This window comes from Photobacterium lutimaris (assembly GCF_003025555.1).
In the GTDB taxonomy this organism is placed as follows: domain Bacteria; phylum Pseudomonadota; class Gammaproteobacteria; order Enterobacterales; family Vibrionaceae; genus Photobacterium; species Photobacterium lutimaris.
In genome coordinates, this window is the sequence record NZ_PYMH01000001.1 from 1,095,515 (window position 1) to 1,153,185 (window position 57,671).

Below are 57,671 nucleotides of genomic sequence, written 5' to 3' on the forward strand. Positions count from 1 at the left end.
GGTGCACTTTTTCGGTAACCCTGCGGGCGTGAAAGTACCACGGTGATGTCTCTCGCCCCCATCTCATAAGCTTTAATGACAGGGATGGAGTCAGCCACACCACCATCGGTCATGTGGAAACCATCAATTTCAGGATAGTAACGATAAGCTAAAGGAACAGCACAAGATGCTTTTAATAACTGATTAAGGTTTTGCTCTGTCGCCTCAATATAATGCGCCTCTCCAGTCGTCACATTGGTTGTGACCACAAATAAAGGGATCGGTTGCTGTTCGAGCTCCCAGCCATCGATAGGTATTTCATCAATCGTGATATCCCACAGCCAATCAAGGTCTAGCCAGTGACCACCACGGATAAACCTCATCAAGTCGATGAACTGCTTGCGACATGAATAATCAGTTATCACCCGGTGTGAGCGACCGGGCTGGTTTGCCAACCATGCTGCGAGATTGGTTGAACCTGCCGATACACCAATACAGAAATCAAATGGACGATACCCAATATCAAGGAAGTGATCAAGCACACCTGCGGCAAAAATACCGCGCATCGCCCCGCCCTCAACGACTAATGCCGACTTAGTCCCAACTGTTCCTTCAATGATCATACTATCTAAAACTCCGTTTTTTTAGATAGTTTAGGATAAAGACTCTAAACAAAAACTGAAGCCAAGCAACCCTTTGCTTTCGATCGGTTTTTTTTGCTTAAAATTGGATCTCTGCCAAATTAAATCGGCTCATTGGGTTTTTATATTCCGCGTTATCTGGCCGATAGAAAGATGGTGGCATACGGTTTTCATAACCCAGCTTGTGGAGCTTTTGCAATTCACTACGTGACAGGATCACGTATTCCAAATGTTTATCTAAAAGCTTCCCTATCGCGTCTACCGTCAATTCATCATCGCGAACTAATGTTTTGATCTTCCCCGTAAGTACGGATAACGGAAGGACCAGTTCTTTAATGGTCTCTTTGCGCGCCGAGCATGCTTTCGCTTTAAGGGACCCCTTGGCAAAGGCGAATAGCTGCTGCCAATCCGGTTTTCCTTGGCGAGTTACAAGATTATGTCGATAACAGTAGTATGCTTCAAAGTACTGCCCCAGGGAGTAATAACGTTCGCTGTGTGCTTCTAGGTAGATATGCTGCAACTCGAGGTTGGCATTAAATTCATTCATTTTCGACATACTGCTTTGATTTCCCACTGCTCTTTTTCAAGGCCAGACTAATACTCTGGTTATTTTAAACACGAACCGCGATGACAACGTATTTAAGCTTAGAAGATCGCAGACCTTACTTGTTTTGCTCATTAAATCCAACGAAATCCGGCCCTAGCATGAAATTTTTGTCCGAGTAGCGAGGTCTACATGTTAAACGTCATCTTTGGTAAAGGAATATTCAATGCTCATTAAGAAACCCTCACCGCTATCACTGAGTGAGAACGAGGCCACACCAGAAGCTATCTACAAGCAACGACGCACGATTTTAAAAGCATTGGGTATTACTGCGGCAAGCTTACCCTTTGCACAAAGCGCCCAAGCCGGCCTTTTTGATGGCTTTGGTAAGAAAGAGGTACCTGTCGACAAACGCCGGGTACTCGCTTCACGCCCGTCGTCCTACTCTAACAAGGCGTTATCACTGACCCCTGAAGACAAGGTGCTGCAATACAACAACTTCTATGAGTTTGGGACTGACAAGTCAGATCCTGCTGAAAGAGCCCAAAATTTCAAAACCAATCCTTGGGATATTGAAATCGGCGGCTTGGTCAATACCCCTATCACGCTGGGCTACGAAGATCTCTTCAACGCATTCCCTATTGAGGAGCGCATTTACCGCCTGCGCTGTGTCGAAGCGTGGTCAATGAACATTCCCTGGCTGGGTTTTCCACTCGCCTCACTACTTAGGAAAGCAGCACCACTCAGTAATGCCAAGTACGTCGCCTTCGAAACGCTCTACGATCCACAACAAATGCCCGGACAAGCCTCTAGACGTTTAGGTGGCGGTATCGATTACCCCTATGTAGAAGGTATCCGGTTGGATGAAGCCATGCACCCACTGACGCTCATGTCAGTCGGCCTATATGGCAAGACACTGGCCCCACAAAACGGTGCACCGATACGACTAGTCGTGCCGTGGAAGTATGGTTTCAAAAGTATTAAGTCGGTGGTCAAAATAACCCTGACCGACAAACAGCCACCAACTACATGGAATATTCTGGCACCGAACGAATATGGTTTTTACGCCAATGTGAACCCAAGCGTGGACCACCCACGCTGGAGCCAATCGAGTGAACGTTTTATTGGTGAAGGCAGTATTTTTAGCAGCCGCCGTGAACCAACCAAGCCATTTAACGGTTATGAGGCGCAAGTGGCCTCACTGTATAAAGGGTTGGATCTCAAACGTAATTTCTAAGTGACACTGAATCACTATTAAATATTGGGCAGGAGAACAACATGCCATTACAAATGACGACTCAATGGCGATTACAGATAACGCCACGCCAAGTGTTTTGGCTTAAGGTATTGATACACGGCGTGTCACTACTCTTTATCGCGCAACTGGTATACCTGACATTAAGTGGCGGCTTTGGCGCAGATCCCGTCCAGGGGATCAGTCATTTCACAGGCAAGTCAGCATTAAACACCCTATTGCTCACTCTGTGTATCTCGCCCCTCGCCAAGCTATTGAAAGCCGGCATGCTTGTCCGAGTTCGTCGGTTACTGGGCTTGTACTGCTTCTTCTGGGCCGTACTTCACCTTGCCGGCTATGTGGCACTTGACTTAAATTTCAACGGGTCATTGGTGCTCGAGGAAATTGCAAGCAGGCCATACCTCACTGTCGGTGCAGTGAGTTGGGTGATTTTATTCGCCCTTGCGGTCACCTCAACTCAAGGCCTTCAACGCCGTATGGGCAAACATTGGCAAAAGTTACATCGATGGGTATATCTTGCCACCCTGCTAGCACCGATTCACTATATTTGGTCGGTTAAGTCAGGGCTCATCGAACCCATTATCTACATTGGTATCTCAATCGGACTCTTAGCTTTTCGCTATAAAACACTGGCTAGAGGGATTACGGCTCGATTTAATCTACTTCGTGTTAAATAAGTCACTGTTTTGCACACACTAAATTGCTGATATTAGATGCTGTTCGCTAATTTTCTGATACGATATAAAAATCTACGTCCAAACCGGACTTTTAGACTGGAGAAATAGGTTTCCCACTCCAGTCTTGCAGTGAGCTAGTGGGGCAACCTTGTTTTCTGAACAACAAATTTCTGAATACCTTTCAACAAGCATTGAGCAGTTTCAGCACGACTGCTCAAAGCTGTGCGCGCAGCACTATCCGACAGTCCATAACCGCGGCATGCGTGAAAACCACCTTGGCATGGCACTGTGTCGCAGGATAATGGCAACACTGCAACAAGCTGAACTCGACGCTCACTTTTCACAGCACAAAAACGACGAACAGATATCTCAGCCTGTTTTTATTATCGACACAACGGATTTTTCCATCGCTGTTGTAGCTCACCGTTTGCTTAGCGCCAACAAAGCCTGCCGACTGGGACTGATTAGAACCATCGCAAATGTAAGAACGACGCTTGCACCGTCAAAGCCAACTTACATCGTGGTTGTTGCCGATCATTGGTTTGATCGCAGTAAGGCCAGTAAAGAAATTCCTGCTTGGTGGTTGGGGCAGATGCCTGAAAAGGTCGAAGAATATATCACTGATGGTATCAAGCTACTCGATTCCGCTGACAATGTCGCGGAGCAGCTACTTCATCATCATCAAATATCCCATGGTGAATACCATCTTCATCATCCGCTAAAACGTGAAACGAACAATAAGATAGTCCATAAATACCTCTTATTGAGTGCCTTTATCCCTTTGCATAAGTAGTAAATCATGTCTTCAGTTTCACACCTATCACTTAAGGAAGACTCGATCGGTCGCCTTTTCTTGCGTTATACCATTCCTACTATTGCTGCCATGCTGGTAACGGGGATCTACGTGGCCATTGACGGCATGTTTGTCGGTCATTTCATCGGCGAGAATGGCCTTGCTGGTATTATGCTTGGCTACCCTATCGGTTCAATCCTGTATGCTGTTGGTGCCATGGTCGGCATGGGAGCCTCTGCGCTGGTGTCGATAAAATTGGGTGAAGGGAATGAACAGCAAGCGAAGCATATTGTTGGCAATGCCCTCTCACTCTGTGTCGTGATATCGCTTATTGCCTGTACAATCGGTGTACTTTACGGTGAAGACCTACTGCGCTGGCTGGGCGCGGAAGGGGAAATACTACAGATGGCGTCAGACTATCTGTTTTGGTACTTCACCCTCGGGGCATTCCCAATCATCTCGATGGCTTTCTCGGCCCTACTACGAAATGACGGACAACCCAAGCGTGTCACCCTGATCATGATCCTTGGCGGCGTGTTGAATGTCGTCTTAGATTGGTTATTTATTGTGGTTATTCCATGGGAGCTCGCGGGAGCAGCAATCGCCACCATGCTGTCACAGCTTGCTACAGCCCTACTCTGCCTTCAGCACTTTTTCTCAGATAGGAGCCAACTACGTATCACTTGGCAAACACTTCGTTTGCGATGGCACGATGTTGGCCAGATTTGCCAGCTTGGTTTTTCAAGCCTGTTAATGTACCTCTATTTGTCTGTAGTCCTCACCCTGCACAACAAAGCCTTTCTGTGGGTCGGCAAACCCATCCATGTTGCGGCATACGGTATTGTTAGTTACACCGAGGCTTTCTTCTACCTTATTTTTGAAGGGATCGCATTGGGGATCCAACCTATCACCAGTTACAATACTGGGGCAGGAAGACACGACCGGGTTATCGCCGTCAGAAATCTTGCCTTTGCCACGACGCTTGGGTTTGCACTGCTCGGTGTGACTTTTATTTACAGCCAACCTGATTGGCTAGTGTACGCTTTTGCCGGAGATAACCCTGCTCTGCACCCTGTCGCGATTAACGGTATCCAGCACTACTTCTGGGGCTTACCTATGGAAGGTATGTTGCTGGTGGGAGCGACCTATTTCCAATCTATCAACCGCGCTCGCGAGGCCTCAATGTTATCAGGCGGCAAGCTGATCCTGATCAGCCTGTTCATTTTTGGTCTCGCCAAGCTGTTGGGTGTCGACGGTGTTTGGATAGCCCTACCGCTATGCAGTAGCGTGCTAACAATATGGATGCTTCACACACTGCGCAAGCAACATATGAAACACCAATAAATACTCGAACTGGGGCGAAGCAAACGTTTCGCTCCTCCATTTAGCTGCTTTATTATGCATTTTGTAAGTGGCCTCAGACTAATAGAGTGACCATGCTCACAGATTGTAATCAGAGTATACAATACTGATTTTCAATACATTGCTATTAGGTATTATCTGCGCAACTTCATTGATGCCTGGTGATAATCATGTTCAAAAAAACGCTTGTAGCTGTTTCTCTTGCTGCCGTTACTCTTGCTAGTGCAACTAGCGTAGCTGCTGAAAATGTCGACTTACTCATCAAAAACGCCACTGTCCTCACCATGGACGAAGACAAAAACGTTTATGAAAATGGCCTTGTTGCTGTTAAAGAAAATAAAATTGTCGCAGTAACCGATGGTAGCGATCTTAAAGAGTTTGAGGCGAAGACAGTTATTGACGCTGATGGCGATATTGTCATGCCGGGCCTTATCAACACCCACACCCACGTGTCCATGACGGTCTTCCGCTCTCTTGCGGATGATGTACCAGATCGTCTACACCGCTATATCTTCCCGCTAGAGAAAAAGCTGGTTTCTCGTGACATGGTACGTATCGGTGCTCAGCTAGGTAACGTTGAAATGATTAAAGGTGGCGTAACCACCTATGCTGACATGTACTACTTCGAAGATGAAGTCGCAAAAACGGTTGATGAAATCGGTATGCGCGCCATTTTGGGTGAAACGGTTATCAAATTCCCAGTAGCATCTGCAGCTAACGCTGATGAAGGCATCAAATATGCCGTTAACTTCATCGAGGAATACAAAGATCACCCTCGCATCACGCCGGCATTTGCCCCGCATGCGCCATACACCAACACCACTGAAACACTGCAGAAAATCACTGAGCTATCGAAGAAATACGATGTGCCTGTAATGATCCACCTTGCAGAATCGGATCGTGAAGATCAGGTCATTGCTGAGCGTAGTGGCGGTCTATCACCTGTTGAATACATGGCCGATATCGGTGCCCTAACACCAAACCTTATCGGCGCACACGTCATCAACGTTAGTGACAGCGACATTGAATTGCTGAAAAAGCATGATGTAGGCGTTGCCCACAACATGAGCGCGAACATCAAATCAGCCAAAGGTGTTTCTCCGGCAATGAAAATGCAGGAAGAAGGCTTACGCATCGGTCTAGGCACTGATGGTCCAATGTCTGGTAACACCATCTCTACCATGGATGAGTTTAACCAAGTTGCTAAAGTCCATAAGCTAGTAAACAAAGACCGCGCAGCAATGCCACCAATGAAAGTCATTGAGATGGCAACCATCGGTGCAGCACGTGCCCTTCATATGGAAGATACCATCGGTTCTCTTGAAGTGGGTAAATTGGCTGATATCATCGTTGTTGATACCAAAGCGCCTAACATGGTGCCCGTTTACAACCCTTATTCTGCACTGGTTTACTCGGCCTATGCCGCAAACGTAAAACACACCGTTGTCGATGGCAAAATCTTGATGAAAGATCGTACTATGACCACCGTTGACGAAGATAAGATCCGTGAAGAAGCGCTTGAGTTCGCGGATAAAGTCCGCAAGACCGTTATCGAAAGTGGCGAAGTAGTTCAGTAAGCCTTATCGTCAATGCTCTTGATTCTTCAAAACACCGCCTTCTTTGGGGCGGTGTTTTTTATTATGTGTACCCAAGCGATTTAAAGATGCAGGTTATAATTTCAATCATCAAATTTCATCGTTTTCATTAAACTTATTACCTAGCGCTATTGGATATATCTCTTTAGGATTCAGACCCTATTCAATCACTTATTCCAAGTAAAATAAGTAATCCCTACGGTGCGAGAGACAATGTTCAAGGCTAGAGACAGGTTTCAGAAAATCACAGTGTGTACCCAGCATGATCTTGATTGTGCTTTACGAGAATTGATGGATGTTGAAATTCATCTGCAAGGTGAAGTATTTCAAATTTCAGCAGACAATCTTTGTAGCGTGACGCTTGTTGGTAGTAATAAGTACCAGACAACCCTGCTGCTCAACGGTGAGCCTGAACTCTCTGCCCGTATTGGTAACGACAGCCTTGTTCAACAGTTTTATGTGTCTGATTTTGCCAATACTGTGTTTACCAATGTCACACTATCAGCCACCGAGGCAACAGAGCTTTTGTTTGAGTCTGCCGCGAATATTGATGCCAATGAAAATATCATCTACGACGAGTCCAAACTCGACGTGCTATCACTCAATTGTAGCGGTATGAATAAAGAGCATGAGGCGTTACAAAAAGTCTGGGAGCCCCAATTCCATGCGCTAGCAGCAAGTTAACCTTGCCAGAAATTAACAAGCTAAGCGGTGCTATTAGTCACTCACAAATGAAGAAATAATGGCACCGCTTTGAGTTTTTTTACAATCAAATCGACAGTGCCATTTGCTTGATCACACCGGCAGCGGATCGTCTGCTATGCTGGCTCGTTATTGCCAAGCTTCGCAATTTGCGAATATCGGCCACTAGCATACGAATGTGATTTCTTTTCTGTATTCGGTGTAACCGCTCAGCCGGAAACGTAAACTCGCTCCGCTCTTTCAATGATCGACATAACTTGCGCTCAAAGATAGCCAACAATTCTGTTGGTGTGTAACGGGAGAGGTCTGCGCCCAGCACGATATTAAAAGACACTGTTTCTAAATACGTACCTTTCATATTGGCCTCCAGAGAAACAATCTAGCAGGGTGTTGTGTATGCCCTCGTTGTTTCTGATAATCTGAGTTCGCAATATTCAATGCAATTAACAGGCCAAGCTAAGATGTCGTCAGTCTATTCGACGGTCGGTAGAAAACGCAAAGAAGGATTAATGAGATTTGAATTGGCACAAATATAGAGCTCGAACTGTTTCAAGCTCTATATGTATTAGCAAGGGAGGATCAGAGCGAGCTACTAAACGTAGTAAACTTCAACTGTGCCTTTAAGAGTGATCAGAATTGGCTGGCCACGACGATCCAATGCTTTTGGTGAAGGGATTTTAACCCAACCTTCACTGATGCAGTACTCTTCTACATCGGTACGCTCTTTGCCATTTAGACGAATACCAATTTGGTGCTCAAAACACTCAGCCACATGGTGTGGGCTACGAGGGTTGCACGCTAGATGATCTGGCAAAGCTGGTTTAGAGTTAGAATCGCTCATGTTTATGACCTGATATAAATAAAAAGTGCGTCATTGTAGACAATGCTAGCTTGGTGCTCAAGAAGCATGAGTACCAATCGACGCGGAATATGCCAAATACTGTCCCAAGCACCAAGATGATTCTCTGCTGCATTTGAAGATCTGGCCTTCCCTTCCTATGGTTTAGTTTACAACTTAAGTTTGTCCCATTTACTGCGCTCATACGTAGAAGTTACTGAGGCTACTCGGATTCACAGTTTAAAAGTGAGCCCAAAAGATACAAGGTTATGAATCAGCAGGAAAAAACACAGACGAATAACATTGCTATCGAGTAGAGGGTATACCACTTAGATCACATGAGGAATCATGTAATGGGTAAATATGTTTCAACGGTGTCCTTGCTTTGTTTTCTTAGTGCCTCAGGCACATCAACTTTCGCAACTGCCGATGACCGCTTTAAAATTGGCGAGCAGAAAGCCAAGGTCTGCATGACCTGCCATGGGGTGAATGGTATTTCCAGTATTGAATCCTACCCTAACCTTCGAGGCCAAAAAATGGCTTACCTCATAACCTCACTCAAAAGCTATCAAACGCGTGAGCGCTCTGGCGGACTCGCTGTTCTTATGCAGCAGCAAGCTGATGCGCTCAGCGAGCAAGACATCTCTGACATCGCCTACTACTATTCAAAGCTCGGCTCTGAAGATGCCAATTAATAAGGAGAATGCCAATGGATACGACTTCTCCAAATTACAGCGTCAAAGTCGTTCAATACTTTGTGATTGCGTCACTCATTTGGGCCGTTGCCGGGATGATCATCGGTGTTATTTTAGCTGCGCAGCTTTATTGGCCTGTACTTAATCTTGACTCTGAGTACTTTCAATTTGGCAGATTGAGGCCCCTTCACACCTCGGGCGTCATTTACGGCTTTGTCGTTAACATCCTTATGGGGACTTCACTGTATATCGCCCAGCGCACCGGAAAATGTGAACTATACAACAAAAGCTTGGCTTGGATGGTATTTTGGGGGTGGCAACTGGTGCTGCTGTTGGCACTCATCACCTTGCCGCTCGGCTACACTACCTCCAAAGAGTATGCTGAGCTTGAGTGGCCAATCGACATACTGATTGTCTTGGTTTGGGTACTTTATGCTGTGTTATTTTTTGGCACTCTCGCCAAACGTAACGTTTCTCATATTTTTGTCGCCAACTGGTTTTTTGGGGCTTTCATCATTGTCATTGCGATGATTTTTATCGTTAACAATTTAGCGATGCCCGCCTCCTTGATGAAATCATACTCAGTGTTTGCCGGCGCTCAAGATGCTATTGTGCAATGGTGGTGGGGGCACAATGCAGTCGGTTTCTTACTAACGGCTGGGGTGATTGGAATGAATTACTATTTTATTCCAAAGGTCTCTGAACGCCCCATTTATTCTTACCGTTTATCTATCATTCACTTCTGGGGGTTGGTTGGTTTTTATACCTGGGCAGGTACCCACCACCTTATATACTCTTCAGTGCCTGTCTGGGTGCAGAATATTGGCATCGTGATGTCGCTGATCCTGTGGCTTCCCTCATGGGGCGGCGCATTTAACAGCGCAATGACCCTACTGCAAAATAAAGAAAAGCTTAAAACTGATTACATTATGTTGTTCTTCTTTTCTGCCATCCTCTACTACTGCCTGGCGACTTTCGAAGGGCCATTACTTGCCATACGTTGGTTCAATATGGTGGCCCATAATACAGAATGGGTCATCGGCCACGTTCACTCAGGCGCTCTTGGCTGGGTGGGAATGTCGGGTATTGCGGTCTTTTATTACTTTATTCCGAGGCTCTGGGGTAAAACAGATCTGTGGTCGCCGCGTTTAATAAAATGGCACTTTTGGCTTGCCCATGCTGGTGTTGCCATTTATGCCATTGCCTTATGGGTTGCTGGCATTGGTGAAGGCTACATGTGGCTCTCTCAGAGCGACAACGGAGAGCTAATCTATAGCTTCGTTGAGGCGATGAACTTTAAAGCGCCGTGGTTATTCCTCCGTTTCTTTGGCGGTGCATTGTTTGTTCTAGGTCTGCTACTCATGACGGTTAACCTCTATAAGACAGTCAGAATGCCATCGGCTCTCGTCACGAAGGAGGCATGATATGAGTGCAGATTTTACCAAATCAGTGATTATTCTTATTGTCTCCACCTTTGTGGTTGCTTCGTTCTCTATATTGGTTTGGGTACTGCCAAACCTATTACGAACACCTGAATTGATTGCCAACAGCAGCGCAGTACCGCTCACTGCCATTCAAGTCGCTGGCAGGGATGTATATATCAGTGAAGGGTGCCACGTTTGTCACACTCAAATGGTGAGGCCGCTTGAGCCGGAAACCAAACGAAATGGCCCCGCCAATAAAGAACCTGATGATATCTACGAGTTCCCTAACTTGTGGGGTTCTAAACGTACCGGGCCGGACCTTACCAACTTAGGCAGAAAGTACTCTGACCAATGGCATTTGATACATCTCATCGACCCACGTCGTGTTGTGCCGACTTCAATTATGCCAGCATACCCTTGGCTGTTTGAGCAGGTCCTCTCTGGTGATGCGATTACCGCCAAAATGGAAACGCTCCGCTTTCTCGGTGTCCCATATAGTGATGAAGAGATTGCCAATGCGCGACTACAAGTGAGAGGTAAAACCAAAGGCGAAGCGCTTGTTCGTTACCTCCAAAGCTTAGGTGTCGACACATCAGAGGAGGGAAAACAATGAGCAACTTCTGGAGTCTATGGGCGGCAATCGGGACAATTGTTTTCTTCATTCTAATGGTCGCGGTCGTCGTCAAATACTGGCGTAACAATCACTTAGCAGATAAAGAACGCGTGCTCGATACCTTTGACGGCATTGATGAGAATGATGCGCCCCCTCCTCGCCTCTTATTCACGTCCTATTTCATAGCGTTTGCTATTTCGCTAGGGTACTTAATTTTGTATCCCGGTATCGGAAGTTGGCAAGGATTAATGGGCTATGATCAGGCTAATGACAAGCTCAGTAGTCCTAACACTAGCCTTGATCAACAATTTGCCGCCATAAGCGACAATTCGTTAGCGTCTCTCTCTAATAACACCGACATAGTATCCTCAGGGAGAATGCTGTTTCAGACCCACTGTGCCGCTTGCCATCGAAATAACGCACAAGGCGCAAAACATTTTCCTAACTTAATTGACAACGAATGGCTCTACGGCGGCTCAGACGACGCGATTATTCATTCGATTGAACTTGGCCGAAATGGTGCCATGCCTGGCTGGATCGATGTACTTAGGCCAGATGAGATTTCGAAGATTTCCTACTATCTTGCCTCTTTAAATCAAGCCCACACTGACGTACCAGAGGTCAAAGTAGAACTCGGTAAAGAACTCTTTATCAAGACCTGTTCGTCGTGCCATGGGGATGGAACCGTAGCGAATATTGAATTAGGCGTCCCTGATTTATCCGATAATATATGGCTTCATGGCGGCAGCATCGAAGAAATTCAGCACACTATTCGTGCCGGTCTTAACAATGTCATGCCAGCATTTGGTGATCAGCTTACTCAAAATGAAATACTAGCCATAGGCGCCTATATCACCAAAGCAAGACGTGATAGTGACACTCGGCTTGCCAACCTTGACCCCGCAGCCGTGCAGCGCGGCGAGTACCTCGCATACGGTGGTGATTGCGTCGCCTGCCACAGCGCTGAAGGCGGTGAACCCTTTGCCGGTGGCCTCCCGTTCGTCACCCCTTTTGGCACCATTTACTCAACCAATATCACCCCACACGTTAGTGAAGGTATTGGCGGTTATGATTACGACGATTTTCGTGCCGCATTAGTCGATGGTAAAGGTCAACACGGATACCTGTATCCAGCCATGCCGTTCACCTCTTATCAATATGTCACTGAACAAGATATGCGCGATCTGTGGGAGTACATGCAGTCGATTGCCGCAGTACCTCGTAAAAATGACCGCAATGCAATGATGTTCCCTTCCAATATTCGCCTTGGCCTTCTTGCTTGGGACATCGTTTTTGCCGACAGATCACCGATAGATTATGAAGTCCCCACAGAGATAAAGGATGTGGTTGATGATGTTGCAAAATGGCAACTTGGAAAGTACTGGGTGGCTGGTTTAGGCCATTGCTCAGAATGCCATACCCCACGTAATATTGCTCAAGCTTTGGTCAACGAGAAAATATTCCAAGGTAATTTAATTGATGGTTGGAATGCGCCGAATATTACCGCCAACGAGCTATACATCGATGGCTGGGATCTGAAAAGCTTGACCGATTTTCTCCATACGGGCCATTCTGACAAAGGTACCGCGTTTGCGGGCATGGCCGATGTCATCAAAAACAGTTTAAGCCTGATGACTCGAGATGATGTTGAATCTATGTCTTACTATTTGCTTTCAGGAGATAACTATAACTTCATTGATAAAAACGCCGTCCCTCTCGAACCACAAGGCTTTGATGATGCGTCATATGCGCAAGAGATCTACGCCACCTATAACCAAACATGTGGAGCCTGCCATGGTGCAGACGGCAAAGGCCGCGATCCCATTGCCCCAACTCTGCTGAATAATGGCATTATCATGCACAGCGATCCGTTTAACACTATTGCCGTGACAATTCGTGGCCTGCAACCAACCTACATCGATAAAGACCGAAACTTTATGCCGATGGCCAGTTTTGAAGATATCTTATCCGACACCAGGCTAGCGGAGTTAATCACCTTCGTTAGACTGCACTTAGGTGCAAGAGAAGAGCCTGTGACCGCCAACGATGTTAAAGAAGTTCGTGAAATGCTCGAAAAAGCGGGTTACTCCGGAGGTCTTCACATGACACCGGATATGTATGACAGGCGAGATAGGAATATCAACGTAAACTAGTTGGCTAAACGAACAATGCCGCTATAAATCACAGGTTCTGTCAGCAATATAGCAATACATCAGAAGATCATGTTGGGCAAGTAATACACCAAACATGATCTTCTGAAGACAGGAACATTCCTTAACTTTCCTTGCACTCTAACCCTTGTGATTTAAAGACCCACGCAAAGAAAAGCATAAAGATAAAGTCGTTCAATCCGTAAATGCTATAAAAGGCCCCCGCAAACATGTCTGCACTATAAACATCTTGGAGACTATTTTGAAAAATCCAAGCCAGCCAAGCAACCACGTAGATAAGTTTCTCCACGGCAAAGGCGCCGGCAAGCCATCGAACATTAGACTTAATAAATGCAGCACCAAGATATGCAAGCCCCCACACAACAATCATCAGCAAACCAAAGTTCGACATGACCACCGGATCAGCATCATTTATTGCAGTATTGGTAAAGGCACGAGAGAAAACCAACACACCACCGATGTTCATTGCTGCTGCGGCTATAAATCCGAGTTGTACTATTTTTGTTTTCATATTTCTCACTTGTTAAAGCTACTTATAACTAGTCATTCCCCCGCATATGGGATCAATATTGGGGCTTTAAGTCCATCCGTTGTTCCGCATCTATTGCGCTAACTTCCCTGATGCCTAAACAAAAATACAAATGCTTTGCGGGGTTACTATTGATAAGCCAGCTTCCAATTTTCATGCCCTGATATTCAGGGTCAATTTGAATTTGGACTATATACCAATAATTACGTTTATGGCTGTATGTTACCTTAAACAAACCGATTGGACTTCTACCCCACTCGACTATTTGTGCACTGTCAAACTCGAAGCGTATTCGCTTTTCATACTCTTCATTGCTAGTTGGCAGCCCCGCCTCCTCGAGATAATGCTTCATGGTTTTATCTCGAAGGTCAAGCAAAAAACGCATATCAGATTCATTGGCATTTCTTAGGGAAAGATCCATTATTCCTCCACTGCTTTTCCATGAATCAATAGGCCCACGGTGTATAAAATAAATAAAACCGTGATCATTACACAACAAAATTGCTCTAAAAATCAAAAAATCAGACAAACCTAAGTCTAGTTATCACTCAAAAATACAATCTTATTAATCTGATACCACACTATTAATGCACACCGTTTTAAATATGATAAAGAAGACGTTGTCGGATAAATGGAGATACAAAAATGAAAAAAATCAAATTGTTTGCCATTGCTATGGTAGTCCTACTACCAGCGGTATCACAGGCTCAGAACGTACAGACGTATTTTGGGGCTAGCTACGAACACGGTGATGTTAAGCTTGGACACCAACATACCAATGTAGACGGTCTTAAATTCCAAGCTGGCAGTGAACTTGGTTGGGGCAACATCAAAGGAACGGCAGCCACATTAACAGGCAGCGGTGTTGATTATGATAATTACACCTTCGCTGTCGAAAAGCCATTTAGCATCCAGCAATCCAACGTCTTTATCTCTCCAGAAGTAGGCGTTACCTATGCTCGCTATAAAGATGATCAATTGAAAGAATCTGACATAGGGCCGATGGTTGGAGCATCAATTGGTTACAATATCAATAAGAATTTCCAAATTGTCACTAACTATAATCACTCATTCGGGATGAAATCGAACCAAGACAACATCGATGAAGACAGTCTAAGCGCAGGCCTTAATTACCGCTTCAACTAAATGTAAAAAGCCTGCAAAACACATGCAGGCTTTTCAAGATTTGATCATCATACATACTACGAGGACAACGACTCAACAATCCTTGTTAACCATGGGCCAATCAGCTCAGAAGCAATCAAAATAATCGAAAAATGGTTTTCCATCTCGACTATTTTGATTTCATTTTTCCCCTCTATATTGCTATTGCCCTTTGCGAACTTGACGACTTTTATAGGGTCAAACGCTTCGTCATGCTCTCCAATCCATAAGCCAAATGGCTGAACATCCGATAGTTGTGTGTCGGGCGAAGACGGTGTAACGGCATTCGACATGTTAACAGTATTAAATGGCACTATTTCAGGGTTGTTTTTTAGCACTGCGTCTGGGAAATTGAACTTAACCGCCTTTGAATGGCCGAAAAACAAACCACCACTCATTGCGTTGAAAATAAAATCTGACGTATCTACTGTCGAAAACTGGAAATCATTGTTTTCGCCTTCATCATAATTGGTTTCTGAACGAAAGCCGAAATATGGTGAAAGAAATACATACCCATCCGTTTCAGCTCTTTGTTCCCAGCTCGAGTAGTTAAGAACCAACCCCGCACCACTTGAATGCCCTCCAACAAAAATAGGGACATCCGGATATTGATTACGGGCGATCTCAACAACAGTATTAATGTCTGACCATACCTGTTCGACATTTGGGGAATCCCCTCGCTCTCCACCAGAACCACCATGGCCTCGAATATCGGGCATGTACACCGCTACATCAAAGTTATCACGTAACCCGCACCAATATGATTATATGTAAGGCCACTATGAGCGCCTGCCCCATGATAAAAAACCAAAATAGCTTTTACCTGCTGTGGTAGGTAGGAGCGATACGCCAAAGAGATGTCATCCGTTGCCTGTATGTATTCAAGCGGCGGCAATGGCTTTTTTCCACACCTTGAATTTCTGTAAGTGAGAAAAAAGTCCCGGTAGGTTGCTCAAGAGGATTTGCATATAAATGATGTGGCAGATAAGCCAATGGCAAAATTAATACCACATTCATCAGCATGAATTTCAACTTCATAAACATTCCTTTATTTAGTTACCACCCAGAGATCGGGGTCATTCAATGCCAACCTTAAACTCAAAATATATACATATCCACAAACAATGACAAATGGGGATCCGTCACTGTGTAGCGCCATGGCAACTTAACCAGTAGAAAGACCATATACCGTGTGACTGTTCCAAAAACACTGATAATGTGCGCCAAGCTTGATTGCTTTCCATCAAGTTTGGCGCACATTTGTCTTTTTATCATTTTATAACAGACTACTATTTACGGCTTACACCTCATACGAGCTGCTTGTCTCCAACCAATCATCAAAAGATAACAGTTCTGGATTCGCTTTTCTCAACGAATCTATATCGGCACACCAGCCATCTTCTGCATAGAAAACGAACATCTGCTTCATTATTTTAGGAAGTATATATTTGACTAACGCTGGAAACCTCATTGGTGAAAGTTTGACACCTTTAATTTTATTGATCTTCTCGATAATGTCATTCAGTGACAATTCATCTCCTGCAATTTCAACTTCTTCGCCAAGATATTTATCTGGATTGGTAAATGAAAGCTCTACAAATTTACCTATATCTTGAACTGAGATTAATTGAAACCTGCTTTTATCATCAAGATATAAACGTAACATCCCTGTCATTAATTTGATCGACTGAGGATTGGAAAAGGTTTCCATATAGCCAACGGGGCGCAATATTGTATATGGCTTATTGATACCTCTAAGATAATCTTCAATCTCTCTTTTATCATTATAATGATCAACTTTCTTATATCTATCAGATCCCCCAACAGAAGAATACACTATATGCTGTACATTTGAATTTTTTGCGAGGTCTAGTATTGCTTTTCCGTATTCAACCGACTCTTTTGTGTACGGAAGTACAAAAAACAGTCCATAGGCATCATTTAATAATGATTTCAATGACGACTTATTACTTAGGTCACCTTTAAATATGTCAACTTTCTGATCAAATGGTATTGTTGATTTTTCTGGATTACGAACTAAAGCTCTCACACTATAGCCCTGCTTTAGTAACTTCCCAATGACTGACTGACCTTGCTTGCCTGTTGCTCCAACAACCACTATTAATTTATTTTCCACTATAAACTCCTTTTAAGTGAATAATGAATGGCCCAAACTCCCATTATCAAGCTTTGCCACACTTGATAAGTTAATGACTAAATCTTGGAGGCCATCATGTCGCAATCAATTTATGGCATTAATTTAGCCAAATCATCCAGTCAGTATCCATAGGGAAGTTCATCAAGACAAGGTGTTGCTCCATAAAACAATAACTCGGTCGAAAGTCCTTGCTACTTTTGACAAAATTCCGTTAGCTATCGCCGAGATGGAAGCCTGTGGAGCTTCGTTCTATTGGGCAATGGCATGACTCATCAATTTTGGCCTCCCCTTGTCACCTAATGAATAGTCACAAACACCGTCAGGAAAGGTTTTTTCAAGCGCTGTAAGCCGAGCCGTAACATCGACATCTCCATACATTCCTTTATCTATTGCCACCGAGACTGGGATTGTGTGGCATTTGAATATACTCCCTTGCCATGGTGCTCCTGCCTGAATACGACTATTACTGTAAATGGGGTAAGCTTCAGCACAAGGACCATTATTTTTGCCATTCCACAGCCCATCAAATACCCCGTACCCGGAAGCATGTATATCCCCTGCAGCATTAAAGCAGGTATCCGTTGCTAACGTTGGTTTGGTGACCTTAACCTTCTGCTCATAACTCATCGAGTCGGGCTGATCCTTAATTGCCATTAACCACTCATCCATCAGTTTATAGGCTTGCTCTACCGGATTAAATTGTTTATCTGAAATCCAAATAACATGGTTTTCAGCATGTTGCATTTCATCTTCAATCCGCAGCCGAGTAGCAAATGAAGCGGAGGTGTGGTGCATATTCAAATCATCTTCCAAGTGATGGCGAATGTCGATAATCGGTAGGCTGACTCGACCAATAAACACCTGACCATACTGATAGGCCCGTTCGATCGTTGAAATGGGGGCTGAGCGTCGTTTTGCCGGAATGGTTTTATCTTCAGTAACGTTATGCGCTCCCCACAGCGATAACCATAACGGGGGAATACTGGCGCTGAGACGTAACTTCTTCTCCGATTCCATCGCGTCAAATGGCTTCCACGCACCAATTTTCTGATTAATTTCAATAAATTCTTCTAGGCTGATTGTTTTATCACGTAATGCCTGTAACCCGTACTGAACACCAACGTTGTCCCATGTCGATTGAGCAAAGCCTTGCTTATCTTTGCCATAAATATGAACAAGATCTTGCCAATAGCTCCAGTTCACCTTCTCGACCACTGATTCGTGATAATAAGGCTTCAGAAAACCCTGCCGTGGATTGTTCAGATAGCTACTTAAACCAAAATAGCCATTAATGCATTCGCTATTTCCTTGGGGAAATTCAGGTAGCTTAAATCGAACCAATTGATTCAGCGGTTGCAACCAACCGAATCTTTGCTCAGCTTCATTGATGGCCCTTAACCCCTCAATGTGTTGCCGAGACTGCCAGTCTTGCCACCTCTCTCGATCGCTTGCTCTAAAGCTGAAGTAAGTATTGAGTAAATCACAGTCCAGGGCGTATATCGACACACTCACCATATCTGGATATGAATACAGGGGAAGCAAACCGTCTAGAATCCCTTCACTGTTTTGAGCAATAAGATACTGAGCCAACCCGCCTCCTGAGCCACCAATACCGATGGTATATAAAGGCTCACCAAACAAACTGACAAACTGTGCCTTCACCCTTCTAGCGGTATCTTCAGCGAGCAGCATGTTATAACCGTAACTGGTCTTGTTTCCACTTGAAGCAATAACGGCGTAACCCTTCCTAATTTGGGTCAACTCTTTTTTTAGCAACCGGTGTAGTTTCATTTTACCCTGCCGGAAGCCTAACCCTGAACCACCTTCAAAACGATATATTAAACGCTGATTCCACAGTTTGGCACTATCTTGCTGACCGACTTCACCGATAGCTATCGGCATGGCAATCGAATAGATATAGCGATTGATTGTCCCTTTTTCGACTCTAACCAGTATTTCATGCTCACTTGGTGGGTTATTCCTAAGCTCCAACTCGGTTCGATTGAAGATATTATTATTTTCGTCAACAACAACGTAGGACAGTTGCGTCTTTAACGCACAATCTTTGGAGTAGCCAATCTGCTTGGCTCCATCAAATGGATCATATACAGGGACACCATATCCTTGTTGGTTATCAACGATGGGTTGGCCTAAACCTGAGTCGACTGTCATGCAGAAAAATGGGTGTTGATTAGGGCCAGAGTATAGCGAGTTAGCAGGGCCTATTTCGCCCACATGGATCGGAAAGGAAAACGTTTCTTCAGGACGAGGGCTTTGGCTGATATGGCCATCGATCGTCAACAAGTAATTTTGTTCAGGCGGCGGTATCGCTTTGACTTGCCGAGCAACAATGCCGTCTTCATTGTCAAACTGTAAGGCAATGATAAATAATACAAAAAGTCCAATCGAACCTAATATCACTTTATTCATAGCATCAACAACACATTATTCTCCTCTCTAGAGTTTAGCTTCGTTACGTCGCAACCACCGTTCGCGCTAATGAAAACAAAAAGGGAGCACTACACAGTGCTCCCTTTTTGAACAATTATGGCTCTTCTTGCTCTAGCTTAATGTCAGAGCAGAACTTCAGCTCACCACTTTCTAGATGGTGGCACAGTGGTGCTCGTCCATTATGGACATTTTCTACTTCTACCCATTGCCCAGCAGAGTGTACGCTTCCAGCAAAAAGTAGCCCAGCAACCACCGCTCCACACCCCACACCGATTATTTTCCTTGTTCGGCGCGTATTACGTGTCTTGATTCTAATTTGATTTTTCATCTATCTATTCTGTTTTCTTGATTCAATACTATTAGGCCTGTGACAAAAAAGTACCAACCCAATAGTGTGTTTGCATTCAAACAGCTGATAACTCAATAACCTAGTCAGTATCAAACTGTCACTTTTTTAACATGACCAAACATAAAGCATTAATATAAAAAGATATTATTGACCATGCCACCCCGTTACAGGGTGCACCATAATGCAATCTGAACAAAAAATAAACAACCCTGATTTTGGTCATTTTTAAGAAAATGCGTATGATTTTATGAACGGATAAAGGCAAACCATGACATCAAAGACGACTAGCCATACATCATGTGACACACATCTCATTTTTTACTGGTAGGGACGACAAGTCATACTATCAATCGTGAATGATCGACGTTAATCCACCCAAAACACCGTATTCATTTGCAATCATGGGAATCATTCAGTTTCCCATTGGGCATATGGTAGGTGGTCTATGTGGGAGCAACCTGCAGGGAAAAGCGCGCGTTATTAGCCAAGAAGAACTTGATGAGAGAATAACGGTTAAAGCCATATCAGCAGAAGAGTTCTATTCAATGGTAACGGCAATCACGCTGCCATTGAATAGGACTCTCGTCCTGAATGTTTGTCTTTACGGTTAAAGCTTCCTTTACCTTTTTTAGCCTTTACTACCCGGGTTTTGAATAACCGGCTGGTGACAACCGCTTTCAGTGCGTTGTCTTTGATTGCTCCCCGACCAAAATCAGTATCCACAGATTTCGCTTCAGTTATATCGATGACGTCCACTTTTGTGGATGACAGTTTTCTCTTCTTAACCATATATTCCTCTCAGTTCGCTCTAGGTTTTGCTCTCTTTTTGCTCGAATCGCTGACGATACAGCTTAAGGAAGTGAAGTACAATCTCTCTCGCAACATCAGTTTCGCAGTTGGTCAAAAAAACCATTCCTGTCTGGGTATGACGATTAAACAGCATCTCAGTGCGGATCCCTTTGACCCAACCGCCATGATGAATGAAACCAGCGATCCCCTTGTAATCAAATGTTCGCCAACCTAAGCCATAATAGACATTACTGAGCTTCGCCCGGTATCTATACTGATTCGCTCGAATGTGCGGCTTGTGCATTATCTCCAACAATGGTGGCTGCAATACCGAAGGATTATGGCCAAATTGCGCCAGCATCCATTTAGCAAGATCTTGTGCGCTTGCATTAACACCTGCAGCCGCCGGTACTCGATAGTAATAAGGGGCGGGCTTAACCGGTGCAAAGCCCGCTTTCACTTTTACATGAGGGGTGACACGGTTGCCGGACTGTTTGAACCCCTCCATACCGTATGATGCATGATCCATTTCAAGTGGTAGAAAGATGTTCTCTTGCACAAAGGTCGAATAATCCATTCCGACGGCTAGCTGTAACATGTCAGCTGAAAGGTTATAGACCACATTCTGGTAGCCGTAACACTTGCCCGGTTCACAGACAAATTTAACCCTATCAAGCATCTGTAGAATGCGCGTATACTTAACATTATCTTCGATCAAATCCGAATACGCTTGTGGTACTAAGCCTGTGGTATGCGATAACAAATGCCGTAATGTCACGTCTTTACCCAACTGCGGATCACTAAATTCAATGTTATCCAAATACGGTACAACATGGGTATCCCACTCTATAACACCTTGCTCAACAAGAATCGACACTGCAGCAGATGCAAATGTCTTCGATATGGAGGCCAATGGGAATACAGTCGCCGAATCAACCTTATTTTTACTGCCTTTTTTAGTAACGCCGTATCCGCGTAATAACCTGATATCACCATTGATAACTACAGCTAATGAGGCACCCGGGATACCTTTCTTAACGGCTTTTTTGACATATTGATCAAGTTCAACAGCCATGTCATCGTATTCAGCACCAACGACAGGGACTGAAGCCAGCAACATCACGGCCAGCCCCAGAGTCCAATAACTTTTCATCAATTTTACTACCTAGCCAAAATTATATTTACCAATACACGCCAACGTGTTCGGTCACTATTCATTTCAAACAGCTTGGCTATAAGCGTAGACGTATCAAGGAAGGGGCTTTTTTCTCTCAATTGAGAATGAATGTCAACTTGGTGACATTATTGACAAGTTAGCATTTTCAATACCTAACTTTTTTTCGAAGAAAATAAAATATTGCTATTTTTAGAGTAATTCGATTTAATTTACTCTAATATGAATGTGCTCTTTATCAATTTTATACAGTGTATTTTTATGCTTCGAACCATAAAATAAATATACAAGTGTACGCTGAAATATAGTTACACATGTACGCTGAAATAACTTACAGATGTAAGCTTAAATTGTAGATAATCGGTGATTTTACTAGCAATTTAATATCAAGCGTAAGCTTAGTTAGTCTTTTTACACTAAATCAACATCACATTTTAAGATCATCAAATCAAACACTTAAAAAAAACACCTTCAGGAAAGCGAGATCTGGAACACATTTTTCCTTTTAATATTTTGAATTCCTATTACAATACATCGCCTTGATTCGGCTTCAGGCAGTTTTTTTAATAATAAGGTATCAAGTCATGAAAGTTGTCGATTATTTTAAGCAAAAACGTGGTGATCTTTCACTGCATGCATTTGAACTAAAAGACTTACTCTCTCCGTCTTTGCGTGAGCACTGGCTTGATTTCGTTAACCGAGCAAACAAAACTCAGCTAGGTTCTCTTGTTATGAATGATCAGTCTGCATCTAATGATGATGTTGTCGAGCAACCTAGTAAAACAAAGATAGAAAAAACTGTTGTGGAAAATATCGCACTTAAAGCTGCTGTACAAACTCCAGCACCTATTCAAATGAAACCTGAAGCTGAAGCACTTTACAAAGAACTGACTGATACCCTAGGTGAAGTTATCCATACTGGTGAATGGATGACCGTTGATCAGGGTCGTATTAACCAATTTGCTGATGTCACTGAAGACCATCAGTGGATTCACACCAATCCAGAGCGTGCAGCAGAAGAGTCTCCATTTAAGACTACCATTGCGCATGGCTTCCTGACCTTATCACTGCTATCAGTTCTTACTGATAGTGTTGACCCTGAGAATCAGAAGTTCCCAACGGCTAAAATGACCGTTAACTTGGGTTTCAACCAGATCCGTTTCCCGTATCCGGTTAAGTCTGAAAACCGTATCCGTGCAACGACAAAAATTCAGTCTGTTAAACCAGTAAAACGTGGTCTTGAGATTGTTCAAGAACTAACAGTCCAGATTGAAGGCGTTCGCCGCCCTGGCTGTGTAGCTGAATCGGTTATTCAACTGCACTTCTGACCCGAAGTAACAAACAGAGCTCTCTTATGTGCCAAAAGCCTTCTGCTTTTGGCATTTTTGTATCTACCCTTCCTCTCAGCCACACCAATCCAAGCTTCACCACTTATTTATCAGTACTTTCATCAAGCAATTGAAATAAACAGCAATAACTCAACACTTAAGCATACTTCCCTTGCATGAGCAGAATTTTGCCCATACAATCACCTTCAATTAAAAACATCATTCAAAATAATCAACCATACTATCAATTAAGCTCAGCTCTCCATTATGATTAGACTTGTTTCCGTTATTGTTTTAGTTGCTTTTTTAGCCATTACTGCCGCCGTAAAAATGTTAGGCATTCAGTCTGACGCCAGAAAATCAACACTGAATTCTATTGCTTCTACCATGCATACTACTTCTGAAATTGTGCATACCAAAGCCATCGTTAACGGCTTGACCTCTGCTTGCTATATCTATAAGGACGAAACAACATTACGTGCTTTCATTGAAGGTATTTACATCTGTAACGGGTACCCAACGGCCCATATCGATAACGTAAAGAAAGCCTTTAATATCAGTGAAGATCTCGAAGTGAATAACCGCATGAAAGATGGAGGCCGTATAGCGTATGTTTCGTTTAAAGAAGTCACCTACCACACCGACAATATAACCAAGATGTTTTCAGTTACTCCAAAATGCTATGTCAGCTATCGGGACGCTAAAAAAACAAGTGACCCTAAAGTCTATGATGTACAAGTAGAGCTGGAAGAGTGCTAAAAAAACCGTACCTGATTACTATTCTTCATATCAAGACCAAGGCGCTACATTCGTGGCTCCACCCCAACTAAAGAGGCTTTGGCATTTTGCAGGAACAGATGAAGGTTGCCACGGATCTTGTCACCTTCCCACCAAGCAAACACTTCGTCATCAAGGGTGGAAGAGCCATCACCCAACTGATACTTGCCTGGGCGATAAGCAAGATGGTGCAACGTCGGTCGCCACTAAGGGGAGTTACTCGGGTTTACCCTGACACATTGTTCAAAATACATCGGTCAGCGATTTTCACCCATTGCCAAGCTTTCGAAGGCAGGGCCAAATACCGGAATAGACATGTTCAGTACAGCAACAGATAAACCCGCGTAACTTTCATCTAGCCATTTAGGTAACTGCACCGCAGCAAGATAACCTATCCACAGCCCCCTTAATCTTGGGCCGTTAAAGGAGACTATTTAAGCCGACAACAACTAGGGCTACGTTGCATCTTGGATATCACATTGTTTGCAGGTTAACCTTTATTTCACCATTAAATCCGCTGGTTCACCGGTTTCGATTTTGCCCGACACCAGCCGTAACCCCATATGTTCAGCCGCTAAAATCAACGCATCCATATCCCCTAAGTACGGATCTGCTTCATTCTTGTTCTTACTGATGTACTGGTACTTCTCATGTCCTTTACCGCATAGCAACAGAACATCACCAGATCGAAGATCAGCGATTGCTTCTTTAATGCCTTCTGACCTGTCTTTGATACAGATGACTGTTTGATCCGTCTCAGAAGGGAGATGGCGGGTTAAAGCATCAAACAACGCATCCTGACTCACTCCCAGCGGATTATCAGTTGTCAGTACCAATCGGTCAGACTGATTAAAGCAAAGCTGCCCAATCTCTGGCGCATCAGCCAACCGCTCGCCAGTTACACCAATCACCGTTACAACTTTACCAGTGTTGTGTTCACGGACATTCCGGTACAAATTGCTCAGGCTATCGAAATTATGGGCATAGTCGAGGATCGCCGTAGCACCATTACTGAGAGGATACACTTCACTTCTTCCAGGTGCTGGTTGCATGTCACCAAACAATGCCAATACTTCGCTAATCACCAATCCCAGAGCCAGCATTGAGGCAATAACTGCTAAGCTATTTTCAATATTGAATCGGAACGGCAGTTTTGATACCACCTGATACTCTGTTCCTTGGTATTCCAAGCTAAATTCACTGCCACTACAGGTTGAATGTATCTGTGACACATAAAGATCAGCTTGATCGTCGGTACAGCTGAAAGTGATCACCTTACAACGGCTTCGGCAGCGCTCTATCACGGAAAGCGCCTGTTCATCGTCAAGGTTAACAATTGCGACACCACCGGGCTTAAGCCTGTCGATCAATCGAAGTTTGGCCTGAATGTAATCTTCCCTGTGCTTATGATAATCAAGATGATCAGAACCGATATTGGTAATAATCACTGTATCAAAATCAATATGTGTCACTCTATCTTGTGACAGAGCATGGCTGCTGACTTCCATCACATGGTGAGAAACATCTGACTTTTCCATGGCATGAAATAGGTTTAAAAGCGTAATCGCATCGGGCGTCGTATTATCTAGCGGGTAATAAACATTGTCGAAAGAACTGCCGAGCGTACCGGTATAGGCCGACTTACCTATCAAGTTCAATAATTGGTTTAGGCAATAAGCAACTGTCGTTTTACCGTTTGTACCCGTAACCCCGATATGTTTAATTTTATCTTGTGGATATGCGTAATATTGATTGATTAGACTTACTGAAGTGCTGTGACTTGGCGTCACAATACAAGGTACTGACAGATCCAATGAACGATTCGCAATGACACCACAAGCGCCACGCTCAACCGCATCTTCAGCAGATAGATGACTATCCCAAGTCAAACCTTGTCTACAGACAAACACATCACCTGGGTTCACCTTTTGGCTATGAGTTTTGAATTCTTTCACAGGCATTGCAGCTAATGTCGTTAAAAATTTTCGGTGGCTATTGTTCATATTTCGTCTCACCCACAAGGGCATATTACTCAATTTTTGTTTAATCTTAACGATTCGTCGAAGTCTATAATCAATGCTGATATCTTAGCGCTATCAAGCGATATCCCCCAAGATCTCAGCTGTGCTGTCAATTATTCGCGATGACATCCTTCTCCCGACTATTTTTGAGCCGCAAGAATACCACGACAAATTTACGATTGGCCTCTCTGATTACGCAGAACACGTTTTTGCTCCCGCCCTTTTTGAACAACTGCTTAGTGATTGTCCAAACAGCAAGGTTTAATTAGGAGCCGTTGTATGGGGAATACATATAAGAAAGCCACTCCGCCCTACCTGAACGATTCAAACAAGGGACGAGAAAACTTGATACTGTTCACTATTTCCCGAAATTACTGCTTAACAAATGTTTGTAAGTCACTGCTTTTAAACTATGTTTAAAAGTGATTGATACGGACGGAGTAATTAAGAATGCCACTGCTAGCTTGCCCACTTTGCGAAAAAGAGATATCTAAACGCGCCCATTCCTGCCCTAATTGTGGTGAGCCAGACCCATTTCGCTACTATAGCCGCAAGAGCTGGGTTGAGCGCATTATATGGACAGTCGTGATAGCCATTATTGTTATCTACAGTTGGGTAGAATTGCTACCTATGGCCATTGAAGCGCTTCGCTAACGCCATCATCAACAATGAAGTTTTTCTTTTTTTAGCTGATGAGCTTCTATCTCGTTAATTAGGCTAAGTCTATATTGGCACAGATGGACATACCGACACCTGTGCCGCAAATCAAAATTCCTCGTTCTACTTTGCCTTGGTTTATCAGTTTTGTCACCTCCCCCGCAAACAAAGCTGAATGCGTTCGGGTTCTATCATCTGTGCCAACATTCACCACTGAATGGCCCAAAGCCTCAAGATTTTCTGTTATACGACACTTCATATCAACGCCAGTATGATCATTGCCAATTGCTATTTTTATATTGATTCAATCCTTTATTTAAAGCTATACCAAACACAGTAAATAATGAAATGTTCATTTTTTAACCTACCATAAATAAAAAAGCCAGACTCAGATCAGCCTGGCTTTTACTATTTAAATCAAATTGCCATTACATCGTCGGCATCACAAAGCTGCTGCTGTGCTGCTCTAGTCGAACACTGGCAGGCCAACGGCTAGTCACTGTCTTCATTCGGGTATAGAAGCGCACACCATCGTTACCGTGAACATTCAACGGACCGAAGACTGAACGCTTCCAGCCACCGAAACTGTGGAACGCCATCGGCACAGGAATTGGCACATTCACACCTACCATTCCAGCCAGTACATCTTCGCTAAACTGACGCGCAGTTTCACCATCGCGGGTAAAGATAGCCGTACCGTTGCCGTATTCGTGGCGATTAATAAGCTCAAGGCCTGTCTGGTAATCCGGCACGCGAACAATCGCCAATACTGGGCCGAAGATTTCTTCTTGGTAGATAGTCATTTCTGGTGACACATTGTCGAACAGAGTTGGGCCAACAAAGAAGCCGTTTTCATGGCCTTCAATGCAAATATCACGGCCATCAACAGCCAGTGAAGCCCCTTGCTCTACACCTGATGTGATGTAATCACAAATCTTCTGTTTGTGCTGAGCTGAAATAACTGGGCCCATATCGTTTTCAGGGCCTTCAACCACACCCGGGCCAACCTTCATCACATCAATTTGCGACTTCAGTTTGTCTATCAGTTGCTCAGCGGTTTCGTCACCCACTGCAACCACAACGGACAATGCCATACAGCGCTCGCCCGCAGCGCCATAAGCTGCGCCCATGATAGCGCTTGTTGCCATATCCAAATCAGCATCAGGCATCAGGATGCAGTGGTTTTTAGCGCCTCCAAGCGCTTGGCAACGCTTACCGTGTGCAGAGGCTGTTGAGTAAATGTATTCTGCTATGGGTGTCGAGCCAACAAAACTTACCGCTTGAACACGTGGGTCAGTAAGCAGTACATCAACCGATTCTTTATCACCATTGACGACGTTAAATACACCATCTGGCAAGCCTGCTTCTTTCAACAATTCCGCAATAACCAAGCCCAATGATGGATCTTTCTCTGATGGTTTCAGTATAAAGGTATTACCCGTTGCCAAAGCAATCGGGAACATCCACATTGGTACCATTGCCGGGAAATTAAATGGAGTAATACCGGCACATACACCTAGCGGTTGCATCAATGAATGACTATCAACGCCTGTACCCACGTTTGCTGAGTGCTCACCTTTTTGCAGATGCGGAATGCCACAAGCAAACTCAACCACTTCAAGGCCACGAGTCACTTCTCCCACCGCATCAGAATAGACTTTTCCGTGCTCGTTAGAAATCAAACGAGCTAGCTTATCCATGTTCTGCTCTAACAATGCTTTGAACTTGAACATGACACGGGCACGTTTCAGCGGTGAGGTTTTCGCCCAAGCAGGAAATGCTTTATCAGCGACTGCGACAGCTTCAGCGGTTTCAGCCGCAGAGCTTAGAACCACCTGACGAGTTTGCTCGCCTGTCGCCGGGTTAAATATCGGTGCAAAGCGCTGGCTGTGGCTTTCGCAGATTTGGCCCTGAATGAAGTTTTGAACTGTTTCCATTGATTTTGCTCCTGTCATTACTCTTGGCCTTCGCCAGTTAATAGCCCGGCCTCGCGAGCAAGTTTTTGTAAATTGTTAAAACCTAAAGTTGCATACGTCATTGGGTGAGCAATGGAAGGGTCCTGCTCTGCCTCTACAATACACCAACCTTGATAATTCGCTTTCTTCAGCTGCTCAAACACCGCTGGGTAATTGACGCAACCATCACCCGGTACTGTAAATACGCCATCTAATACCGCATCCAAGAAACTGGTATTTCGGTTTTTCACATCGGCCAGAACATCCGCTCTTATATCTTTGGTGTGAACATGGTTGATACGATGAGCCCAACGTGTTGCGACTAGCACTGGATCGGCACCAGCGAAAGTCAGATGGCCAGTATCAAGCAGTAAGCCCACCTCATCACTGGTGTATTCCATCAAGTTATCAATATCTTCAGCAGTTTCGATAACCGTGCCCATATGGTGATGGTAGGCAACTTCAACCCCCTGGCTTTTGGTGTACTTGGCAAACTCGCTGAGTTTTTTGCCATATTCTTGCCACTTCTCAGCGGGGAATTTTGGTCGTAAGCGTACTGGCGTATCTTGTAACCCGTGAATGCAATCGGTCACTTCAGCGAATACCATGACCTTGGCATCCAACTCACGCAGTAATGTTAAGTGAGGTTGTACGGCTTCAATTTCTTCTTCTACCGAACGGGTCAGCAGTTCACCGGAATACCAGCCAGAAACCAACTTAACATCGTGGTTTGCCAAAATTGGCCCAAGCACGCTGGCTTCGCGCGGAAACTTATTCCCCAGCTCAAAGCCAACAAAACCGGCTTTTCGCCCTTCCGTCAAACATGTCTCTAGCGGTGTTTCAGCCCCCAGTGATGGCAAGTCATCGTTGGTCCAAGTCAGTGGGTTGATACCTAGTTGAACAGTCATGCTTATTCTCCTTAAATAACTTGCTGTTGTTTGGCGATTTCATAGCGTGCTCTGGCCGCACGTACTTGTTCACGCTCAGACACTTCGGGGACTGCGACTTCCCACCATGAACCACCAGACTCTGTGGTGCTTAGTGGGTCTGTATCCAAGGTGATGACATAAGTCGATGTCGCCTGCTTGGCTCGCATCAAGGCTTGTTCAAGCTCTGCGATATTGGCGACTTTTTCTGCCTGCGCTCCTAGCGAACGGGCATGGGCTGCAAAATCAGTTTTTGGTGCGCCTTCTTCAACGGTGTTGCAGTCTTTGAGCAAGTTATTGAAACCTGCCCCACCGCAAGCATGCTGAAGTCGGTTAATGCAGCCGTATCCACGGTTGTCCAACACCACTAGAACCAGCTTGTGCCCTAACATAACCGAAGTGGAAATTTCAGAGTTCAGCATTAAATATGAACCATCGCCGATCATGACGAAAACGTCAGAGTCTGGTTTGGCCATCTTGACCCCAAGACCACCGGCGATTTCATAGCCCATGCAAGAGAAGCCGTATTCCAGGTGATACCCTTTGTCATAACGTGTTCGCCATAACTTATGCAATTCGCCAGGTAAGCCACCCGCAGCACAGACAACAATGTCTTTTTCATCAGCGGCACGGTTAACCGCACCGATAACTTCTGCATCGGTCGGCAGTTCAGTTCCACGGTCGGTCATGGCAATAGAAACGGTTTCATTCCACTCCTGACGAAGCGTCTCTGCTTCATGTTGCCAAACTGAAGATATCTGCCAGTCAGCCAATTGCTGCGTTAGTTTAGGCAGTGTTACCTTGGCATCAGCCACCAACGGCGTTCCGTAATGCTTGGTGGCATCAAAGCCGTTTACATTCAGTGATACAATTTTTGCGTCAGCCTTAAATAAGGCCCTTGAGCTAGAGGTAAAATCTTGCAAACGGCTGCCCACAGCAATGATCACGTCAGCTTCCGCAGCCATTTTATTTACGGCTGCCGAGCCAGTTACGCCGATTGAACCAAGATTGGATACGTGATCCCACGGCAGTGCACCTTTACCGGCTTGGGTTTCACCCACAGGCAATTGGTAGGTCTCAACAAATTCACGGAATTGCGCTAATGCGCCGGAGTAATGAATACCACCACCCGCAATAACCAACGGCTGTTTAGCGTGTTTGATCAATTCAACGACAGCTGCCAATTCTTGCTCATCCGCCCCCGGACGACGTACACGATGGATTGTTTCTTTGAAGAAATGCAACGGGTAGTCAAAAGCCATGGTCTGAACATCTTGCGGGAGTGCAATGGTTGCAGGGCCGCACTCAACCGGATCCGTCAATACGCGCATCGCTTGTGGCAAGCTATTCAAAAGCTGCTCGGGACGCGTAATGCGATCAAAGAAGCGGCTGACGGGTTTGAAACAATCATTCGGGGTGATTGTGGCATCACTCCAGTCCTCAACCTGTTGTAAAACAGGGTCTGGTTCGCGGGTGGCAAACGTATCTCCAGGCAGAAGCAGAACTGGCAGACGATTGACATGTGCAAGTGCAGCAGCCGTCACCATATTTAATGCGCCTGGGCCCACAGATGTCGTTGCCGCCATCATACGCTGACGGTTGTTTGCCTTGGCAAAAGCAATCGCACTGTGCGCCATCGCCTGCTCATTATGGGCTCTGTAGGTTGGCAAAGTTTCATTGGCGTGGTAAAGCGCCTCCCCTAGCCCTGCGACATTGCCGTGACCAAAAATAGCAAACACGCCAGCAAACATGGATTGGATTTCACCATCAACATCCACTTTTTGCGCCTGCAGGTATTTCACCAGTGCCTGAGCCATTGTCAGGCGTACAGTATTAACACTCATGGTCTACTCCTTTAGCCACGCTGACGCCATAAAGTGATTAAGTTGTGATAGTTCTCCTTGATTTGGGCAATCAAACCGGCATCATCAATCTCGTTAGCAAGCCATTGGCGGGATGGCTGTCCGAAAATTGTTCTACCAACCGCAAAGCCTTTCACTACATCGGTACTTGCCGCTGCATTAAATCCGGCTTTTAATTCATCTTCTGGTGCATCCAAGCCCAGTAATACAACACCACGGCAGTGCGCATCACGGGTTTGAATCAGGTCATTGACTTCGCACCAAGATTCAGCAGCCATCGGCGGTAGTTTCCACCAGTCAGGTTTAACACCTAGATTGTAGAAGCGCTGCATGGCACGCAGATATAGCGCATCGGAACGTTCCATATCGGCAGGCAAAATGATTTCCAACAGCAATTCATGGCCTGTTTTACAGCACGCTTCATACACTTCACGCACTTGCTTTTCTTGCTCAAGACGCAGCGCATGATGATCATCTGGGTGGAAGAACACCAAACATTTCACAACATGCTCTAACGGCCAATCGATTAGCTGGGAGCCGATATTGCCGTGCTCTAGTTCAAGCGGGCGGGAAGCTGGCAACTCTACCGGACGACCAATCCACCAACCTTCACCGGTAATGTCATTCAAGACATCTTGGCCGAATGTGCTATCACACAGTAATCCGGCTTTGCCTGATAACCCGGCTTCTTCTGCGACTTCACGACTTGCTCGTAGAATAAGCTTTTTCAGTGGCTTAACTCGGCTAATATCAGCATTAGCTTCGCGTGCCATATCAACAAACTGGATACGGTGATCAAACGCCAACACACACAACTCTTCCCACTCTTTATCCCGTGTTGTCACTCTGTGTAGGTGGTTCAAGCGTTCATCGAGATCCGGGCGAGGCACATCATGGGCACGCGTCAGGTAATCATCCAACTCTTCCTTTGAAGGCATCGCTGGTGCACAACCATGTCGTGACACGACTAAGGCACCACACGCATTGGCATAAGCGCACGCCTTTTCCCAACCTTCCTCGTTGAGGTATCCGCGCAACAGGCCAGACATAAAGGCATCACCGGCCCCAAGAACATTGAGTACATCAACGCGAACCCCTTCAACGGTGATCCCTTCATCAAGATCATGAGGAATATCATCAGTAAACACTGAGCATCCCAGAGGGCCACGCTTACAAACCAATTCGGCTTGGCTAACCTCACGTACCGCTTTTAAAGCTTCCACGGTATCGGTTGAGCCACCCGCAATATGGAATTCTTCTTCTGTTCCGACAATTAAATCAAACAGCCCTAGCACCTCTTGAAGCTGCTCGGTAACCTTGCCAGATTCAATAAAGCGTGTTTCACCGTCACCAAGAGCGGTTAGCCCCCAAAGAACAGGCCGGTAATCAATATCAATCGCTGTCTTCACGCCATGTTTACGGGCATAGCGCAATGCTGTTAGTACCGCTTCACGGGTATTAGGGTGAGATAAATGAGTACCGGTGATCGCTAGGCAACGGGCTGAAGCTATATATTCTTCATCAATGTCATCAGCAGTGATTGCCATATCAGCACAGTTATCACGGTAGAAGATCAGTGGAAAGGTATCTTCATCTTTAATACCAAGAATAACCAAGGCGGTTAAACGGTCTTCGTCAGTAATTAAATTACTGGTATCAACCCCTACCCGCTGAAGCTCTTCTCTTAAGAATCGTCCCATGTGTTCATCACCGACTCTAGCAAGCATGGATGATTTCAATCCCTGTCTTGCCGTGCCATAGGCGACATTGCCTGATGAGCCACCGAGATACTTAGAGAAAGTGCCCATATCTTCAAGACGAGCACCGATCTGCTGGCCATACAAATCCACGGCAACTCGCCCCAAACAAATAAGATCTAACTTCTTATTGCTGGTATTCATCCTTTTCACTCCTTCCTCTAACCACTGCTGTAGTTAAAAACCGTTCTGATAATCGTTGAACTGATTTTGACAATCAAAGTTGAGAACACCTATCTCAACGCTCATTGATTCGATGCAACCATCATACGAAACATTTGTTTCAGTTTAAACATAAAACGAAATGAAAAATATTTTTTGTGATCAAGGTAAAATTTCCTCACTCAGAAAAGGCGTGTAGAACAGAGACTATAATGGAAAATATTTTTCAAATACCAGCAACATAGTAGCAACATCAGCCTAATGGCGTAACATTCCATTCCTTATCAACAACTTAGCATTATCATAAGATGCAAACGCCATATTTAACGTTAAAAATCATAACTTTATAGAATAAAATAGCCATTAGACATTGATTTCAGTGAGACGTGGTTAACAATTTTGTCATTTACAGTCAATCCGGGGTGGTTATTAATTAAGCTCGAGCTTATAGTTGTTTACATAAAAATAATAAATTTATTTCAATCAACGTGAACACGCTTTCTGACAATGCATTTCGTTGTAGAAAGTGATCAGTACCTATCTACCGAATAAATGAAATATACATTTCATAGAAGAAAACGGTTAGGTACACAATAAAAAGGAGGCAACAATGCCGTCACTGATACATGGAATTACTTCTCTACTTACACACTCTATCTCAACGACAAAAGCCCTTTTAAAGGGAGTTCTGCGTAAAGTTGCTATCATTGGTGCGGTGTTAACACTCGCAGCGTGTGGTAGTGAGGAAGGTGAAGGAAAAATAAAGATTGGCGTCGCTATCCCTAACTTTGATGATACATTTTTGGTCAATATGAAAGACTCCATGGAGAATTACGCCAAAGAGATGGGCGATGTAGAGCTCATTTTCGTCGATGCTAAAGAAGATACAGTGAAGCAGCTGGGGCAAATCCAAAACTTCATCGTCCAGCAAGTAGACGGCATCATCCTTGTACCGGTTAACACTGATGCAACCCAACCAATGACCGACAGCATTCAAAAAGCAGGCATCGAACTGGTTTTCTTAAACCGTCGTCCTTCTTACCTGCCAGAAGGTGTGTCTTATGTGGGTTCTGACGAACTTCGCTTCGGTGAAGAGCAGGCAAAATATGCAGCCTCTCAAATCGATGGCGGTAACATTGGCATCATCATGGGTATGATGACGGTTGAAGCTGCAATCCTTCGCACTCAAGGTGTAGAAGACTTTTTCAAAGATAAGCCAGAATACAACATTACCCGTAAACAAACCGGTCTGTGGCAACGCTCGCAAGGCATGATCGTAATGGAGAACTGGATCAACTCTGGCGAGCAAATTGACATTATTCTTTCGAACAATGACGACATGGCATTAGGCGCAATTCAGGCACTGCGTGCTGCAGGCAAACTAGATGACACCATAGTAGTCGGTGTTGATGCGACTCCAGATGGCATCATGGCTATTGAACAAGGCGCTTTGGATGCCACCGTTTTCCAAGATGGTGTAGGTCAAGCCAAAGGTGCACTAGATGCAGCACTGAATGCTATCAATAAAAAACCACAAGAAAAAATCACCTGGATTCCTGCGGAGCTTGTTACCCAAAACAACCTCGCTGAATTCCAAGCCAAAGGTTAACCCACCTCTCCCTCTCTATAGATCACTTATCTGGCCCTACTCTGCGTTAGCCACGTAGGGCCTAATTTGGAGCAAATCATTATGAGCCAAGTAATACTTGAGATGCGTGGTATTACCAAGACCTTTCCTGGTGTAAAAGCACTCAATAATGTGCAACTTACGCTAAAAAAAGGCCGCGTAATGGCACTCATGGGCGAGAATGGTGCAGGAAAATCAACCTTGATGAAGGTGCTGTTTGGCACATACCACCGGGATGCAGGCACTATTCGCTACCAAGGAGAACTCGTCGACTTCGCTGGCGCCAAAGAATCACTGGAAAGTGGCATTTCAATGATTCACCAAGAACTCTCTCCCGTTCTACACCGTAATATTGCAGAAAATATCTGGCTGGGCCGAGAGCCAATTAAAGGGCCATTGCGACTGATAGATCATAAAAAGATGTTCGCCGATACAACAGCCCTACTCCAGCGTATCGACTTGGATCTTGATCCTCGAACCTTAATGAGCGACCTAACCGTTGCAACGATGCAAATGGTCGAAATCGCCAAAGCCATTTCATTCGATTCGAAAATTATCATCATGGATGAGCCAACTTCGGCTCTGACTGACAAAGAGGTCACGCACCTATTTGAAATCATCGAAAAGCTTAAATCCCAAGACGTTTCTATGGTGTATATCAGCCACAAAATGGACGAGATATTCAAAATCTGTGATGACATTACGGTATTTCGTGACGGTTGCTACATTGGCGAACGAGAAGCAAGAAATACGAATCATGATGAGCTCGTTCAGATGATGGTGGGTCGTGATCTTGGCGATGTTTTCCCACCCCCAACTGCCAAGCCGGGAAAAATTCGACTTGAAGTGAAAGACCTATCAGTTAACGACTGCTTTAAACCCATGAACTTCAAACTTCATGAGGGTGAAATCCTAGGTATCGCAGGTCTAGTTGGTGCTGGTCGAACCGAACTAATCGAAACGTTGTTTGGTGTTCGTGAAAAAGATACCGGTGAGATTTGGATCAACGGCGAACATGTTGAGATCAGAGCACCGCAGGATGCGATTAGCCACAAAATGGCTTTCTTAACAGAAGACCGCCGCCATTCTGGCCTTTATCTGATGCTAGATATTTTTGCCAATACCTCTATCGCCCACCTCGACGCTTACAAGAGCCGCGTTGCAAATGTACTTGATGTTCGCCAAATGCGCTCGGACAGCGAGGAACACTGTAAAAAGCTCAAAGTGAAAACCCCGCACATGAGCGAGGCTATTGATAACCTCAGTGGTGGTAACCAACAAAAAGTATTGTTGGCCCGCTGGATGTTAACCAAGCCCGATATTCTATTCCTCGATGAACCGACCCGAGGTATTGATGTAGGTGCAAAATCTGAAATCTACAAACTCATGCGTCTTTTAACCGGTATGGGGAAAAGCTTGGTCATGATCTCGTCAGAATTGCCAGAAGTTATCGGCATGAGTGACCGTGTACTGGTCATGCATGAAGGCAAGCTAAAAGGCGAACTCGACGGCCATGAGGCGACCCAAGAAAAAATCATGTCGATGGCATTGGCATAACTGCCCAAGCCATACCGTATAATCACTGCTGTCGTGACAGGGTGACGCAATAATTTATCAAGGAAAGTCATTATGATTGCGAAGTTAATAGAAGCAACGTCTGGTGCGAAATCACCACAGAATTATAAACGCTTGATTTCAAAGTATGCCATCTACGTTGTATTCATCGCCATGTGCGTGGTGATGACGATTTTATCTCCAGTATTTCTTACAGTAGCCAACTTACTTAACGTTGTTACCCAAATGGCCAGTATCGGCTTATTGGCACTTGGGGTAACCATCATCATTATTACCCGAGGTATCGACTTATCATCGGGATCAGTATTGGCGGTCGCCGCTGTCGCCTCGGCCAGTATGGCGCAAACGCTAGACTGGGGTATGAGGATGTATCCTGCCATGCCTGAGCTACCGGTTATTGTGCCGATCCTTGTCGCTTTAGCTGTCGGTGCGCTTTGTGGCTTCATCAACGGTGCACTGATCGCTTATACCGGTATCCCTCCGTTCATCGCCACCCTGGGTATGATGATCATCGCTCGTGGTGCTGCCCTGCTCTACTCAGATGGCCGCCCAGTCAGTAGCCTTATCGATTCATACCAATGGATTGGTCAGGGTACCATTGCAGGTGTTCCCGTTCCGGTAGTGATATTTATTGTGATGGCTATCGTTTCTTACATCCTGCTCAACTACACCCGCTTCGGTAAATATGCCTACGCAATTGGTGGTAACGAAACAGCCGCCTATGTTTCAGGTATCAACGTTAAGAAGTACAAAATACTGGTATACACCTACGCTGGCCTACTAGCCGGTATCGCAGCGCTTATCCTTTCTGCCCGTATCAACTCTGGCCAGCCTGGTCTTGGGGTCATGTACGAACTGGATGCCATTGCCTCAGCAACCGTTGGTGGTGTATCCCACGCCGGTGGTATCGGTACGATTCAAGGTACTATTATCGGTACCATGATTATGGGTGTGCTACAGAATGGCCTCGACTTATTGAATGTCTCGGCTTACTGGCAGCAGGTCGTCAAAGGCCTGGTGATAATAGTGGCTGTTGTCTTCGATATGAAACGACAGAAGAAGAGTAAATAACCATACCCCTTAATAAATGCGTAAAGATAAAAACAACTCGAGCCTATAAAGAATTAGCTTTACTGTAGGACTTCACGTTGAAGTGCCACGTTTCTCCCCTAGGGTTACGTGGCTTTTTTTACGGTTTAAGGTTCAAATTTCTGTGCCTAACTGCTCTAAATACGCTTCCATATAGTGCGTTCTTTTCTCCGCTTCAACCTTCGCCGATACCGTATTCATCGTATCTTTCAACTTAAAGAGCTTGGTGTAGAAATGATCTATAGTGTATTTCCGATCATTTAACTCTCTGCCTGTACTAAACGGGTCTTGCGCATCATATAAGCTGACACCTAGGTTTGAACTAACCTGGATACACCGTGCGATACCAATGGCACCTAAAGCATCTAGCCTATCTGCATCCTGAACGATCTGTGCCTCTAAAGTCTCTGGCTTTATATTCGCGCTGAAACTATGCGCAACAATGGCATGATGAATTGCCTCGAAATACTGTGAGGGATAGCCAATACTGGCCAGAAACTCCACCGCTTTGTCAGCCGCAACCTGAGAGCTTTTAGCCCTCTCAGGGTGATTCTTTGGAAACGAAAAGCAATCATGTAGATAAGCGGCAGGAAGAACAATCTCAAGTGATGCCTCTTCACGTTCACATAGCGTCTTGGCTGTTTTGACAACTCTAAACACATGATTCATATCATGAGCGAGATCCTGTTGCATTTCAGCTTGAATAAACTCTACAAACTGATTTTCTAACTTGGTTTCGAAATTTTCTTGCACTGTTCCCCCCTAACCTGCCTAGACGATAGCGCCAGTCGAGTTGTTAATAAAATAGAACAGAAATAGTACCTTAAAGACGCAAACCACCGTAAGCGAAAATGCGATTAAAAGAAATGGAAGCCAAAGATGTCGACAGCCATCTCGATCCTGTACAATGCGCGCGTTTTAAAACGTTAATCAGGCATTCCCGTGAAACTCAGTAAAAGATTGAAGAAAATCGAGCAAATGGTCACACCTAACTATACCCATGTTTGGGATTGTTGCTGTGACCATGGTTTTATCGGTGCAGCACTCTTGTCTCGACAGGCGGCAGAAAATATTCATTTTGCTGATATTGTTCCGGACCTGATGGCAGCATTGGAAAAAAAACTTCAGCGTTTCTACCCAGGGGCCGCATGGGAAGTCCACTGCCAAGATGTGGCAAAGCTTCCTCTATACCAATATGACGGCAAGCATTTGGTCATCATCGCCGGTGTGGGGGGAGACTTAATGAGCGAACTTGTAGCCGCAATTCACCAGAACCATCAAGATGGTAATATTGATTTCTTACTGTGCCCCGTTAATCACCAGTTTACGTTGCGCAAGACATTGATTGAACAAGATTTTGGTCTAAAGCACGAAGTACTCATCGAAGACAATCGCCGATTTTATGAAATTATGCTCGTCTCATCGACACGCAGAGACAATGAGCAAGTCAGTGCTGTCGGTAGCAAAATTTGGCAATATGATTCGACCGAACAAGCCGACATCGCAACAAAGTACAAAGACAAAACGTTGAGTCATTATCGCCGTATTCAACAGGGAAACACAGCCGATAACAATATTCAGGCCATTATTGATGATTATTGCGCTGTAACTATTTGAGTTAATGCTTAACATGAAGCAAAAAACGAGTTGAAGAGATAAGTACCCTCTGCGCTCGGTTCAATATCTAAGATGCATGTGCAGTAAAACCACCTCTTGCCCTTCATGCGAGAGTCGGGGCTCTGCACTATACGGCACAAAGCCAAGCTTGGTATAAAGTAACAAAGCGCGTGTGTTGTAATTGAAAACCGATAAACACGGTGTCGCTTGGTAAAGATCAAGGCATTTAGCAATAAGGCACTCTAGTAAGGCTCGCCCAATCCCCTTCCCTTTGTGGCTATCACGTACTAAAACATTACCGATAAATGCACTCTGAGACGGTTGGATATTATATAGGTTTCCAAAAGCAACAACCTGACCATCCTCCATACATACCGTTAGCTCAGACCTTTCTCTGGCAATATCGCGGATCTGTTCCCGGTCCCACGGAAAGGTGCCGGACGGACAAACTGAATACAGCTCTTCGGGAGAAGAGACTAATTGAGCGATCTCACCAAAGTGTGCCTCACTCGCACTCACAAATTCCATATATCCTCCGAGGAATTAGCGTATGACACAAGCTCCTGTATTCCTAATGATCCGTCCCCGAATACACCCACATTGGTTCGGTGTTCCCTGCCCTTTCAAAACCTAAAGATTTATAAAAATTGACAGCTTCACCATCCGCTGTAAGCATTTGTTGATGAAAAGAATGATACTTAGTTTGCATCAGCGCCATTATTTTCCGTCCAACCCCTTGGCCATGGAATTCAGGATGAACAAGCATGTGAGGATAGTAAACAACGAGGTGACCATCTGAAATCGCATTGCCAATGCCGATAAGTCGACTACCGACTCTGGCTGTTACTAAACTGTCTGAATTTAGTAGCGCTGGTAATAGCTTTTCCGGTTTCTCTGCAGATGACCAGTCATTGGCTTTATACAGGGCAATGACTTCCGTTTGCTCGATATCCTTATCGAATTTTACTGTTAAATCCATTTTTCTCTTTCCTTAATACTTACAGCAACATCTATCCTGCTCTACTACCATTCGCACGTCTGTTTCTGGTGTTGCTAAACAAGGCGTCAGCTTATCGGCATACCCGATATCAGATAACATGCCTTGAGAAACTTCCCCAGCTATTTTACTCCGGTAAATTAACAACGAACAGCGCTTGCTTACCTTCGATTTCGTATGGATTTTCACGTTCTTGCTTTATTCCCGCGAGAATTAAGCGAACATGATCACCCAGATCCACAATCAATTTATTGCATTGATTTAGCCAAACATTTTTTAGTATCCACGGTGAAGATAAACAAGGCAAGGAACTGATTCATAAATTAATAACTCGGTCGAAAGTCCTATCGAACTTCGCCAGTATCCCACGTGTAATTGTCGAGATGGAAGCCGGTGGTGCTTCACATTCTTGGGCACGTGAACGAGCTAAATTAAACCATACCGCTTTGGAAATCCCACCAATATTGACGCCATCATTGATGGTTATAGCCCCGTAGCTATTTGACTTTTCATGTTCTTGATATTTAAATAAGCAATATTCTATACGATATGAAAGGAGTTTTATCGTGAAAAAGTTACTCAGCTTAGTTTTTATCTGCTTCACCCTCTCTGCTTGTACCGAGGTAGGCAGCGAAGCTTGGTGTGAAGATCTAAAAGAAAAACCGAAAGGTGATTGGACGGCAAACGAAGCCAAGGATTACGCTAAACACTGCATTTTATAATCGTTCGGCCAAGATGCTAGGTGATGACTTTTCCTAGCATCACTGGCTGTAAGCCTGCACAGAGCACAACAAACCCTGCATGGTGAACTGATCGTCTATCTGGCGGTAATCCTTACTTACCAGCATAAAGCCTATTAAGAGCTTGCTGTGCCAACGTGACGTCTAACCCTTGCTTTGAATAGCGCCTATTTAGGCTATAGGTATACTATCTAGAAGCTCTCTATATATGGTATGTATTTACTTGGCTCCCACCCTTTTGACATACTCAAACACGCTAAAGTCATCATCATCGGCAATCGGGTTGAACACCCTAGTTTTGATGTAACCCTGCTTTTCATAGAAATGGTGATTGCGCAAAGACCCTGATGGCGTTAATAATTTGAAAGCAACGGCTTCACCAAATTGCTTTTCGATTAACCCCATCACTTGCGAACCAATCTTTTTATCCTGAAATTGTTGTCCTAGAAATACGTATTTAATATCCAAAATTTTATCTGCATCGAGCTCCACACAGAGTCCACCTGCGAAAGCTCCGCCATATAACACTTTATAAAAGTTTCCTTTGTCAATTTCGGCACATATCCAGTCCATCGATTCTATGTTAGGAGGGTAAGAACCATACTTGTTGGAATCATCCTCAAATGCGTCGAAAGCACAATTTTGAACTAGTGCGGCCTCATTCAAATTAACCGACTTAATTTTTACAGTGAACATAACAGCCCTCAAACGATGGTACTCAGTCACAAAAAATAGTCTGCTCGTAAATCTTTCCTTCTTTTACAAGTACCTAGGTCAATGGAATACTGCCTAGGACTCCGCTATTACAAAGTGTTCCAGTTTAAAAATTTGATTTTCAGGAATGGTTCTACCTACAGGGGTAAAATACACGGTATTAAGGTCATCCAAAGTTTTATTTTCTTTTAATGAGAAACCATTTTGGGATAATAGGGTTTCGATTTCTTCAGCGGTGTAGAATGATATCCAAGGTTCACCCACTTTTGCTGATATACGTTTTATTGCCTCAGCCCGCTCCGCCGCTTTTGGGTAGCCCTTACCAAAGCAGGCTTCAGGATCTTTCTCAAGTAATTCATCGACGTAAGATACAAACAATGTAGATCCTGTTCTTTGAGTAAGTGCAGCCAGTTCTTTGATTGTTGAAGTCGTCGCCTCTTTGCTTATGTACTGAGAAACACCTTCTAGCGTAAAAACTGTGCGCTTACTTTGATCAAAACCCGCAGCCAAAAGTTGTTCAGTTAGTGACTGATGATTGAAATCAACGGCCACATAGCTAACATTGCTAGAGTTAGGTAAATCTTCAGGAAGTTTGGAACGTTTCTTCGCCTGAACTTCTGGTTGATCAACTTCAAAGATTTTCAACGACGATGGTAGTTCTAGACGGTGAGCTCTCAAATCATAGCCAGCACCTAGAATGACGTATTGCTCTGCACCACTAGCAGCACTTTTTTTGATTAGCTCATCAATGAAACGAGTACGCGAAATTAAATGCTCGTGGAAACCAGGCGCGAACTTTTGAGTTAACCAGACGCTAAGCTTATGCCCCAATAGCTTGATCAAGCTAGCACCTACAACAAATCGTTCGGCATAGGGATCATTTATGACACGTCTATCAGGTTTAGCCAGTGTTTCAATCAAACGCTGTTTTGCCACCCCTTGGGCAGTACCGTCTTTTCTAAAAATGGAATTACTCATACACACCCTTGTATTAAACTAACGAATGACATGGACTCCCCCTCATCAGGCTCTGCCACACTTGGTAAGTCTGACTACAGTCCTTGGAGGCCACCATGTCACAGTCAATTTATGGCATTGATTTAGCCAAACATTCGTTCAGTATCCACGGCTAAAATGAGCAAGGCAAGGTACTGATCCACCAAACAATAACCCGATCGAAAGTCCTTTCTACTTTTGCCAATAACCACGGGCTATCTTCCGGCTGGAAGCCAAAAATCCTCGTAGTATCTGTCGCAACTCAGTAACAGCACCGAATACCAACCAATATAAAACCACACTGTTTTCTAACGGATTTGCCGACTTCACCGGGTCATTGCAATAGCCAATGATGGTGTAAGCTTCAGACCTTTTGCGGGAAAACCTGATATTGCGGTGGGCACTGCAGATGCCTTCTAACGAATGAGGAATCGCAACCGCGTAGTGTCATCAGGGTCATGGCATCAAAAGCCATTAAACAGACCGAATATAGAGCGGAAGTCCAGACCTTGCGTTACCTGACGCTGTTGTTGACAACCGGGGGGAGTCCATGTGGCCGTGTTAAGTAGTGAGCAACGCTACCACCCAAGCCTAAACCTTGCCACATTTAACACTAAAGCCGACCTGAACTGAAATTGCCAAGCGTTGAGAATCCGTCTTAAATGCTTTGATATATTTCTGTTTTCGTCACTCTAATTTCGCACATACTAGCGTAAAAACAAAAACTTAACTTTGAAGGCATGGACTTTTGATATGTATTCTGTAGTAACCAATAACACTGCTTACAATAAACAACACATCGATGAATACCGCTACTGGTGAGCCGACTATAACATCATGCACACCCCACATTCCTGTCCCAATAACCATCAGCCAACGCATTAGCTTGTCATTGCTACTAAACGAAGCTTTTGTATGCAATAGCGATGCAGTGCAACTCAGAACACTCGTTAAACCACTGAAAGTCACAACAGTACCTAACAATGTCACGAAATAGAACAACCACTTTATTTTAGGCGTTGAAATGAAGATACCGGCTAAGTATCGACATGCTCCTATTACCAGCAAACATGCGGCCGTCCACTCTTTAAGTAGGGCGAAATGCGCTGCAATCAATAATGCCGATATACATAAAGCAGACAAAAGCAGTGTACGATTTTTAAACTGAAACGATGCGATATCGAATAGCGCAGCTAAACCAACCAATATTTGGGAGGCAACAAAAAGGGACATAACCCCTCCAATAATAACCAGGTAATATAGAAAACGTCTTAGCGGCTCAGAGCTATAAAGCGCTGAACAATATGATTCAGGTTATAAATTGCAGGGGAGGTATATCGCGACAGCTTGAGTCTGACGAAGTTGAGAATGACAGGCAGAGGGAACTTGAACGTTAAATAGATTCATATTGTACTCCTCCCGTCAGTGTAGCTAATAATAAACGCGATTTTACAGGAAAATGTCGAAGAAAAAAGGTGATGTCACCTTTTGTTACCATTCAACATAACCCATTGATCTTATGGATTATGACAATAGCCAAAAAGAAATATAACGTCTCGCTAAGCAGCCAAAACAATAGCTGCAACTTTAGCACACCACCGTAAACACCCAAGCCGCTGCACATCTAGACTGCGCGTGTTAAGTCCAGAATCCACTTGAGGCGCTTGTTATGCCTATTATCTAAGTAAGCACTATTTGTTATTGTTATTTTTCTTACTCAACAAATGCTCTTCATACTTTTTAGAAATCCATTGATGAATATGGAGTCCTGTTTTACGAATAAGATACCAATCTATAGCAGCTAAAATAACAAAACCTATTATAGTTCCCATTATAAATCCTCCATACGAGCCGAAATGTAATTTTATCAAATAGTTAATAAAAAACCGTGAACCTAAATAGGTTATTTAGCTAGATTCAGATAATGTCCCCAAAAACGGAGGCATAACGCCCAATTAAGTAGCGGGCAACGTTACCACCCTACCTAAACCATTGAGCCGTAAACACTTAAGCTGATTCAAACCAAAAGTGCCGAACGTTACGAATCTGCTTGAATTGCTTGAGTTGCTAGTTAGGTGTTTATCCTATGGGCTTACATGTTCCCAAGAATGTGCTTTCATACTTATAAGATGAGATTATGCCTTGCTCATCCGTAATAAAAATGTACGTACAACTGTCGCTGAAAATTTTATATTCAACTTCAATGACACCACCTTCTTCAGATTTCATTTGATTTGGTTCACCCCATTGCTTCACAAGCTCGTCTATATGATGACCAGTCCAACTGTCACCAAAGTAGCTTTCGCTCACGAATAACGAACAACCACTGAGGAAGAGTGCAGAAACAATACTAATAAGCCTGATTTTCATAGACATTTCCCAATCATTCATCCGGGCATGAGCTTAACAACTAAAAGATTCACTGAAAAGATAAGATTCACTTAGAGGTGAGAACGCCTAACGCCTAACGAATGACATTGACTCCCCCTTATCAGGCTCTGCCACACTTGGTAAGTCTGACACCTAATTGCTGAAGGCCAGCATCTCACAATCAATTTATGGCATTGATTTAGCCAAACATTCGTTCAGTATCCACGGTGAAGCTCACCAAGGCAAGATGCTAGGTAATGACTTTCTCCTAGCATCACAGGCTGTAAGTCTTTAAAAACACAATAAAGCCTACATCCTCTACTTATTCGTTTTTTGCCACTTCAACCCTGTTTCCTCATAATCATGCAGTGATGTTCAAATGAAACGCAGGCAAAATATTCGCTACCAGCATGCATGGTCAGGCTAACATTGAAATTTACGCTTATACACTCTAATAACCAGAGCGATAAATTCACAGGTACCTTTATTGAACTAGAAGTCAAATGTTAATGTAAAATCAAGACTGTTAGACTTGTTGTCATCAAAATAATAGTTGTATGAAACAGTTGGCTTCACCCCCATCAATGAAAAAGTTACGCCTGGGCTAACATAGTGTGTATAACTTTTATCACCATATACCGTTCCCCATTTGCTAGCGGTATCAATCGATAGCTTTTTATAGAGAGTCGATTTATGTGTATAAGATAATGATAAAGAGAGCCATTCATTCATTTCATGATATCCACCGAATGTCTTTTCAAAATTAATCACCTCGAGCCTAGATAAAGGCCTTTCAAGAACTCGGTCAATATATTGAGTAGAAAAGTCCGTAAATAAAATCAACTCACCCAAAGAGAGGGCACTAAACAAACCAGCACTGTATACATCAACATCATCTGTATTACCACCTGCTGTTACTGTCACTTCGTTATATACAAAATCAGAAAAAATGAATGAATAACCAGCTCCTATTTCCCAAAAATTGTCAGTGTCTACTTGTCCAAAAACACGCCAAGTTTCATTAAAATCGTGCGAACCATATAGTGTATAGGTCAAATCATCACTAGTACTTTCATTTAAATAATTTTCTTTACTTACTGAGACGTTAAAAGTTTCACCAACATAGTCAACCGTATCTTGCCAAGATGCATAGATAGGTAATGAAACACAAGCAATTATTATTAAAAGTATCTTTGTCATATTAAAAAAATTATTTGCTTTCATCCACATAGAATTAAATTTTTAAAAGCAATTTTTACCATAATATAAAAATCAAAAAAGCCTATTAAAAATAATTAATAGGCTGTAGTAAAATGGACATTCCTTTGCCCTACATGAACTCTTTAATTCAAATTTATTTTGTAAACCGTAATTTAAGTTGTGCTTTAAGGTTACCCATTTTAGATTTCAAGGCCTTCTTTTTATCAGCATCGATTGTCACCATACGGCCTGATTCACCAATATAAGTACGAGAACCATCAACGTGGTCTACCAAGCGAATTTTGTCATTAGCAATTTTATGAGCATGTACGGTCGCCAACATATCTCCCTGAGCACTATGCAATGTGATATTGTTAAACTCATCTTTACTTAGCAGAATACGTTTGCCGTCACTGTTTACCAGCTCATCACCAACAGTAAGGTAAAACCAATCTCCATTAACCTTAATTGCTTGATTATCAGAGTCTACTTCTATGTCGCCGAGAGTAACTCGTTCAAAATCAGGGAAAATAGGTGAGCCAGGTAGGCCACCGTCTGGCTTGTTACCATCTTCTGGCTTGTCACCCGGTAGACGATCCCCAGCTACATAATCTACGTTAATTGAACCATCTTTATTGACTGTTGCCCCTACCGTCTTGTCATTGATTGAAAGAACATATGTACCATCTTCCTGCGCCTTCCAAGTACCAATCTCTTGACCGTTTGAACGGACAGCTCCGTCTTCATCTACAGACGCAACATGTACACCGTCTTTTAAAAGTTCAGTGCGGCCATTTTCTGGATTTGTCTCACCAACTACCCAGCCTTTGCCTTCAACATCTTGAACAATAGGTAAGCCAGGTAGGCCACCGTCTGGCTTGTTACCATCTTCTGGCTTGTCACCCGGTAAGCGGTCACCATCAACACCAGAAACATCATCATCTCCAGCACCAGAGCTTGAAGAGCCACTTAAGAGTGCTGCGGTCAAACCTAATGTACCAGCGCCGATAGCGGCCCAAAACCCAGTACTCTCTTGTTCATATACAACGCCATCAACTTCTTTAATTCCTTCGTTATTTATATTTTTTGTTTGAGGTGATACTTCATTAACCATTGTTTTCTGCTGTTTAGTAGCACCTTGATGCGAATTACTTACCAGTCCAACATCTACTGCTTGGGCTAAAACATTAGTTGAAAGTGTGGTTGCAATGATAGTGGCTAACAATTTTTTATTCATGTTCATGTAACTAATTCCAAAAATATAACCCCAGAATATTAATTGCTCTTAAAGTTGATATTAAGCCACACTTAACTCTTAAAAAAGCTTCCACACAAGGAGAGCATAAATATTCCCTCCACACGTAAACATATATCACACGGGCTCAATATAAAATGATAATAGACACATATACAAAAAAGGGCTGACACTTGGTCAGCCCTTATGAATTATAAATTTATAATTATTACACTTACTATAAATCGCCAATACTTTTCATATAAACCACCTAAATATTTAACGTTATATAAAACCTTTACACACCCACCACATGATACATTTTATCTGCCTGTGATTTAACTTCCCAAGCATCTATAGGTAAATACATGCGGATAAGGAAGTTCCCTCCCTTTTCTACAGTGGCGTTTCCTGTACCCACCTGACAATTTGTTGTAAATGTAAAGGAGTTGCCATTATCTTTCATTTCATAATGAGGAATATAAAAGTCATTCTCATGAATCCAACCATCTGCCCCATAGAAAGTTGCAGATAAGTATCCGTTATTGTCCCAGTCAAGCGCAGGCTTCTCAAGTGTCCATGTTTGACATTTATCCGAGGTGATCTGCAAAGGCACGTATTGAGCAGTATCCATCGGTAATCCTCCCCAACCATAAGCAGCAGCATATAGGTAGTTATGAGGGTTTACATCTTCTAACGTTTTACCAAACGCATCGTGACCGGCAATTGGCTGCTCTCCATCATTGACTTGACGAACAAGCTCCTCACGGAATGCGATAAGTTCCTCAGCATCATAGCCTTTTGATTGATATGGCCGTTCTGCTTTTGCTTCAAACTTAAGCTGAGATTGGCGCTTTTTCGTATCTTCATAATCACCATTATCACGAGTACGTGCTAATAGGTATACATATTCACCTTGAATATCATCTGCTGATACCTCAAGTGTTTCACCATTTTTCACTACTTGATGAAATAAATGATGTTCATCTATGATATGAATTATCTGAAATTCACCTGACAAAGGAACAGTAAAAGTAGCACCTTCACTAACATCGACTATCGCGATAGAATAAACCACATCTCGATTTGAACGAATAACCTGTTGATTATCAATACTGACGGGATCATCATGCATCCAAGTATTGACTCCAACTTTATTTTGGACGCCACTAAAATACCAGTCAGATTCAGCAACAACATAATTATCCATTGTTACAGGAACAGCCATACAACTAAAAGAGCTAATCAAGGATAAAGATAGAAGTATTTTTTTCATATTAATCTCGATGAAGTTTTAATAGGAGAATATTTATGACAATTTTACTAAGTAAAAGACTCATGTACTGTTTGAAACACAAAGCTCATGAGCACTGTTATGCATTTCGTTTAACCATAGCCCTATGATAATTAGCTAGAGATAGCTAGAATATTTGAATTTAGTTAGTTTGCTGTTAAGCTGAACTTAAGACCAAAATCATGAAGTGTTCTAGATGTCAGACGACAAATTCAAAAATTTAGATTTAAACTTGTTAAAGCTTTTTTCTGTTGTATATCAACAACGTAATCTAAAAAAATCCTCTGAGTTGCTATTTATTTCTCCACCTGCGGTAAGTCAAAATATCAACAAGCTCAGAGAGCACTTTGAAGATGAACTGTTTGTGAAGACACCAAAAGGCTTTGATACCACACCTTTCGCCGACAGCCTATTCAATGCGTTATCTCCTGCCCTAGTGCAGCTTTCATATGCTGTGAATACTCATGGAGAATTCGAACCTAGCAAGCTTGAAGGTACAATCACTGTTGATATGGGGCAACAGGTTATTCCTTGGTTATCACCCATGATGTTTACGGAGATATCACAACACTGTCCTATGGTCACCTTCGCGTCACATAATATGACAACTGAAACAGCTTCGATGCTAACAACGGATCAAGTAGATCTTGCGGTTCAATTCCAGTTTCCCAATACCACCAAAGATATTTATGAACTTCCTTTGGGAGACGTAAGTTTTGTCGCAGTTGTTAGAAGAGATCACCCATTCAAAGGTAGTGAAGCAACTATTGAGGAACTATTAGCCTATGATTTTGCTATCATTGAAATGCCTTTTTTCAACACGTTTCATACATCGTTAATTGAACAAGTCGTCGCAAAAAGAGGGCTAAAAGTTAATGTAGCGTACCGAAGTACTTCTGCAATTAGCGTCAGAGAAATTGTAACTCATTCTGACTTAGTTGTGCCGGGGTTAGAAAATTTTGTTAAACACTGTGGCCAGGGTTTAAGAGCGATAAAAGTAACAAATTTAGACGAGATATCAACTCTTCCTCTATGCGCCTACATAAATAAAAAAAATAGAAAAAGTAAAAAACATTTATGGCTATATGAGATGGTTAAATCACTTGTACATGCATAAATAAAGAGCTGACATATAGCCAGCCCTTTATAAATATTGCTCTGTTAAAGCTGATAGTTGAACTCAATTCGATGATCACCATCAGCATACTGTGTATTTTCAGTCCAGTTTGAATAATATCGCACATTTGCCCTTGGGGTCACTTGGTAACCCATTGAAAATTCATGTGACATGACAGATTCGTCACCTTCAAGCCCAAATTCTTTGTATATTGATGAGCCCGAAATAGTGCCCATATACATTGGGTTATAATTCAACCAAATCTTGTCTGTTACCTGCACCTTTCCGTACATACCTATGACATAAAAGGTACCGTGCATGTTATATCGGTCACGCAGTTGATCTGCATCTAAATTCCCGCCAGAAGTACCTGGTAGCTGTTCGCCAGCGGCCATCCCAAGGCCTACAAGGGGGTATAAATTAAACTTACCCATTTTAGGTAATGCTTGAATAAAACTGTATGATGCCGAACCTTGGTTACTATCAAAATTCCAATTAACGTCTACCTGCGATCCTCGACCGTTGGTAAGGTCAACGCCAAAGTTGCGAAAACGAAAAGAATCGATACTGTCATCACTATTACGATTACTCCAACCGAATAAATCGCCCGCAAACCCCTTTACCTCAATGACATTCATACCCATTGTTGTATCAATGCCAGTATCGTATGTCTGCCCAAATTTCAGGTTCAAACCTTTATCGGTATAGCCAAAACCTGCTTGCGTATAAACCGCCAAAGGATCAGACATATCTTGGACTTCGGCTTCTTGTGCTATTGAAGATGTTGCGAAAAGTATCGTGGTAACGAAAAGAGTTGAACGGCGTAAGAACATAATTTCCTCATTTGGTGCGATCTTCACATTCATGCAATCGACGAATATGTAGTCACTATACAAACGAGGGTTATCTAATTGAATTTACACATACTTAACTGTCAATTAAGCTTAAGTTAATAGAAAATCAAGTTCAAATAATCTAAGTCATCAGTAAATTACTTTGATTTTATATATTATTTTCACCATTGAAAATTAACTGATAAAAGGTGGCCAGCCACTTTACAAAAGCGTACCAACTAAGCTGCCAGACCAACATCTGATACCTCCCACATGCTACCGTAATTTGTGCCCACTCCGCGTGGAATGTATATTCTAATTACGCATATGTTTAGCATTTTATGAAAAAAACGTTTCATGGTGCGGCTGTAGCCGTTACAATACAAGGAGGAGCAATTGAAGGGAGTATGAGATGTCTGTTGCCAATAACCTTACTGAACTGCAAGATCAAATCCGAACGCGATATAGCGATCTTAGCAAGCGTTTACAGCAGGTCGCCCGCTATGTATTGGATAATTCCAACAGTGTCGCCTTTGATACCGTTGCGGTAATTGCCAGCCAAGCTGAAGTCCCTCCTTCTACATTGATCCGCTTTGCCAATGCTTTTGGCTTCAACGGCTTTAATGACATGAAACAGCTGTTTCGCCGCAACCTCGTAGAAGAAACAGCGAGCTACACTGAACGCGCTAAGCTTTTCAAAGAGCTTGATGCTGAGCAAAGTGCACCAGAAAGTCCTGCCATGATTTTGCAAGAGTTCGCCCGTGCCAACGCGCAAGCGATGAACCACCTTGCTTCGCAAACGCCGGCAGACAAGCTTGAAGAAGCGGTCGAGATATTAATGAATGCTGATAACATCTACCTTATCGGCTTAAGACGCTCTTTCAGCGTCGCTTCTTATCTCACCTATGCATTACGTCATCTTGAGCGTCGTGCGTTCCTGATTGATGGATTGGGCGGCATGTTCAAAGAACAACTCTCGATGATTGGCCCTAATGATGCGGTACTCTCAATCAGCTTTAGCCCTTATGCGCAAGAGACGGTCACTCTCAGTGAAATAGCTTCACAAGCCGGTGCAAAACAAATCGTGATTACCGATAGCCAAGTCAGCCCACTGGCAGCCTTCAGTGATGTTTGTTTTGTGGTAAAAGAAGCCCAGGTTGAGGCTTTCCGCTCGCAATCCGCTTCTTTGTGTCTTGCTCAAACGTTGGCGGTTTCTCTGGCTTACCGACAGGGCACAAGCAACAATCTTGAAACAAACGTTCTAGGTTAGCTTTTTACTTCTTTTTACTTACTGTTTTCTAAATAAATGCCGTCCTAACACTATGTGTAAAGCGACGGCATTTTTATATGAAGCAAGACGCAAGACAGAAAAAGCCCCGCAAATGCGAGGCTTTAAGAGTGATTAACCTTTGGGGCGATGTCATTGGGGGTAACAGTCACTCCATACCCGTCATCACTCAGGAGGCTTTGGTCTGGGCTAAGATATTACAGCTTAATGGTTTTACCCTGCTTCATCGACTCAAGGGCTGCATCAGCCATGACAAGGGCAAATTCACCATCTGCACCGCCACACTCAGGCTCTTTACCTTCAAGCACGTCAACAAAGTCCTGCCATTCTGCCACATAAGCAGCGTCATAGCGCTCAAGGAAGAAATGCTGAGGTTTAGCGGCAACGCAACCTTCTTCACCCCAATGCTGCACCAAGTTCTCTTTGACGTTGTGAGCCTGTAGCAAACCTTTCGAACCATGCAGTTCAAGGCGCTGATCATACCCGTAGCCAGAACGACGGCTGTTATTGATGGTTGCAATTGCCCCTGATGGGAAGCTGAGTACCAACACAGCGGTGTCGATGTCTCCAGCTTCACCGATGGCAGGATCCACCATGCAACTGCCGTGTGCAGTGATCGAAACCGGATCTTCTCCCATGATGAAACGAGCCATATCCAAATCATGGATGGTCATGTCACGGAACATACCACCAGATACTTTGGTGTATTCAGCAGGCGGTGGCGACGGATCGCGAGAGGTGATCACTAGCGATTCAGGCTGGCCGATAACACCTGCATTAAGCTGATTTTTCACTGTTCTGAACTGTGGATCATAACGGCGGTTAAAACCGACCATCATGTGTGTGCCGTGCTGGCGGACTGTCGCCAAACAATCGCGTACTCGGCTGAGATCTAAGTCAATGGGCTTTTCACAGAAAATTACTTTCCCATGTGCAGCGGCCATTTCAATTAAATCAGCATGTGTATGGGTTGCAGAGCAAATACATACCGCATGTACATTCGGATCAGACATTGCCTGTTCGATTTCTTGTACTTGCGCGCCATACTTTTCGGCTAACTTGTTAGCACCCTCAACGTAGGGGTCGATAATTGAATACAATGTTGTCTTAGGATGCTTTGCAATATTTACAGCATGCACCTGGCCAATCCTGCCAGCGCCGAATAACGCAATATTAAACATGTCTCACTCCTTTGCCGGAAACTAATTATTGATGTTTTCTTGCATATTGCTCTTCGTTAATCCATTGATGGTCATCTTCCCAGGTAAACAACCATTTACGTGTTGGCCCAGCCATTACATTCAGGTAGTAGCTGTCGTAGCCTGCAATAGTTGCCACAGGGTGATACCCCTTAGGTACTTGAACGACGTCTTTGTCATAAACCGCCATGCACTCGTCCAATGAACGATCATCGGTGTATACACGTTGCATGCAGAACCCTTGTGTAGGATTCAAACGGTGATAATAGGTTTCTTCGAGATAGGTTTCGTTAGGCTCTGCATCCTGATCATGCTTATGGCTCGGATAGGAGCTCGTGCAGCCTTCATCCGTATACACTTCTACCACCAGCAAGCTGTCGGCTTCTTTGTAATCAGGCAAGATATTGTGGACAAAGCGCTTATTATTCCCTGCCCCACGCTGCTCCGCATCAATATTGTCTGGAGCGATCAGGCGGGTTGGATAATTACCTTGGCCTGGTGCGGTACACACTGCTAGCTCTAGCTGGGTATTTGCCACAACACTGATTGCCTCACCTTTGGCGACGTAAACAGCGTAAGGTTTCTTGCGCTCAAACGGCCCCATTCGGTCACCGATGTTCTCGAATGTTTCAGTTGGCGTGGTAATTGTGGCAAAGCCCCCCACCAGTACCAAACACACTTCATTATCGCTGGCTGGTAGCTCTATACGTTGGCCGCTTTCAAGTTCAAACGCTTTAAATCCAACATAACCCCATTGCGCACTTTCTGGGGTAATTGTTTGGGTATTACCATGCTGATCAGGGGCATGGTATTTGGAGAGCAATTTTGACATGGCGACCTTCTCAAAGTAGTTATTCGTAACATTGGTTCGAAAATATTTTTCAAAATAGTATGAAAATAAAAAAACCTTTTCAAACCAATTATGAAACAAATGGTTCATTTTGTGGGCGAGGTAACACGTCGAAAATTTCTTCATTCAGCATGAAATTATTGGCATAAAAAAATGACCTTTATGGCCCACACACATACTTCAAGTGGCTTGGGTATAAAACGGAGGCAGCATAAAGTGATTGGCAATCGAAGGGCTGAAACTTTGGTTTCCAGCAAAGGAATTAAAAAGCGAGTCAGGCGATTAAGCTGACTCGCTAGAGGTACATATCTCGCTAGAGCTACATATAGAGAATGCGTGGTAAGACTTAACGACGCCTGCTTGGCAGCATATCGGTCATTGATCCTTCGACCAACTCTGCAGCAAAGGCGAAGGTTTCAGCCAATGTTGGGTGGGCATGTACCGTATGCGCGATGTCTTTTGCCGTACCGCCCAGTTCAAGAACAGCGGCCGCTTCGTGAATAAGCTCACCCGCATTTTCACCGCAAATACCGGCACCTAACAATGCACCAGACTCTTTATCAAATAGCGCCTTGGTCACGCCATTGGTTGCACCAACACTTTGTGCACGACCACTAACAAGCCATGGTACTTTGCCCGTGCTGTAGTCAATACCCTGCTGTTTGGCTTCTTTCTCCGTTAAGCCAACCCATGCGACTTCTGGGCTAGTGTAAGCGACAGATGGGATTGCAGCAGGATGGAACGTTGCATCCAATCCGGCAATCACTTCTGAGGCAACTTTGCCTTCATGGGTCGCCTTGTGCGCGAGCATTGGCCCTTTAACGATATCGCCGATAGCGAAGATATGTGGAACTGACGTTTGCATCCGGTCATTGACCTCAACAAGCCCTTGCTCACTGATTGCGACACCGATGCTCTCCAGCCCAATACCTGCCGTATTAGGGCGACGACCGACAGCGACCAGCACCGCATCAAAAATGGCACTTTCAGGTGCTTTTTTCCCTTCAAAGGAAACCGCAATATCTGCATCCTGCGCTTCCATGCCGATCACTTTGGTTTTCGTCAGAAGCTGGTAGGTCTTTTTCGTTGCTTTAACGAGTGGTTGTACAATGTCTTTATCTGCGGCGGGGATAATCTGATCTTGTGCTTCCACAATAGTAATTTCAGAGCCAAGCGCCGAATAAACCTGCGCCATTTCCAATCCGATGATCCCGCCACCGATAATCAGTAACTTCTCAGGGATAGTGTGCAAAGACAGTGCATCAGTCGAATCCCACACTCTTGAATCATCAGGTGCAATCGGTAATTTAACCGAGTGGGAGCCCGTCGCAATAATGGCGTGCTTGAAGTTTACATGCTGCTCTGTATCAGCCGAAACCGACAGCGTGCGCTCCCCAATAAATTGGCCTTCACCTTGCAGACGAACGACTTTTCTCGCTTTAGACAGGTTCGCGATGCCTTTCGTCAGTTCGGATATTGTCCCTTCTTTATGGGTGCGCAATGCGTCAATATCGATGTTGGGCTCAGTAAACGAAATACCCATACTTGCCCCATGTTTAGCATGCTCGATGAGCGATGCGGCATGAAGCAGGGTCTTTGAGGGAATGCAGCCCACATTGACACAAACACCACCTAGCGTGTCACGTTTTTCAACAAGACACACTGACAATCCAAGATCTGCCGCTCTAAAGGCCGCTGTATACCCACCGGGTCCACCACCGAGTACAACAACATCTACGTTGATAGATTCCGTCATTAAAATTCCTTCTATGCCAAGTTAAATACTCAATTACCAGATATAGGCAACATAGCGTGCCATTGGTAGGTTTATCCTAGAAAGAAATAAAAATAAATCGCAAAGTTGGAATATCTGATGCTGGTTCACTTTCTGTAGAAAGTGAACCGTCAATATGTCTAACAGCTCAATGTTTGCCTGTTACAAAGACAATGAGGCGGCAACATTCGCCATGTTGCCGCCTCAAATAACCCATACACAGATATATTACTGTGAAAAACGCCTTGTCAGCCGTCTTAACACAAATGGTCCACCGCGGTATGTAAATAGTGCCAATAAAATCATCAAGCACCCTGCCAGCTTATTGAATGGCATTGCTTCGGCATACCAAATTACACTGAGAATAACGGTCCAGACAGGCTCAAGGATCATAATAATCGCGGCATTGGCTGCGGTACTGTGTTTCTGCCCCATCGTCTGCATTACATAGCGTAAACTCGTCGCCACCAACATGCTCATTGTGAACCAGCCCCAGGTCGTTAAGCTGACCGACTCTGGCCATGTTTCAAACAACAGAGAAGCAATGCTTCCCATACAGCCAATGCTGAATAACTGCAAGCAGGTCAACAACAGCGTTGGGATCTGGCGAGCATATTTGCTGTTGAAGTTGAAGTGAACCGCCAGCATTACCGCCGCAGCCATGAACCACAACTGGCTAGACGATATTTGCCAGCCATTACCGCCACCTAAAGACAGCATCAGTAAACCAGCAAAAGCGATAGGTAACGCCAGCCAAAATGTTCTTGGAGGCTTGGCTTTGAACAACGGCCAAGCAATCAAAGGGACAAATAGCATGGATAGGCTCATGATAAATGCGCCTTCACCCAGTGTATCACTGACAGAAATGGCATGTATCCACAGCAATATCGCGCTACCAAGAATACAGCCGACCCCCAGTGCTTTGGGTATAACGGATTTTTCGACTTTCTTAATATCAGAAAAACAGAACAGCAATATACACAAAGAGGCGAGAATAAAGCGCAAGCCAATAAAACCAAAAGGCGGTAGCCCCTGAATTGCTTCTTTAGAGAAAATCCAGCCAGCTGCCGCCAAAATTGTGGTTGCGACCAATATTAAATCTGCACGGCGCTCAAAGTTCATGCTTAAGCCACCTCGTTAGAAGTAACATGCAGGAAGTAACAGCAATATAATTTCACATTTTATTCCAAATATAAGCCGCCAATCCCTGCCGCTTTTTAACGAACTAATGCCTTCATCCCATTCAGCATTTTTTCTGCCACTTCATAATGGTCGTGCTCCCACATTTGATCATTGAGGAACTCGCCCGAGAAGAAACCGTCATAACCTGTCTGTAGAAGTGCATCCACCCACTCTTGCATTGGGATATCACCTTCGCCAATGTAGACACCACGAAGATCTCTTTCATCAACCCATGGCTTCCCTATAGCAGGACGTTTGCCATCGGATAAATGAACATTATAAATCAGAGTTTTATCAACTTGGGAAATCTGCTCTAAGGTTGCACCGCGACATGCCCATAGGTGCCATGTATCCAATACGAAGCCAAAATTATCACGCCCAACTGCATCGAGCAATCGATAATAATCATCTAACGTTGCGATTGGCGTCCATGCAGCCCCTTCATACTGAAAACGAATACCGTACTCACGACCAATATCAGCAATAGTTCGGATATTTTTTGCCGTTAGCTGGATGTTATCCTCAGTACTAAAACCATTAAGGCTCTCAAAAGCATTAAGCTGAATGGTTGGGGCACCAATTTCTTTAGCAAAGCGACATAAGATTTCCGTTTCTTTAAATACACGC

General features: G+C 44.0%; 58 protein-coding genes and 1 pseudogene (2 of these 59 running past the window's edge). 21 read left to right on the forward strand and 38 right to left on the reverse strand.

Going from position 1 to position 57,671, the window contains the following annotated elements:
* A protein-coding gene (locus tag C9I99_RS04725) for a patatin-like phospholipase family protein (RefSeq protein ID WP_107347659.1) crosses the window boundary here: on the reverse strand, nucleotides 1-602 show its 5' portion. Its footprint begins 241 nt before the window's first position; 602 of the gene's 843 nt are visible here — the first part of the coding sequence; its start codon is at nucleotides 600-602; its stop codon lies off the left edge, out of view.
* A gap of 97 nt (nucleotides 603-699) precedes the next feature.
* A complete protein-coding gene (locus C9I99_RS04730; RefSeq protein ID WP_107347660.1) occupies nucleotides 700-1,176 on the reverse strand; it encodes a hypothetical protein in 477 nt (158 codons plus the stop codon).
* A 214-nt stretch (nucleotides 1,177-1,390) separates the two neighbouring features.
* Between C9I99_RS04730 and msrP the strand changes: the two genes are divergently transcribed.
* The 6 genes from msrP (at nucleotide 1,391) to C9I99_RS04760 (ending at nucleotide 7,530) form a co-directional block, all read left to right on the forward strand.
* On the forward strand, nucleotides 1,391-2,401 hold the full coding sequence (gene msrP, locus C9I99_RS04735; protein ID WP_107347661.1) for a protein-methionine-sulfoxide reductase catalytic subunit MsrP: 1,011 nt from the start codon (nucleotides 1,391-1,393) through the stop codon (nucleotides 2,399-2,401).
* 41 nt (nucleotides 2,402-2,442) lie between these two features.
* Nucleotides 2,443-3,096 (forward strand): protein-methionine-sulfoxide reductase heme-binding subunit MsrQ, encoded by a 654-nt coding sequence (gene msrQ, locus C9I99_RS04740; RefSeq protein WP_243734604.1) that lies wholly within the window; start codon nucleotides 2,443-2,445, stop codon nucleotides 3,094-3,096.
* Nucleotides 3,097-3,244: 148 nt separating this feature from the next.
* Nucleotides 3,245-3,889: a hypothetical protein gene (locus C9I99_RS04745; RefSeq protein WP_243734593.1), complete on the forward strand. Its 645-nt coding sequence runs from the start codon at nucleotides 3,245-3,247 to the stop codon at nucleotides 3,887-3,889.
* Between the two features lie 6 nt (nucleotides 3,890-3,895).
* Nucleotides 3,896-5,233: an MATE family efflux transporter gene (locus tag C9I99_RS04750; protein WP_107347662.1), complete on the forward strand. Its 1,338-nt coding sequence runs from the start codon at nucleotides 3,896-3,898 to the stop codon at nucleotides 5,231-5,233.
* A 185-nt stretch (nucleotides 5,234-5,418) separates the two neighbouring features.
* Entirely contained in the window at nucleotides 5,419-6,828 is a 1,410-nt protein-coding gene (locus C9I99_RS04755) for an amidohydrolase (protein ID WP_208113418.1), read from the forward strand.
* A gap of 231 nt (nucleotides 6,829-7,059) precedes the next feature.
* A complete protein-coding gene (locus C9I99_RS04760) occupies nucleotides 7,060-7,530 on the forward strand; it encodes a hypothetical protein (RefSeq protein ID WP_107347664.1) in 471 nt (156 codons plus the stop codon).
* Between the two features lie 85 nt (nucleotides 7,531-7,615).
* On the opposite strand, the gene C9I99_RS04765 is transcribed toward C9I99_RS04760, so the two are convergent.
* Together C9I99_RS04765 and C9I99_RS04770 are read right to left on the reverse strand one after the other, a co-directional pair.
* Nucleotides 7,616-7,906: a hypothetical protein gene (locus C9I99_RS04765; protein WP_107347665.1), complete on the reverse strand. Its 291-nt coding sequence runs from the start codon at nucleotides 7,904-7,906 to the stop codon at nucleotides 7,616-7,618.
* Between the two features lie 234 nt (nucleotides 7,907-8,140).
* Nucleotides 8,141-8,389: a DUF3297 family protein gene (locus C9I99_RS04770; RefSeq protein ID WP_107347666.1), complete on the reverse strand. Its 249-nt coding sequence runs from the start codon at nucleotides 8,387-8,389 to the stop codon at nucleotides 8,141-8,143.
* Nucleotides 8,390-8,739: 350 nt separating this feature from the next.
* Here C9I99_RS04770 and C9I99_RS04775 point away from each other — a divergent pair, with 350 nt between their 5' ends.
* The 4 genes from C9I99_RS04775 to C9I99_RS04790 are packed head-to-tail and all read left to right on the forward strand — an operon-like array spanning nucleotide 8,740 to nucleotide 13,271.
* Entirely contained in the window at nucleotides 8,740-9,081 is a 342-nt protein-coding gene (locus C9I99_RS04775; RefSeq protein WP_107347667.1) for a c-type cytochrome, read from the forward strand.
* Nucleotides 9,082-9,095: 14 nt separating this feature from the next.
* Nucleotides 9,096-10,505 carry a cytochrome-c oxidase, cbb3-type subunit I gene (gene ccoN, locus C9I99_RS04780; protein ID WP_107347668.1) on the forward strand — a complete coding sequence of 470 codons (1,410 nt, stop codon included), beginning with the start codon at nucleotides 9,096-9,098 and terminating at the stop codon, nucleotides 10,503-10,505.
* A gap of 1 nt (nucleotide 10,506) precedes the next feature.
* Nucleotides 10,507-11,118, forward strand: coding sequence for a cbb3-type cytochrome c oxidase subunit II (locus C9I99_RS04785; RefSeq protein ID WP_107347669.1), 612 nt, complete (start codon nucleotides 10,507-10,509; stop codon nucleotides 11,116-11,118).
* On the forward strand, nucleotides 11,115-13,271 hold the full coding sequence (locus C9I99_RS04790) for a c-type cytochrome (protein WP_107347670.1): 2,157 nt from the start codon (nucleotides 11,115-11,117) through the stop codon (nucleotides 13,269-13,271). Before C9I99_RS04785 ends, C9I99_RS04790 begins: the two co-directional genes overlap by 4 nt.
* Before the next feature lie 121 nt (nucleotides 13,272-13,392).
* On the opposite strand, the gene C9I99_RS04795 is transcribed toward C9I99_RS04790, so the two are convergent.
* Both C9I99_RS04795 and C9I99_RS04800 read right to left on the reverse strand, forming a co-directional pair.
* Nucleotides 13,393-13,800, reverse strand: a complete 408-nt coding sequence (locus C9I99_RS04795) for a hypothetical protein (protein WP_107347671.1) — start codon at nucleotides 13,798-13,800, stop codon at nucleotides 13,393-13,395.
* A 52-nt stretch (nucleotides 13,801-13,852) separates the two neighbouring features.
* A complete protein-coding gene (locus tag C9I99_RS04800) occupies nucleotides 13,853-14,239 on the reverse strand; it encodes a GNAT family N-acetyltransferase (RefSeq protein WP_107347672.1) in 387 nt (128 codons plus the stop codon).
* Nucleotides 14,240-14,463: 224 nt separating this feature from the next.
* Here C9I99_RS04800 and C9I99_RS04805 point away from each other — a divergent pair, with 224 nt between their 5' ends.
* Entirely contained in the window at nucleotides 14,464-14,964 is a 501-nt protein-coding gene (locus C9I99_RS04805; protein WP_208113413.1) for an outer membrane beta-barrel protein, read from the forward strand.
* Nucleotides 14,965-15,020: 56 nt separating this feature from the next.
* On the opposite strand, the gene C9I99_RS04810 is transcribed toward C9I99_RS04805, so the two are convergent.
* From C9I99_RS04810 to C9I99_RS04835, 7 genes are all read right to left on the reverse strand, one after another.
* Nucleotides 15,021-15,701, reverse strand: a complete 681-nt coding sequence (locus C9I99_RS04810) for a serine aminopeptidase domain-containing protein (protein WP_208113412.1) — start codon at nucleotides 15,699-15,701, stop codon at nucleotides 15,021-15,023.
* Between the two features lie 100 nt (nucleotides 15,702-15,801).
* Nucleotides 15,802-16,020, reverse strand: coding sequence for a hypothetical protein (locus tag C9I99_RS27315; protein ID WP_208113411.1), 219 nt, complete (start codon nucleotides 16,018-16,020; stop codon nucleotides 15,802-15,804).
* 262 nt (nucleotides 16,021-16,282) lie between these two features.
* Complete coding sequence (locus tag C9I99_RS04815; RefSeq protein WP_166645448.1) at nucleotides 16,283-17,119, reverse strand: NmrA/HSCARG family protein; 837 nt, start codon at nucleotides 17,117-17,119, stop codon at nucleotides 16,283-16,285.
* Between the two features lie 270 nt (nucleotides 17,120-17,389).
* A complete protein-coding gene (locus tag C9I99_RS04820) occupies nucleotides 17,390-19,570 on the reverse strand; it encodes a DUF6351 family protein (RefSeq protein WP_107347674.1) in 2,181 nt (726 codons plus the stop codon).
* A gap of 115 nt (nucleotides 19,571-19,685) precedes the next feature.
* Entirely contained in the window at nucleotides 19,686-19,919 is a 234-nt protein-coding gene (locus tag C9I99_RS04825; protein ID WP_107347675.1) for a hypothetical protein, read from the reverse strand.
* Nucleotides 19,920-20,498: 579 nt separating this feature from the next.
* Nucleotides 20,499-20,696: an alternative ribosome-rescue factor A gene (locus C9I99_RS04830; RefSeq protein ID WP_420849245.1), complete on the reverse strand. Its 198-nt coding sequence runs from the start codon at nucleotides 20,694-20,696 to the stop codon at nucleotides 20,499-20,501.
* Nucleotides 20,697-20,748: 52 nt separating this feature from the next.
* On the reverse strand, nucleotides 20,749-21,882 hold the full coding sequence (locus tag C9I99_RS04835; RefSeq protein WP_107347677.1) for a serine hydrolase domain-containing protein: 1,134 nt from the start codon (nucleotides 21,880-21,882) through the stop codon (nucleotides 20,749-20,751).
* Nucleotides 21,883-22,487: 605 nt separating this feature from the next.
* Here C9I99_RS04835 and C9I99_RS04840 point away from each other — a divergent pair.
* The gene (locus tag C9I99_RS04840) at nucleotides 22,488-23,231 is read left to right on the forward strand and encodes a MaoC family dehydratase (protein ID WP_107347678.1); all 744 of its coding nucleotides are present in this window, start codon (nucleotides 22,488-22,490) and stop codon (nucleotides 23,229-23,231) included.
* 267 nt (nucleotides 23,232-23,498) lie between these two features.
* Nucleotides 23,499-23,990, forward strand: coding sequence for a histidine kinase (locus C9I99_RS04845; RefSeq protein ID WP_107347679.1), 492 nt, complete (start codon nucleotides 23,499-23,501; stop codon nucleotides 23,988-23,990).
* Nucleotides 23,991-24,034: 44 nt separating this feature from the next.
* On the opposite strand, the gene C9I99_RS27390 is transcribed toward C9I99_RS04845, so the two are convergent.
* Both C9I99_RS27390 and C9I99_RS04855 read right to left on the reverse strand, forming a co-directional pair.
* Nucleotides 24,035-24,202: a hypothetical protein gene (locus tag C9I99_RS27390; protein WP_243734591.1), complete on the reverse strand. Its 168-nt coding sequence runs from the start codon at nucleotides 24,200-24,202 to the stop codon at nucleotides 24,035-24,037.
* A 303-nt stretch (nucleotides 24,203-24,505) separates the two neighbouring features.
* Complete coding sequence (locus C9I99_RS04855; RefSeq protein ID WP_166645447.1) at nucleotides 24,506-26,011, reverse strand: Mur ligase family protein; 1,506 nt, start codon at nucleotides 26,009-26,011, stop codon at nucleotides 24,506-24,508.
* 468 nt (nucleotides 26,012-26,479) lie between these two features.
* Between C9I99_RS04855 and C9I99_RS04860 the strand changes: the two genes are divergently transcribed.
* Nucleotides 26,480-26,683: a zinc ribbon domain-containing protein gene (locus C9I99_RS04860; RefSeq protein ID WP_107347681.1), complete on the forward strand. Its 204-nt coding sequence runs from the start codon at nucleotides 26,480-26,482 to the stop codon at nucleotides 26,681-26,683.
* Nucleotides 26,684-26,741: 58 nt separating this feature from the next.
* On the opposite strand, the gene C9I99_RS27655 is transcribed toward C9I99_RS04860, so the two are convergent.
* The 5 genes from C9I99_RS27655 to C9I99_RS04885 all read right to left on the reverse strand — a co-directional run bounded on the left by C9I99_RS27655 (nucleotide 26,742) and on the right by C9I99_RS04885 (nucleotide 33,330).
* Entirely contained in the window at nucleotides 26,742-26,990 is a 249-nt protein-coding gene (locus C9I99_RS27655) for an RpiB/LacA/LacB family sugar-phosphate isomerase (RefSeq protein WP_425320611.1), read from the reverse strand.
* Between the two features lie 124 nt (nucleotides 26,991-27,114).
* Entirely contained in the window at nucleotides 27,115-28,623 is a 1,509-nt protein-coding gene (locus C9I99_RS04870; RefSeq protein ID WP_107347683.1) for a CoA-acylating methylmalonate-semialdehyde dehydrogenase, read from the reverse strand.
* A gap of 17 nt (nucleotides 28,624-28,640) precedes the next feature.
* The gene (iolE, locus tag C9I99_RS04875; protein ID WP_107347684.1) at nucleotides 28,641-29,549 is read right to left on the reverse strand and encodes a myo-inosose-2 dehydratase; all 909 of its coding nucleotides are present in this window, start codon (nucleotides 29,547-29,549) and stop codon (nucleotides 28,641-28,643) included.
* A gap of 11 nt (nucleotides 29,550-29,560) precedes the next feature.
* The gene (iolD, locus tag C9I99_RS04880; protein ID WP_107347685.1) at nucleotides 29,561-31,411 is read right to left on the reverse strand and encodes a 3D-(3,5/4)-trihydroxycyclohexane-1,2-dione acylhydrolase (decyclizing); all 1,851 of its coding nucleotides are present in this window, start codon (nucleotides 31,409-31,411) and stop codon (nucleotides 29,561-29,563) included.
* Nucleotides 31,412-31,422: 11 nt separating this feature from the next.
* Nucleotides 31,423-33,330, reverse strand: a complete 1,908-nt coding sequence (locus C9I99_RS04885; protein WP_107347686.1) for a bifunctional 5-dehydro-2-deoxygluconokinase/5-dehydro-2-deoxyphosphogluconate aldolase — start codon at nucleotides 33,328-33,330, stop codon at nucleotides 31,423-31,425.
* Between the two features lie 628 nt (nucleotides 33,331-33,958).
* Between C9I99_RS04885 and C9I99_RS04890 the strand changes: the two genes are divergently transcribed.
* From C9I99_RS04890 to C9I99_RS04900, 3 genes are all read left to right on the forward strand, one after another.
* On the forward strand, nucleotides 33,959-34,957 hold the full coding sequence (locus tag C9I99_RS04890) for a sugar ABC transporter substrate-binding protein (RefSeq protein WP_107347687.1): 999 nt from the start codon (nucleotides 33,959-33,961) through the stop codon (nucleotides 34,955-34,957).
* Between the two features lie 81 nt (nucleotides 34,958-35,038).
* Nucleotides 35,039-36,532: a sugar ABC transporter ATP-binding protein gene (locus C9I99_RS04895; RefSeq protein ID WP_107347688.1), complete on the forward strand. Its 1,494-nt coding sequence runs from the start codon at nucleotides 35,039-35,041 to the stop codon at nucleotides 36,530-36,532.
* 72 nt (nucleotides 36,533-36,604) lie between these two features.
* Nucleotides 36,605-37,621, forward strand: coding sequence for an ABC transporter permease (locus C9I99_RS04900; RefSeq protein WP_107347689.1), 1,017 nt, complete (start codon nucleotides 36,605-36,607; stop codon nucleotides 37,619-37,621).
* A gap of 132 nt (nucleotides 37,622-37,753) precedes the next feature.
* On the opposite strand, the gene C9I99_RS04905 is transcribed toward C9I99_RS04900, so the two are convergent.
* Nucleotides 37,754-38,392 (reverse strand): HD domain-containing protein, encoded by a 639-nt coding sequence (locus C9I99_RS04905; RefSeq protein ID WP_243734590.1) that lies wholly within the window; start codon nucleotides 38,390-38,392, stop codon nucleotides 37,754-37,756.
* A 189-nt stretch (nucleotides 38,393-38,581) separates the two neighbouring features.
* Between C9I99_RS04905 and C9I99_RS04910 the strand changes: the two genes are divergently transcribed.
* Complete coding sequence (locus tag C9I99_RS04910) at nucleotides 38,582-39,256, forward strand: tRNA (adenine(22)-N(1))-methyltransferase (RefSeq protein ID WP_107347690.1); 675 nt, start codon at nucleotides 38,582-38,584, stop codon at nucleotides 39,254-39,256.
* Between the two features lie 60 nt (nucleotides 39,257-39,316).
* On the opposite strand, the gene C9I99_RS04915 is transcribed toward C9I99_RS04910, so the two are convergent.
* The 3 genes and pseudogenes from C9I99_RS04915 to C9I99_RS27395 all read right to left on the reverse strand — a co-directional run.
* On the reverse strand, nucleotides 39,317-39,784 hold the full coding sequence (locus C9I99_RS04915; RefSeq protein ID WP_107347691.1) for a GNAT family N-acetyltransferase: 468 nt from the start codon (nucleotides 39,782-39,784) through the stop codon (nucleotides 39,317-39,319).
* 43 nt (nucleotides 39,785-39,827) lie between these two features.
* The gene (locus C9I99_RS04920; protein WP_107347692.1) at nucleotides 39,828-40,235 is read right to left on the reverse strand and encodes a GNAT family N-acetyltransferase; all 408 of its coding nucleotides are present in this window, start codon (nucleotides 40,233-40,235) and stop codon (nucleotides 39,828-39,830) included.
* A 31-nt stretch (nucleotides 40,236-40,266) separates the two neighbouring features.
* Nucleotides 40,267-40,503, reverse strand: a pseudogene (locus tag C9I99_RS27395) (tRNA-binding protein); the annotation flags it as partial.
* Nucleotides 40,504-40,819: 316 nt separating this feature from the next.
* Between C9I99_RS27395 and C9I99_RS04930 the strand changes: the two are divergent.
* Nucleotides 40,820-40,975, forward strand: coding sequence for a DUF3012 domain-containing protein (locus C9I99_RS04930; RefSeq protein WP_107347693.1), 156 nt, complete (start codon nucleotides 40,820-40,822; stop codon nucleotides 40,973-40,975).
* A gap of 237 nt (nucleotides 40,976-41,212) precedes the next feature.
* Here C9I99_RS04930 and C9I99_RS04935 read toward each other — a convergent pair whose 3' ends face one another.
* From C9I99_RS04935 to C9I99_RS04965, 8 genes are all read right to left on the reverse strand, one after another.
* Nucleotides 41,213-41,689 (reverse strand): GNAT family N-acetyltransferase, encoded by a 477-nt coding sequence (locus tag C9I99_RS04935; protein WP_107347694.1) that lies wholly within the window; start codon nucleotides 41,687-41,689, stop codon nucleotides 41,213-41,215.
* Between the two features lie 93 nt (nucleotides 41,690-41,782).
* A complete protein-coding gene (locus C9I99_RS04940) occupies nucleotides 41,783-42,685 on the reverse strand; it encodes a class I SAM-dependent methyltransferase (protein ID WP_107347695.1) in 903 nt (300 codons plus the stop codon).
* A gap of 744 nt (nucleotides 42,686-43,429) precedes the next feature.
* Nucleotides 43,430-43,936 (reverse strand): YgjV family protein, encoded by a 507-nt coding sequence (locus C9I99_RS04945; RefSeq protein WP_107347696.1) that lies wholly within the window; start codon nucleotides 43,934-43,936, stop codon nucleotides 43,430-43,432.
* Nucleotides 43,937-44,394: 458 nt separating this feature from the next.
* Nucleotides 44,395-44,535, reverse strand: coding sequence for a hypothetical protein (locus C9I99_RS27145; protein WP_166645446.1), 141 nt, complete (start codon nucleotides 44,533-44,535; stop codon nucleotides 44,395-44,397).
* Between the two features lie 247 nt (nucleotides 44,536-44,782).
* Nucleotides 44,783-45,079, reverse strand: coding sequence for a hypothetical protein (locus C9I99_RS04950; RefSeq protein WP_133638240.1), 297 nt, complete (start codon nucleotides 45,077-45,079; stop codon nucleotides 44,783-44,785).
* A 486-nt stretch (nucleotides 45,080-45,565) separates the two neighbouring features.
* Nucleotides 45,566-46,303, reverse strand: a complete 738-nt coding sequence (locus C9I99_RS04955; RefSeq protein ID WP_133638239.1) for a hypothetical protein — start codon at nucleotides 46,301-46,303, stop codon at nucleotides 45,566-45,568.
* Nucleotides 46,304-46,427: 124 nt separating this feature from the next.
* Nucleotides 46,428-47,516 carry a hypothetical protein gene (locus tag C9I99_RS04960; RefSeq protein ID WP_107347699.1) on the reverse strand — a complete coding sequence of 363 codons (1,089 nt, stop codon included), beginning with the start codon at nucleotides 47,514-47,516 and terminating at the stop codon, nucleotides 46,428-46,430.
* Nucleotides 47,517-47,805: 289 nt separating this feature from the next.
* Nucleotides 47,806-48,783 (reverse strand): hypothetical protein, encoded by a 978-nt coding sequence (locus C9I99_RS04965; protein WP_107347700.1) that lies wholly within the window; start codon nucleotides 48,781-48,783, stop codon nucleotides 47,806-47,808.
* A gap of 214 nt (nucleotides 48,784-48,997) precedes the next feature.
* Between C9I99_RS04965 and C9I99_RS04970 the strand changes: the two genes are divergently transcribed.
* A complete protein-coding gene (locus C9I99_RS04970; protein WP_107347701.1) occupies nucleotides 48,998-49,918 on the forward strand; it encodes a LysR family transcriptional regulator in 921 nt (306 codons plus the stop codon).
* Between the two features lie 44 nt (nucleotides 49,919-49,962).
* Here the strand turns inward: C9I99_RS04970 and C9I99_RS04975 are convergent, their stop codons facing one another.
* Nucleotides 49,963-50,751, reverse strand: coding sequence for a hypothetical protein (locus C9I99_RS04975; protein ID WP_107347702.1), 789 nt, complete (start codon nucleotides 50,749-50,751; stop codon nucleotides 49,963-49,965).
* Nucleotides 50,752-51,163: 412 nt separating this feature from the next.
* Between C9I99_RS04975 and C9I99_RS04980 the strand changes: the two genes are divergently transcribed.
* Entirely contained in the window at nucleotides 51,164-52,021 is an 858-nt protein-coding gene (locus C9I99_RS04980; protein WP_107347703.1) for a MurR/RpiR family transcriptional regulator, read from the forward strand.
* A 215-nt stretch (nucleotides 52,022-52,236) separates the two neighbouring features.
* Here the strand turns inward: C9I99_RS04980 and iolG are convergent, their stop codons facing one another.
* From iolG to C9I99_RS05005, 5 genes are all read right to left on the reverse strand, one after another.
* Nucleotides 52,237-53,220 (reverse strand): inositol 2-dehydrogenase, encoded by a 984-nt coding sequence (iolG, locus tag C9I99_RS04985; RefSeq protein ID WP_107347704.1) that lies wholly within the window; start codon nucleotides 53,218-53,220, stop codon nucleotides 52,237-52,239.
* A gap of 25 nt (nucleotides 53,221-53,245) precedes the next feature.
* Nucleotides 53,246-54,070 carry a 5-deoxy-glucuronate isomerase gene (gene iolB / locus C9I99_RS04990; protein WP_107347874.1) on the reverse strand — a complete coding sequence of 275 codons (825 nt, stop codon included), beginning with the start codon at nucleotides 54,068-54,070 and terminating at the stop codon, nucleotides 53,246-53,248.
* A gap of 364 nt (nucleotides 54,071-54,434) precedes the next feature.
* Nucleotides 54,435-55,844: a dihydrolipoyl dehydrogenase gene (lpdA, locus tag C9I99_RS04995; protein ID WP_107347705.1), complete on the reverse strand. Its 1,410-nt coding sequence runs from the start codon at nucleotides 55,842-55,844 to the stop codon at nucleotides 54,435-54,437.
* Nucleotides 55,845-56,090: 246 nt separating this feature from the next.
* Nucleotides 56,091-56,984: a DMT family transporter gene (locus tag C9I99_RS05000; RefSeq protein ID WP_107347706.1), complete on the reverse strand. Its 894-nt coding sequence runs from the start codon at nucleotides 56,982-56,984 to the stop codon at nucleotides 56,091-56,093.
* A 95-nt stretch (nucleotides 56,985-57,079) separates the two neighbouring features.
* Nucleotides 57,080-57,671, reverse strand: the 3' portion of a protein-coding gene (locus C9I99_RS05005; protein ID WP_107347707.1) for a sugar phosphate isomerase/epimerase family protein. It continues 236 nt past the right edge of the window; the window shows 592 of its 828 coding nt (coding positions 237-828); its start codon lies beyond the right edge, outside the window; the stop codon is at nucleotides 57,080-57,082.

Coding starts and splice junctions, on each gene's coding strand:
- C9I99_RS04730 (WP_107347660.1), bottom strand. CDS start 1,176: ATGTCGAAAATGAATGAATTTAATGCCAACCTCGAGTTGCAGCATATC.
- msrP (WP_107347661.1), top strand. CDS start 1,391: ATGCTCATTAAGAAACCCTCACCGCTATCACTGAGTGAGAACGAGGCC.
- msrQ (WP_243734604.1), top strand. CDS start 2,443: ATGCCATTACAAATGACGACTCAATGGCGATTACAGATAACGCCACGC.
- C9I99_RS04750 (WP_107347662.1), top strand. CDS start 3,896: ATGTCTTCAGTTTCACACCTATCACTTAAGGAAGACTCGATCGGTCGC.
- C9I99_RS04760 (WP_107347664.1), top strand. CDS start 7,060: ATGTTCAAGGCTAGAGACAGGTTTCAGAAAATCACAGTGTGTACCCAG.
- C9I99_RS04765 (WP_107347665.1), bottom strand. CDS start 7,906: ATGAAAGGTACGTATTTAGAAACAGTGTCTTTTAATATCGTGCTGGGC.
- C9I99_RS04770 (WP_107347666.1), bottom strand. CDS start 8,389: ATGAGCGATTCTAACTCTAAACCAGCTTTGCCAGATCATCTAGCGTGC.
- C9I99_RS04775 (WP_107347667.1), top strand. CDS start 8,740: ATGGGTAAATATGTTTCAACGGTGTCCTTGCTTTGTTTTCTTAGTGCC.
- ccoN (WP_107347668.1), top strand. CDS start 9,096: ATGGATACGACTTCTCCAAATTACAGCGTCAAAGTCGTTCAATACTTT.
- C9I99_RS04785 (WP_107347669.1), top strand. CDS start 10,507: ATGAGTGCAGATTTTACCAAATCAGTGATTATTCTTATTGTCTCCACC.
- C9I99_RS04790 (WP_107347670.1), top strand. CDS start 11,115: ATGAGCAACTTCTGGAGTCTATGGGCGGCAATCGGGACAATTGTTTTC.
- C9I99_RS04795 (WP_107347671.1), bottom strand. CDS start 13,800: ATGAAAACAAAAATAGTACAACTCGGATTTATAGCCGCAGCAGCAATG.
- C9I99_RS04800 (WP_107347672.1), bottom strand. CDS start 14,239: ATGGATCTTTCCCTAAGAAATGCCAATGAATCTGATATGCGTTTTTTG.
- C9I99_RS04805 (WP_208113413.1), top strand. CDS start 14,464: ATGAAAAAAATCAAATTGTTTGCCATTGCTATGGTAGTCCTACTACCA.
- C9I99_RS04810 (WP_208113412.1), bottom strand. CDS start 15,701: ATGCCCGATATTCGAGGCCATGGTGGTTCTGGTGGAGAGCGAGGGGAT.
- C9I99_RS27315 (WP_208113411.1), bottom strand. CDS start 16,020: ATGAAGTTGAAATTCATGCTGATGAATGTGGTATTAATTTTGCCATTG.
- C9I99_RS04820 (WP_107347674.1), bottom strand. CDS start 19,570: ATGAATAAAGTGATATTAGGTTCGATTGGACTTTTTGTATTATTTATC.
- C9I99_RS04825 (WP_107347675.1), bottom strand. CDS start 19,919: ATGAAAAATCAAATTAGAATCAAGACACGTAATACGCGCCGAACAAGG.
- C9I99_RS04835 (WP_107347677.1), bottom strand. CDS start 21,882: ATGAAAAGTTATTGGACTCTGGGGCTGGCCGTGATGTTGCTGGCTTCA.
- C9I99_RS04840 (WP_107347678.1), top strand. CDS start 22,488: ATGAAAGTTGTCGATTATTTTAAGCAAAAACGTGGTGATCTTTCACTG.
- C9I99_RS04845 (WP_107347679.1), top strand. CDS start 23,499: ATGATTAGACTTGTTTCCGTTATTGTTTTAGTTGCTTTTTTAGCCATT.
- C9I99_RS04855 (WP_166645447.1), bottom strand. CDS start 26,011: ATGAACAATAGCCACCGAAAATTTTTAACGACATTAGCTGCAATGCCT.
- C9I99_RS04860 (WP_107347681.1), top strand. CDS start 26,480: ATGCCACTGCTAGCTTGCCCACTTTGCGAAAAAGAGATATCTAAACGC.
- C9I99_RS04870 (WP_107347683.1), bottom strand. CDS start 28,623: ATGGAAACAGTTCAAAACTTCATTCAGGGCCAAATCTGCGAAAGCCAC.
- iolE (WP_107347684.1), bottom strand. CDS start 29,549: ATGACTGTTCAACTAGGTATCAACCCACTGACTTGGACCAACGATGAC.
- iolD (WP_107347685.1), bottom strand. CDS start 31,411: ATGAGTGTTAATACTGTACGCCTGACAATGGCTCAGGCACTGGTGAAA.
- C9I99_RS04885 (WP_107347686.1), bottom strand. CDS start 33,330: ATGAATACCAGCAATAAGAAGTTAGATCTTATTTGTTTGGGGCGAGTT.
- C9I99_RS04890 (WP_107347687.1), top strand. CDS start 33,959: ATGCCGTCACTGATACATGGAATTACTTCTCTACTTACACACTCTATC.
- C9I99_RS04895 (WP_107347688.1), top strand. CDS start 35,039: ATGAGCCAAGTAATACTTGAGATGCGTGGTATTACCAAGACCTTTCCT.
- C9I99_RS04900 (WP_107347689.1), top strand. CDS start 36,605: ATGATTGCGAAGTTAATAGAAGCAACGTCTGGTGCGAAATCACCACAG.
- C9I99_RS04915 (WP_107347691.1), bottom strand. CDS start 39,784: ATGGAATTTGTGAGTGCGAGTGAGGCACACTTTGGTGAGATCGCTCAA.
- C9I99_RS04920 (WP_107347692.1), bottom strand. CDS start 40,235: ATGGATTTAACAGTAAAATTCGATAAGGATATCGAGCAAACGGAAGTC.
- C9I99_RS04935 (WP_107347694.1), bottom strand. CDS start 41,689: ATGTTCACTGTAAAAATTAAGTCGGTTAATTTGAATGAGGCCGCACTA.
- C9I99_RS04940 (WP_107347695.1), bottom strand. CDS start 42,685: ATGAGTAATTCCATTTTTAGAAAAGACGGTACTGCCCAAGGGGTGGCA.
- C9I99_RS04945 (WP_107347696.1), bottom strand. CDS start 43,936: ATGTCCCTTTTTGTTGCCTCCCAAATATTGGTTGGTTTAGCTGCGCTA.
- C9I99_RS27145 (WP_166645446.1), bottom strand. CDS start 44,535: ATGGGAACTATAATAGGTTTTGTTATTTTAGCTGCTATAGATTGGTAT.
- C9I99_RS04950 (WP_133638240.1), bottom strand. CDS start 45,079: ATGTCTATGAAAATCAGGCTTATTAGTATTGTTTCTGCACTCTTCCTC.
- C9I99_RS04955 (WP_133638239.1), bottom strand. CDS start 46,303: ATGTGGATGAAAGCAAATAATTTTTTTAATATGACAAAGATACTTTTA.
- C9I99_RS04960 (WP_107347699.1), bottom strand. CDS start 47,516: ATGAACATGAATAAAAAATTGTTAGCCACTATCATTGCAACCACACTT.
- C9I99_RS04965 (WP_107347700.1), bottom strand. CDS start 48,783: ATGAAAAAAATACTTCTATCTTTATCCTTGATTAGCTCTTTTAGTTGT.
- C9I99_RS04970 (WP_107347701.1), top strand. CDS start 48,998: ATGTCAGACGACAAATTCAAAAATTTAGATTTAAACTTGTTAAAGCTT.
- C9I99_RS04975 (WP_107347702.1), bottom strand. CDS start 50,751: ATGTTCTTACGCCGTTCAACTCTTTTCGTTACCACGATACTTTTCGCA.
- C9I99_RS04980 (WP_107347703.1), top strand. CDS start 51,164: ATGTCTGTTGCCAATAACCTTACTGAACTGCAAGATCAAATCCGAACG.
- iolG (WP_107347704.1), bottom strand. CDS start 53,220: ATGTTTAATATTGCGTTATTCGGCGCTGGCAGGATTGGCCAGGTGCAT.
- iolB (WP_107347874.1), bottom strand. CDS start 54,070: ATGTCAAAATTGCTCTCCAAATACCATGCCCCTGATCAGCATGGTAAT.
- lpdA (WP_107347705.1), bottom strand. CDS start 55,844: ATGACGGAATCTATCAACGTAGATGTTGTTGTACTCGGTGGTGGACCC.
- C9I99_RS05000 (WP_107347706.1), bottom strand. CDS start 56,984: ATGAACTTTGAGCGCCGTGCAGATTTAATATTGGTCGCAACCACAATT.